We start from the raw sequence: 55,337 nt of genomic DNA, 5'->3' as shown, positions 1-55,337 counted from the left end.
GCTGGCGGCCATGTGCCGCTGGCTGGCGGGAGAGTCCTTGCCGTGGCGCTTCTGCTTCAACCGCGCGCGGCCCCGCCACGTGGAGCAGCATGAAGTGCACCTGGGCCAGGCGCTGCGTTTCGATTGCCAGGTCGACGCCATGCTCATCGATTCCAGCTGGCTCGACAAGCCCTGGCCGCGCGGCAATGCGACGGCGGCCGCGCTGGCCTTGCGCGCGGCGGCATTGGCTCCCGTGTCCGCCGCCAGCCTGCTCGGCGCGCTGTACGACTATCTGCTGGCGAATATCCGCTGCGCGCCGACCCTGGAGCGCACGGCGCAGGAGTTCGGCGTCAGTCCCGCCACCTTGAAGCGCCATCTGGCGCGCCATGGCACGCATTTCCAGGCCGAGCTGGACCAGGTGCGTGCGCACAAGGCGATTTATCTGTTCCAAGCGCATGGCTACGACAACGATGCCGTGGCCGCCTACCTAGGCTTTCATGATGCCACCAACTTCCGCCGCTCGTTCAAGCGCTGGACGGGGCAAACGCCGCAACTATTGCGTCACGCGCTGGCACTGTTCGTCGCTGGATGATCGAAGGCGTTGCGCGCCAGCGCCACGGACAGTCGTTCCTGAGGGAACAATTGCCCGTTCTGCTACATCCATAGTACACTCGATCAGAGAGCGAACAGACGCGCTTTGAGGCGCTCCGGCACGGCGTCACGCGACGCCGCAACACCGCCATCTTGATGGCGGAGCCGGCGGCAGACGACCGGTGTGCCGTGCCTTAACCCAGCCTGGAAACTGGCGTCACCAGTGTGGTGCGCCGGAAACCGGGCAACTTGATAATGCTCAATCGTGTATTCACAATCGCAGATCGATCCAGTCGTCAGTTTCCGCAACACCCAGGGTGAGGCGGTGCGCGGCACGATTTTCAACTTGCAGCGCAATTCGCTGGTCATGGAAATCTACAATCCATATTCGATTGTGCAGGTCAGCGAGGTGCTCAATGACGTGACGGTGCGCATGGGGGCGAAAAACGCCTACGTGGGCAAGGCCGTCGTCATCAGCAGCGTCAACACGGGCCTGACCGCCATCGTTTCCGTGACTCTGATCGACGAGTGGCGCGAGCTGAGCGACGTGGTCGTCGTCAAGGGCGCCGTATTGAAAGAGTCCAGCGCCTTTGTCGCCGGCTGGGGCGAGCGCTTCCGCATCCGCCGCGATTACCAGATCGTCGTCAACGAAATGCGCGCCTTTTTGTCGGAAGTGTCGCGCTGGGTCGAGCAGGTCGACCTGTCCGACTCGCTGCCCAAGGAAAATGGCCGATTGCGCCCGGACATCTTCGATGAACTGGCCCTGCCGCTGATGGAGCAAACCCAGCTTTACTTGCGCCAGCTCGAGGTGGAAGCCTCGCTCGTCGAGGAAGAGCGGGCGCCGGCCCACCGCGCCTTCGCCCAGGCGGCGCTGCACCCCTTGATCCTGCGCGCGCCGTTCGTCTTCCGCACGTTTACCAAGCCGCTCGGCTATGCGGGCGACTACCAGATGGTCAACCAGCTGCTCGACGATCCACGGCAAGGGCCGAGCACCTATTTTCAGATCGTCAATGCGGCCTTCCTGCAGGCGGCCGTGGCGACGGCGCACCGCAACCGCATCGATATCCTGACGGAATTCCTGTCGCAAAAGGCGGCCGCGGCGCGCGCTGCCGGGCGTGTGTATAAAGTGCTCAACGTGGGCTGCGGCCCGGCCATCGAGGTGCAGCGTTTCCTGGAAACGTGCCCGGACGCGCAGTGGCTGGCCTTCGAACTTGTCGACTTCAGCAGCGAAACCCTGGACTGGACGCGCGCGCGTTTGACCACCATCATGCAGCGCACGGGGCGCGTGGTCGAGATCGATTATGTGCACGACTCCGTGCACAACTTGCTCAAGCGCCGTCATGGCGCTGGTATCACGGGCTTGCCCGGCAGTTTCGACGCCGTGTATTGCGCCGGCCTGTTCGACTATCTGTCCGACAAGGTGTGCGCGCGCCTGCTGATGCATTTCGCTTCGCGCGTGGGGCCGGGCGGACGTTTGCTCGTCACCAATGTGCACGCGGACAATCCGGGCAAGTTCGGCATGGAGCATTTGCTGGAATGGCATTTGATCTATCGCAATGAAGAGGGCCTGTCGGCCTTGCTGCCCGAACATGCAACGGACCCGCTGATCTATGTCGACGCGACGGGCGTGAATGTGTTCGCGGAAGTGAGCATTCCTTGATGGATACTCCAGGCCTGCACGCCGGCTACACGGCCGTTTTGCGCGACTTCCGCCTGGAATTCAGCCGTGGCGGGGCTTATACGGGCATCGTGCTGATCCTGCTGGGCATGGGCCTCGATTCGGCCCTGTATCCCGATAAACAGTCGGCGTTTACCAGCGCGCGCATCCTTGTGTCCGTGCTGATCTTTTGCGTCGTGCTGGCCATGCGCACGCGCTGGGCGCAAGACCGCATCCAGGGGCTGACGTTTGTCTGGCTGATCCTGCCGCAAATCATGATCGCCTGGATGATCGCCGTCACGGAAGGCGCCACCTCGATCTATTATGTGGGCATGACCCTGGCCATCTATTCGTCGGGCATCGTGCTGGCGTTTGGCCTGTGGCAGAACATGGTCTTCGGCGCCATTTCCTGCCTGCTGTACGTGGCCGCCTGCGCCTGGCATGCGGGCGGCTTCGACCTGGCCGGCACCTTTGTCGTCAACTGTCTGTTCCTCATCATGTCGGCCAGCATCAGCGCCGTATTTACCTATTTTAATGAGCGCGCCCGCTTCATGCTGTTCCAGCTGAAGGCGGAAGTGGCGCAAAAGAACACGCAGCTGGAAGAAACGAATAAAAGTCTGGCCGATATCAAGGGGCAGATGCTGCAGCAGGAGAAAATGGCCGCCATCGGCACCCTGGCCGCCGGCATGCTGCATGAAGTCAATAACCCCGTGAACTTCTGCATGATGGCCATCGAGGTGGCCATCGAAGACCCGGCCGCCAAGCAAAGCGCGCTGGTCAGTGAATGCCTGGCCGACGCCAAGCAGGGCATGCTGCGCGTGCAGCATATCGTCTCCGACTTGAAGACCTTTGCCTACCGCAAGAGCGGCAACCAGCTGGAGACGGGGCACTTCCAGTTCCGCAGCGCGCTCGACGCGGCCATCCGCCTGGTGGGGCATGAAACGAAGAATGTCAGTATCAGCCATGAATTGCCGGTCGACACCCTGGTGCGCGGTGACGAGGCGGCCATCGTGGGCGTGCTGATCAACTTGCTGGGCAATGCCGTGCTGTCCATGCGCAAGGGCAATGCGCCGCCGTTCGAGATCCGCATCACGGCCCACTGGGACGAGAACCGCCTGCGCATCAGCGTGCGCGACAACGGCCCCGGCATCGCGCCGGAAAACCTGGCGCGCGTGTTCGAACCGTTCTTTACCACGCGCGAAGTGGGGCAGGGCCTGGGCCTGGGCCTGAGCATCAGCTATGGCGTGATCGAGCGCCACGGCGGCACCCTCAGCGCCGAAAGCGAGCTGGGGGTGTGGGCCAGCATGAACTTCGACTTGCAGCGCTCCGACTGGGAGGGCCGTTAATGGACAACGATAGCCGCGCCAGCGTGCTGTACGTGGACGACGAAGCGCTCGCCTGCAAGTATTTCGAGCGCGCCGCCGGACCCCGCTACCGCGTGTTGACGGCGCAGAGCGTCGATGCGGCGCTGGCCTTGCTGGAAGACGAGGCCGGCCAGGTCGACGTGCTCGTCACCGATTACCGCATGCCGGACCGCCTGGGCAGCGAGCTGCTGCAGGAAGTGGCGCAGCGCTATCCGCACATCGTCTGCATGCTCGTCACCGCGTATGCGGACAAGGACGTGCTGCTGGAGCTGATCAATGGCGGCACCTTGTTCCGCCTGCTGGAAAAACCGCTCGACCTGGCCGCCATGCAAACGGCGCTGCAGCTGGCCGTGCAGACGGGGCGCGAGCGCGCCGCGCGCCGTCAGGGCCTGGTGGCGATGGAAGAGTCGCTGGCTTTTCTTGCGCATGAATTGAACACGCCGCTGGCGGCCATCGCCAATTTTGCGCGCGGCATCGCGCGGCGCGCGCAGGCGGATGCCGCACCGCAGGCCGAGATCGGCGAAGCGGCGGCCTTGATGCACGACAATGCGCGCTATTGCCTGTCCGTGCTGGCCAGCTTTGTCGATACGGTGCGTCTGGCCAGCGCCGGTCCCGGCATGCAGGGCGGACGCCGCGCCGGCAGCGCGCGCCAGCTGCTGGCCGCCTTGCTCGACAGCTATCCCTTGAGTACGGCCCAGCGCGCCGCCATCACGGTTGACGTGGGCGATGATTTCTCCATTGCCGAGTCACCCAACTGCGTCGCGCTGATCTTGTCGTCCGTGCTGGCGAATGCCTTGCGTTCGGCCGGCGAGCAGACTCATCCGGCGATCGGCATCCGCATCGACGCCGGCCGCATCACGGTGCGCGACAATGGCGCCGGCATCGCCCCCGAGATCGTCGAACAGCTGTTGATCGACCCCGTCAGTGCCAGCGGCGGCGAAGGCAAGGGCTGGGGCATGGTGTTTTGCCACCGCATGATGCAGTCGTTCGGCGGCAACCTCGACATCGCCACCGAGTTTGGCACTTCCACCACGGTAACCCTGAATTTTCCAGTACATATAAGGAACGAGCATGATTGACGCCAATCTGCGTTTACCGGCTCAGCGTGAGTCGGCGCAAGGCTTGCCGACGATACTCTATGTCGATGACGAGGCCAACGCCCTCAAATACTTCCAGCGCGCCATCGCACCGCTGGCCGACGTGCTGACGGCCACCTCGGTCGAGGAGGGCAAGCGCATCCTCGACGAGCAGGCCGACCGCATCGCCGTGCTGGTGTCGGACCAGCGCATGCCTGGCGCCTACGGCAACGAGTTGCTGTCATATTGCTGGGATCGCCATCCGCACATCGTGCGCATTTTGACCACCGCGTATTCCGAGCTCGAGCACACAGTGGAAGCCGTCAACCAGGGGCAGATCCACCGCTACATCCAGAAGCCGTGGGATATCGCGGCCCTGCGCATGGAATTGAAACAGGCGCTGGAACTGGCGCGCTTGCGCAACGAGCACGCCCAGTTGCTGCGCGAGAAGTTGATGGTGCGCCAGCGGCAAGCCGTCGCCAACCGCATCGGCACCCTGTACGCCCTGTGCGCCAGCCTGGCCGGTCCGGAACAGCAGCTGCCCGTGGAAGCGTATCTGTCGGCGGCCCTGACGGCCGGCGTCACGCCGCCCGAGCCGGACTGGCTGTTGATGGATTATGCCGACCTGGTCAGTTCGGAAGCCTTCCGCGGCACGGCCTTTGCCGCCGCTGTGCGCCAGCAGCTCGACACGCTCGAGCGCGAACATCCGGGACGGGGCGTGGAGCAGGCGATCGACATGCTGCTGCCCGTGTTTGGCGCGGCCCTGCAAAACCAGGGCGGCACGGCGCTGTTCCTCGATGGACGGCTGCTGACGGAATTCCTGGAAACGCCGACCACCACGCCGGTCTCGGCCATCCACTCCTTCTGGCTGGCCAGCTTGCTGTGGCTGGCACGGCGCGGCTGGTCCTTGCAGCTGAGCAAGACGGAACTGGGTTTGCAGGGCAAGGTAGTGCAGGCTGAACCAGCGCTCACGCCGGACCACCTGGCGGCCTGGATCGAGCAGTTCTGACGGCGCGCTCCCTTGCCGCAGATCGCGCTGCAAGGGCGCGCACCATGAAAAACAGGGCCGCGCGGGCCCTGTTTTGGCTTGCGTAGCGCGGGCTTAGCGCTCCGCCGCCGCTTTCAGGTTGGCCAGGCCCTTCTCGAAATCCTTGCCGATCATCCTGTCCATGCTGACGAAGACCGTCATGACCTTGCTGACGTAAGGGCTGGGGCCTGTCATGGTCCAGTTCACCTTGGTGCTGTCGCCCTCTTGTGTCATGGTAAACGTAGTGGTGTTATGGCTTTCGAACGGTTTCAGGAAGTCCAGCTTGATGACGGTGCGCTCAGGCTGGGCTGCTTCCGTGATTTCCATGCGGCCGGCGCCGACCTTGTCATTGCCCGTCCAGGCATACTGCGCGCCCAGGCCGTTGGCCGGACCCGTAAACGTGCGGCGCATGGCCGGATCGAGCTTTTCCCACGGAGACCAGGCGGCCCAGTAGTGGAAGTCCGTGATCAGGGCGGCGATTTTCTCGGGCGGTGCCTTGATGGTGATTTCGCGCTGGACACTGAAGGTGTCGGGCTTGGTGGTGGCATAGCCGAGGATGGCGGCGACGACGACAACGATCAGCAGCAGGGTTTTTTTGATCATATGCTCTCCAAATCTTGAATGGTCGATGCGAACGAATCAAGGCAATCTTAGCAGATATGAATGGCTGTGCGCGGCCTGTTGGCCTTTATTTGCGCCAGCGCGTGGCAGGGCCGCATGCGGCCTGGCACAGGGGCGCACGGCAGGATTGTGGAAGGGCGCCCGTGTCCGCTAGAATGCTGGCCTGCAAAGATTTCAATTAGGTAAATATGATTCAACGATCGATCGCCAGGCTGACCCTGGCGTGTGGCTTGCTGGCTTCCGCCTTTGCCGCGAACCTGGCGCATGCCGATGCCTGTCCCGCTCATTACGTCGATGGCCGCAAGCCGGAAATCACCAACCCCAAGCTGGATGTGGCGACGAAAGAGCTGTGCTACAACGTGTTTGGCGTGATGCACTCGGGTATCACGCGCACGCCGCTGTGGTCGGCTGAGCACTTGACGGCGAACAACCTCGAAGCGGCGCAGGATTTGTCGCGCGAAAATTCCTTCCATGCCGAACGCAAGCTGCCCGCCGCCCAGCGCGCGGAACTGGCCGACTATGCGCGCAGCGGCTTCGACCGTGGCCATATGGCGCCCAACGGCGACATGCCGGACCGCCAGAGCCAGCGTGACAGCTTTACCCTGGCCAACATGGTGCCGCAGGATGCGCGCAACAACCGCTATGTGTGGGCTGGCATCGAAGGCGCCGTGCGCAAGATGGCAAAGAAAGAGGGCGACCTGTACGTGATCACGGGACCGGCTTTTATTGGCGGCAACCTGCGCAAGGTGGGAAGAGTGATTGTGCCCAGCCACCTGTACAAGGCCGTGTACAGCCCGCGCCAGCGCGCCGGCGCCGCCTACTTCATAGCAAACGTCGACACCAAGACGTATGAAGTGCTGAGCATTGCGCAACTGGAAGACAGGATAGGCATCGATCTGTTACCGTCGCTGACGCGCCAGCAAAAACTGCGCATGCTGAGTTTGCCCAAGATCAATAGCAAGTCCAGGAAATAACAAGACCGTCGAAAAGGAAATCCCATGTGCGCAAAGAAATTCATCCCGTATGCCAATGAAAGCGATGTGCTGGAGATTGGCAACCTGAGCATCGAAAACCGCATCGACCGCATTAGCCTCAGCGGCGACATCGACCTGACCCTGGACAAGCCGGGCCTGGCCCTGGCGAAACAGCTGCAAAAACTGCTGGCCGACGTGGTCGCCCAGCTGGAGAAGCAGGAGCTGCCCGACCAGCTGCCGCCGCCCGAAGTGACGTCGGTGGCCAATCCCTTCGAGTGACGCTGGCGGGGAAGCCTACTGTGCCGCTTTTGCGGCGCGATAATAGCCTTTCCTGCTGATCGCTTCCGGCGCGTTCGCGACTTCGTACGCGCTCAAGGCGATGGCGATGGCTGAGTATTGCTGCGCCGCGCTGAAGGGCAGCACGTTGTCATACGTGTCGAGCAGCGTGTGATGCACGCGCGCATAGTCGAAATCGCCGAGCACGGTAAATTTCGGCGTCGGCACGCCATGCAGGCTGAAGACGGCGTCATCGCTGCCTGCCCGCGCATGCATCGCCTTGCTGGCATCGCGCGGCACGTCATTGATGCTGGCGGCGAAGCCGAACACGGGGTGGACGTCTTGCAGCGCCCGTTCGACCCGGCCAAACACGGGTTGCCAAGCTGTGGGAATCGCGATGCCGTCGATGGCGCCAGGCCGGCCGTCGCGGTTGAGCATCATGACGATATTCTTCAATTCACCCGCATGCCGCTCGGCGAACGCGAACGATCCCTTGCGGCCGATTTCCTCCGCGCCGAAGGCGACAAACATGATGGTGCGGCGCGGCTTCGCTTCCGATAGCGCCAGCAGGCGCATCGCTTCGAGCATGGTGGACACGCCGCCGCCATTGTCGGCCGCGCCCGTGCCGCCGTCATAGCTGTCGAGGTGGGCGCCGATCAGCACGATTTCCTCAGGCTTGTCCGTGCCGGGAATACGGGCCACGACGTTGTGATACGTCACCGGGCCAGGATAGAACCAGTTGCGGATGTCAAACTCCAGGGTGACGGCTTCGCCGCGCGCCAGGCGCTGGCGCATGTCCGTGTACTGTGGCGCGGCCAGCTTGATGTCGGGCAAGGTCGGCAGGGTTGCCCAGGTGGCGGGCGCGGCGCTGGCGGCATACAGCGGTTCTTCGCCGGACTGAAGGGTGCCGAGGGCGCCGGCGGCCATCAGCACGCGGGTGATGGCCCTGGGCTGGTGAATGGCGCTGCCATCGCGCCCGCCACCCCCGTTTTCGCCGCCGATCAGCACCCATTTTCCCTTGAATTGCGCGGCGCGCTGCTGTGCCTCTTCCACGGTGGCCGGCCCCACGATTGCCAGTCCCTGCTGCACGCCACGCGTGCCGGCCGAGTAGGCGGGCGTCGCCAGGCGCAGGGGCTGTTCCTGGGGCGCCAGCATCTTGCCTGACCCGGGACCGCGGTTGAAGCCGACGGGCATCCTGCCTGCCTCTTCCAGCACGGCGTGCACGCCCCATTGCTGCAGTTGCATGCGCGCCCATTGCGCCGCATGCGTGTAGGCGTCGCTGCCGGCCATGCGGCCGCCGAAGCGGTTGCTGAGGATGTCGAGCCAGTCCATCGCGCGCGGCTCGCTGGTGCCCAGCGCCACAATCCGGCGCGCCGTGGCGTCGCCGGATGGCGATGATGCAGGCTGGATGACGGCATTCCTGCCGGACAGCGTGGCCAGGAAGGCGGGCAGCCTGTCGTGCCGGCGCGCCGCCTGCGCCGCGTCCAGCTTGGCGGAACGGTGCAGCTTATCCTGGCGCAGCAGGGTTTCATAGGCGCGCAGCACGCCCTGCATTCCCGCCAGGTCGCTGGCGCTCTGCTGCCCGGCCTGGTCCGGGTGTTCGATCTGGAAAGCCATCACGCTGGCCAGGTATTGAAACACCATCGCCTCGCGGATGGTCGCCTGGCTGGCGATGGAGAGCCAGCTTTCCAGCGCACTGGCCGGTAGCGTGAAGTCGGGAATTGCCTCGATCCATTCTGTTAGCCAGGCGCCGTCGCGCTGTTGCACTGCCAGGGGATTGCGCTGCGCCTCTGTTGCCATCTGCACCACGCGCGCGCGCTCGGCCGGCGTGGAAGGGCCGCGCGCGGCGGCGCCTGACGGTGCTGCTGCGGGTGGCAGTACCGGCGGCACATAGCGCTGCTGGAGCCGCCTGCCGCTCACGGGCTTGGGTTCGTTCTCATCGGTTTCGACCAGGCGTTCGCCGCTCAGCACGTCGCCCTTGGCGTGCAAGGTCCAGCGTATCGTCACGTCGGTGCTGACCTCCTTGCCGTTGCGCCCGGTGCTGACGCGCTTGCCGCTGTGCCGGAAGATGGTGCCGGCGGTACCGGCGGGGCCGGCGGTGCCATGCACCGTGCGCGGCGGCGTGAGCTGGCCACGTTCGTCGAGCCACGCGATCGTCGCGCGCAGGCCGTCTTGCTCTTCGGTAATGTCGAGTATGCCCGTGTCGATCAGGTCGGCCTCGACGCCATTTGTCGTGGTCGTGCCCGTCGCAGTCTGGAATTGCCACTGTCCGGCGAGGGCCGGCGTTTGCGCGTACAGGGTGCCCGGCAGGGCGGCAACAGCGAGGACGCAGGTGGCGTAAAGGTGGGGAGGGAACAGGTGCATGGCTATCCTTGTCGTGGTTTTCGCTCGGGAAGAGTCGAAAAACAGTATGCGGATAACCAGATTGCCAAGATGCTACTTTCCGACCAAGGCCTGGATTGGCGGACTGAAGGCGGGTTTGGCCGGGCCAAAGAACAGATCAACCCCATCCGGCAAGCTGCGTCGGACGAGGTTGATCTGGCACAAACTTACTTGGCGAAGGCTTGCGCCGCCGGCGTCACGGTGACGGCTGACGGCTGGATGTTCAGCTTCATCGCGCCGATGACCTTGTCTTCATCAAGCAGGGCCTGCGGCTTGTTGCCGTCGTACTTGATGGGAGAAAACGCGTCGCTGACGAGCTTTTCCTTCAACCCGGCCGCATCCTTGGCGACGATCACTACGGACAGGTTCTGCGCCGACAGGTGCTGTTTGATGGCGCGGTTGACGTCTTGTACCGTCAGCTTCGACAAGCCGTCACGCATCAGCTTGGTAAATTCCGGCGTGCCATACCATTGCGAATCGAGCGCATAACCGAGTTGCTGGTCTTGCGTCGACGTCATGACGAAGACGTTCTTCATCAGATAGTCGCGCGTGGTGGCGAAGTCGTCCTGCGTCAAGCCGTTGTCGATAAGCTTGCCCAATTCCGTCAGGGCCACACGCAGCGCGAAGTGGGCGTTGTCGGGCGCCACGGGGCGTATCCAGATTTCGAACAGCTGCGCCTTGCGGCCCAGGTTCGGGTTCGGGAAGAACTGGTACATGCCGCGCGGGAAGGCTTCGATGTATGCGTAATCGCCATAGTTCATGCCGCGGAGTTCGCGGATGCGCTGGTACAGGTAGGAATTCGAGGCGCGGTGCTCGCCCAGCCACGTCTTCGCCAGCCACAGGGCGGGGAAGTCCGGGTGCGTGCGTGTCACGTCGAGCGGCAGGCCGAACGAGATGGCCGTGGCACGCGTGTTTTTCTCGATGATTTCCACTTCCAGGCCCTGTGCCTTACGGCCCGCAGGTTTCACGGTGGCCGGCAAGCCGGGGCCGGCCGGCAAGCTTGCCAGCGACTGCGTCAGCGACGCCGTCATGGCGTCCGTCACATCGCCGGAAATGCCCACCTTGACGGCGCCTTGCGCATACGCGCTCTTCCAGAATTGTTTCACGTCGTCCAGGGTGATGGCGTCGATGCCGGCAAGCGTGCCCAGCACCGGGTGGCCGTACGGCGTGCCCGCATACACATTCGTTTGCAGGCGTTCCTTGGCGAATTCTTCTTCGTTATTGTCCTTCAGGTCCAGCAGCAGCGCATTCTTTTGCGCATCCTTCAGGCGGCGGAAGTCGTCTTCGCGAAAACCGGGCGAGAGCAGCAGCGGCAGGGCGATGGCGTTGAACTGCGTCCAGTTATCCCGGTGGATGGAGCCCGTAAACGTCGTCATTTCCTTGTCCGTCTGCTGGCTGAAACTGCCGGCCAGCGGGAACAGGGCCTGGTTGACTTCGTCGATCTTGCGCTCGGACGAACCACCGGACGCCACCATGGCGGCCGTCAGCGCGGCCAGGCCTTCCTTGCCTTGTGGATCTTGCGCGGAACCGGCCGTAAACAGCAGCTTGTAGCGGATCTGCGGCAGCGCGGATTTTTGCACCAGCACATCAAACTTCGCGTTCGAGGCGGCCGGCAGCAGGCTGGCCAGTCTTGGCGTGGTGGCGATGGCGGCCGCCATCGGCTGGTGCGACAGGGTCGTCACCACCAGGCCCTCGTCCGTCAGGTATTTGCGCGCGGCTGCCTGCAGGTCGGCCGGCGTGAGCGTATCGATCAGGCGGTAGTACTGGTTGATGGTGGCGTACGAGCGGTCGAAATGCACGAAGGACGCCAGGGTGCCGGCGATCTGCTCCGTGTTGTCGAGCGAGCGTATCAAACCATATTTTTCGGCCGACTTGGCGTCCGCCAGGTCTTTTTCGCTCACTGGCGTGTCGCGCAGCCGCGCCACGGTGGCCAGGATGGCGTCGCGCACGTAGACGGCATCGTCGATGTTTTTTACGCGCGCGCCCAGCACGGCCAGGGTCGGGTCGACCCGGTCCGGCGTCATGTCGAACAGCTGGTCGACCTTTTGCTCATTCTGCACCAGGCGTTTATACAGCGGCGAGGTGCGGCCGAACGACAGCGACAGCAAGGTTGCCAGCGCGGCCTGGTCCTTGTCCTTCACGGAAAACGCGGGCGCATGGAAGCCGACGGCCACCCACGGCAGGGTCGGCGTGGGCCAGGCCACATGCTTGTAGACGGGGCCGCGCGGCGCGGGTTCCACGGGCACGGCTGCCTGCTGCTTGCCGCGCTGCCAGCTGCTCCAGTATTTTTCTACCAGCGCGATGGCTTGCTGCGGCTCCACGTCGCCGGCGATGATGATGGTGGTGCGCTCGGGACGGTACCAGCGGTCGAAGAAGAGCTTCGAGTACGCGTACTGGTTCGGCATGTCTTCGATGTCCTGAATGAAACCCATCGTCGTGTGCTTGTAGGTATGCGTCGTGTAGGCGCTGTCGCGCATCACTTCGAACAGTTTCGAGACGGGATTGGCGCTGTTCTTGTTGTATTCGCCCAGCACGGCCCGCGATTCCGTCTTGAACGCGTCTTCCGCATAGTCGAGGTGCTGGAATCGGTCCGCTTCCACTTTCAGCACGGTTTCCAGGTCTTGCTTGGCAAACGTCGTGTGGTAATTGGTCAGGTCGTCGCTGGTATACGCGTTCTGGCGCGCGCCGGCGCGGGTGATGACTTCCTGGTATTTCTCGGGCGGATACGCCTTGGTGCCGCGGAACATCATGTGCTCGAAGAAGTGGGCAAAGCCGGACTTGCCCGGCTCGACTTCATTGCGCGAACCCGTCTGCACGGGAATCTGCAGCGAGACCAGGTTGGGGAAGCCGGTCGGCACGATGATGATTTTTAATCCATTGGCCAGGGTCTTTTCCGTTGCCTTGAACGGCAGCAGATCGGCCTTGCTGGCGGCAGCGCTGTGGGCGGCGGCCGGCTTGACGGGCGCGGCGCCCAGGTTCGACGCGGCCATGGCCGACAGGGCCAGGGCGAAAGCGGGTAATAAAACGGGCATGATTCTTGACACGGGGGCTCCTTCTTTTCTTGGAATGTGGAAAGTGCAACGCCGCAGCATAGAATATTCACGCCGCCCTGCATAGGGGCTAAAAGTCGGGCCGCAGGATGCGCGTCGTGAGATGGCTGAGAAAATCGCGCCGGACCGGCAGGAACATGCGGATGTACACGATGCCGTGTGCGCGGTCGTGATGGTAGATCACGCGGATATCCTCGCACAGGCGTTGCCGCACATCCATGCCGACTTCGCGGGCAGCCTCGACGGGCGTCTCGCTGTCGGGAAAGGCTTTCAGATCAGCGAATAATTGCCGGAACGCGGCGGTGAACTGCGCCTGGGCGGCGGCCGTGTGGCGCGCCTTGAAGTCGCTGCGCAGTTCATTGAAATCGGCTTGCGCGCTGTTCAGCACGACGATGCGCGCCATCTCAAGCCTGGTCAAGGCTGGACAGGAAGTCTTCTTCGGACACCACGACGCCGCGCGCGATTTCCTGGTTGCCCATGGCGATCAGCTTCATGAACGCATGCTGTTCCTGCATCTGCCGCGCTTGCCGCTTGCCTTCCTGGTAGGCGTGCATGGACAGCACGACCATCTTCGCCTCGCCATTTTGCGTGATGATGATGGGCTCATCCTGGCCAGCGTCAAAGCTGTTGACGATTTCCGTCGTATTGGCCTTGAGATAGGAGATCGGTTTGATGCGCTCCTTGAAGTTCATGGCGGCTCCGAATGAGATAAACTGCGAGACGACCAAATATACACCAAATTTGGTCGTGTTACTTGGACGCGTATTTGCTGCTTACGTCAGCGTCGTTTCCGGCAGGCTGATGCGGTTGCGGCCCAGGTGCTTGGCGCGGTACAGGGCGCAGTCGGCCGTGTGGATCAGCTGCCCCAGTTCCGTGCCTGCACCGGGCAGGGCCGTGGCGGCGCCGATGCTGACGGTAACGCAGGCGCAGGCACTGGCACCATCGGCGCGCTTGCGCGGCAGTTGCAGCCGCTCCACGCGCCGGCGGATGCGTTCGGCCACGATGGCCGCGCCCTTGAGCGACTGGTTCGGCAGGATGACGGCAAACTCCTCGCCGCCATAGCGGGCCACCAGGTCGTTCGTGCGCATTTCGCTGGCCACGGCGCCGGCCACCTTGCGCAGGCACAGGTCGCCGCCCTGGTGGCCGTGGTTATCGTTATATTCCTTGAAATTGTCGACGTCGACCATCAGCAGAGACAGGGGCTGGCTCTGACGCTGGGCGCGCTGCCACTCGGCCAGGATGGTATCGTCGAAGCAGCGCCGATTTGCCAAGCCCGTCAGGCCGTCGCGCGTGGCCAGGCGTTCCAGTTCCACGTGCGCGCGTTTTTCATCTGTCATGTCGCGCAGGGTTTCGACGACAGCGATCAGTTCGCCGTGATTGCCATAGATGGGGCTGGCATCGACGGCCAGGTAGCGCCGCCGCCCCGTGCGCGGCATGTCGCACCAGTTTTCCGCGCACAGATTGTTGCCCGTGCTGCTGCGATATTGCTGCTGTGCATGCAGCGCGCGCATGTCGCCGCCGCGCCCGGCCAGCAGCAGGTCGGCCAGGGTGGGGCGCTCGTCGTTGTAGAAGCAGCGGCCCGGCTCGCGCGTGCGCAGCACTTCGGCCGCCGGCACGCCCGTCAGCTGTTCGCAGGCACGGTTCCAGATCATCACCTGGCCATGCACGTCGAGGACAAAGGTGGGCACGACCAGCAATTCCATCATCTTGACGGCAAAACCCTGGGCTGCATCGCAGGGCGATGCGCTGGCATGTGCATGGCTATCCGGCATGTAAACATCCTTCTTGGGGTGAATGGGGCTGGCTCGCTGGCCATGATGCAGTGCAGCGAGACAGGAGATGTTGATATTGAGCAATATTTTCAGCGATGCGCCATCGCTTCGTCGTGGCAGTCCGGCAGGGGCAGCGACACGCGCAAGGTGGTGCCGGTGCCGCTGTGGCTTTCGATGTCCAGGCTGCCGCCGGCGGCTGCCACGCGCTCATGCATGCCGGACAGGCCGCAACCGAGTCGCGGCGGCGAGCCCGACAGCCCGACGCCGTCGTCGCTGATGCTGCAGGCCAGGGTGGCGCCCGTTTGTTGCAGGCTCAGCTGGACATGCGTGGCGCGCGCATGGCGGGCGATATTCGCCAGCGCTTCCTGCAGCGCGTGGTACAGCAGGGGGGCGTGCGCGCTGCCGGCGGCCGCGTCGAGCCGGTAATCGCAGCTGCAAGCGATGCCCGTGGTACGCTTGAAGTCCGCCAGCAAGTCGTCGCACGCCGCTTGCAGGCCCGCGTCGAGGGCAGGCGGGCGCAGGTCGTGGATGACGCAGCGCAGCGCAGCGATGCTGAGGTCGACATTGCGCGCCATCACGGCCAGTTGCCGCGCCAGCAAGGGCGCCGCGTCATGCGTGCTGGTCTGCAGCATGGCCAGGTCGAATTTCAGGGTCAGCAGATGCTGGCCCAGGTCGTCGTGGATGTCGCGCCCGATGCGCAGGCGTTCCTGTGCGCGCGCCTTGTGTTGCTCGCCGGCCAGGCGTGCCTGTTCGGCCTCGGCGCGCAGCTGTTCCAGCGCCTGCAGGCGCAGCGCCAGGCGGTGCTGGCGCCACAGCAGCAGCGCCAGCGCAGCGAGCAGGATGGCGCAGGCCAGCATCAAGGGGGAGGGCGTTCCATCCAGCAGCATCGGCCCGGCGGCGTATCCGGCGTGCAGGGAAGCGAGTGCGGCGGCCCCCAGACAGGCCAGAATGCTCAGGCGGTACGGCGGACGTCTCCAGCGTTGCAGCATGTCCATCCTCCCCAAGAATGTTTTCCATCAGGCAATGTTCTTACAGAAAATATATTAACTTGGGGCTATTTATATTGTCTAAACGCAAAAGCTGCGCAGTTATGCCTGCGAATATGGTTTTCTTGCCCCGGATGCCGCAGCAGCAGGGGCGGGCACGGCATTTGCACGGGAAGTGTCGTGGCGGCATATAATAGAGGGTTGTCAATCGGCTTTTGCGGCGACGGCGCGGCGCGCCGGCCCCGATGCGTTCGCCCCGCGCGATGACGCCAGCCAGCTCTTAGGAAATACAGTGACTTATAGCATCAAAGAGATTTTTTACACCCTGCAGGGCGAAGGAGCGCACGCGGGCCGTCCGGCCGTGTTTTGCCGCTTTTCCGGCTGCAACCTGTGGACGGGCCGCGAAAGCGACCGCGCCACGGCCGTGTGCCAGTTCTGCGACACGGATTTCGTCGGCACCGATGGCGAACTGGGCGGCAAGTTCAAGACGCCGCAGGAACTGGCCGCGCTGATCGACAGCCTGTGGCCAGCCAGCTACGCGCCGAGCAAATACGTGGTGTTTACGGGCGGCGAACCGCTGCTGCAACTGGACACGGCCCTGATAGCCGCCATGCACGCGGTGGGCTTTACCATCGCCATTGAGACCAACGGCACCTTGCCCGTGCCGGCCGGCGTGGACTGGATCTGCGTCAGCCCGAAGATGGGTTCGACACTGGTCGTACACAAAGGCAATGAAATCAAGGTGGTCATTCCCCAGTTCCAGCAAGACCTGGCCGCCTACGAACAACTGGACTTCGAGAACTTCTTCGTACAGGCGATGGACGGCCCCCTGGCCGCGCACAACATGAAGCTGGCGATCGAAACATGCAAAAGCAACCCGAAGTGGAAGCTGAGCCTGCAAACCCATAAACTCCTGCAAATACCTTAACAAAACAATATGCTGACTATCACACGCAAGCTCGAATTCGACGCGGGCCACCGCATTCCCGACCACAAAAGCCAGTGCCGCAATCTGCATGGCCACCGCTACACGGTGGAAATCACCCTGGTCGGCAAGGTCATCGAAGCGGAAGGCAATTCCGACAATGGCATGATCATGGACTTTTCCGACGTGAAAACCCTGGCCAAGCAGCACCTGGTCGATGTCTGGGACCACGCCTTCCTCGTCTACGAAAAAGACACGGCCGTGCGCGACTTCCTGGCCAGCCTGCCCGACCATAAGACCGTCGTCATCGATCGCATCCCGACGGTGGAAAACCTGGCCCGCATCGCCTTCGAGATACTGAAAGCGGCATTTACCGACCACTTCGGCACGGGCTTGCACCTGCATAAACTGGTGCTGCATGAAACGCCGAATTGCTGGGCAGAAGTGACCGATGACTGAAACGCACGCTAGCGCGCAGGACGCGCGCTACATGCAACTGGCCCTGGAGCAGGCACAGCACGCATGGGACCTGGGCGAAGTGCCCGTCGGCGCCGTCGTCGTCAAGGATGGCGAAGTCATCGCCGTCGGCTACAACCAGCCCATCGGCCGCCATGACCCCACGGCGCACGCGGAAGTGATGGCCTTGCGCGCGGCCGCTGAAAAGCTGGGCAACTACCGCTTGCCCGGCTGCGAGCTGTATGTGACCTTGGAACCGTGCGTGATGTGCTCGGGCGCCATGCTGCATGCGCGCCTGGCGCGCGTGGTGTATGGCGCGGGCGACCCGAAGACGGGCGCCTGCGGTTCCGTGCTGAACCTGTTCGAGCAGCCGGCGCTGAACCACCAGACGGCGATCGCTGGCGGCGTGCTGGCCGACGAATGCGGCGCTTTCCTCAAGCGCTTCTTTGCCGAGCGCCGCCGCGCGCAGGCGGAAGCGCGCAAGCTGGCCCATCCTCCGGCCTGACCATGCCAGCCATCGCGGCTGGCATTTTTTACAACTGTTGCGAAATAACATCTGTATAGACCACTTTGCCATTCTCAAATGAGAATGATTCGTGTTACAGTATTGTTTTCGCCAGCAAACTTTCCTTATGCATCGTTAACACTTTCGTTATCGATCCGGGTTCAAGAGCCAGCCTTTACTCTTCCACCGGATCATCATGACTACTGTGCCTACGCAGCGCCTCGCTGCACCCGTCGTATCTCCAGCTCACCTGCCTGTCCGCCGCCATAACCTGGTGCTGCGCGCCGCTTTGCTGGGCCTGTTCGCCGCGCCGCTGCTGCCCGTGGCCGCGCAAAACGCCGCCATCAATGCAGGCACGGCCGCGCAGGAACCGGCCAAGCTGCCTGTCTTCCCGGAAATCGTCGTGAACGCCAAGCAGGATTACGAGCGTCGCGCGGGCACCAAGACGGTGATCCGCAGCGACGACCTGGAACGCCGCAACGTGACGGACATGGCCGGCGTCGTGCGCTATCAGCCGCTGATCAGCACGCCAATGGCGGCCTCGGGCGGCGGCGGCATCTGGGATGGCGCGGGCAATACCGGTTACAACATCCGTGGCCTGGAAGGCAACCGGATCAGCCTGGAACTCGACGGCATTTCCCTGCCGGATGCTGCTCCGAAGCCGGACAGCAATAACATGAACGCCTTCGGCATGGGCCGCGATTATTTCGATCCAGAAACCTTCCGCGAAGTGCGCATCGATTCGGGCACGACGGCCGTCAGCGGCGCCAATCCCGGCCTTGGCGGCGGCGTGGCCTTCATCACCAAGTCGCCCGAAGATTACCTGGGCGAAGGGCAGGACCATTACGTGGCGTATAAATACGGCCGCGCGACCGCCGACCGCAGCAATGCCCACACCCTGACGGGCGCGGCCAAGATCGGCGCCAGTCTGCAAGGTCTGGCCGTGTACGTGCACCGCGATGGCGAGCAGCTGGACAGCCGCGGCAGCGCCACCGTCAACCCGGATGACTGGCATTCGAACGCCTTGCTGTCGAAGCTGGTGTGGGCTCTGCCGGGCGAACAAAAGCTGGACTTGACGGTCGACATGTTCGAACGCAAGAACAAGCGCGATCTCAACAATAAAGTCAGCGCCATGTACCCGGACGGCGTGCAGCAGGATTCCACCACCAAGCGTACCCGCGTCAGCCTGGGCCACGATGTGGTGCTGAAGGATTTCGCCCTGTTCGACCGCCTGACCTCGAAAGCTTATCTGCAGAACGCGAAGATCGACGACAAGAGCAAGGGACGCTATACCTATCAAGGCAACTTCCAGCGCGCCATCGACACCAGCTTCAAGAATGACAGCATCGGCCTGACTTCGGAAGCCGTCAAGCAGCTCACTGCCGACAACGCGCTGCTGTACGGCGTGCAGCTGGAACAGACAAAATCGCGCCGCCCATGGATGGAAGACCGCACCGTCATCGCCACGGGCGTGCACCAGATCACGCGCAAGAACCGCATGGCCGACATGGATGTCACCAAGCTGGCTCTGTACGTGCGCGACGACTATGGTTTCGACCTGGGCGGCAAGAAAGCCGTGCTGACGCCGGGCCTGCGTGCCGACTACCGCAAGCTGGAACCGAAAAACCTGCAGAACTACCTGATCGGCGTGCCGAACGCGGCCAAGGAAGTGCGCAAGGAGAGCGATTCCTACTTCACGCCGAGCCTGAGCCTGTCCGTGGAAGTGCTGCCGCAAATGAATGCCTACGCCACGTTCACGCGCGGCACTCGCCTGCCGACGGCGGTCGAACGCACGGGTACCTATGATTCCATCAGCTATACGGGCACGGGGAATGGCTATGCCGTGCTGGGCAATCCGAATCTGGGCAAGGAAACCAGCAAGGCGTATGAACTGGGGCTCAAAGGCGACGTGACCAGGGGCTTGAGCATGCACGCTTCCGTCTACCAGACGGAATACAAGAATATGATCGAGTACGTGGCGCAAGACCTGGACCCGGTGAATTACCCGACCCTCACCTGGGGCTTGTACCGTCCCGAAAACATCGGCAATGCGCGCACCTGGGGTGCCGAGCTGAGCTTGCACGCGGAACTGGGCACCTGGTTGCCGGCCATGCAGGGCTACCGCGTCGACCTGGCCACGGGCGTGGCCAAGGGGCGCTCCTTCAATACCCTGACGGGCGAGAGCGGCGGCCTGGCCTCGGTGGCGCCGGCCAAGACGGCGCTGACCTTCGGCTATGACCATACGAACAAGTTGTTCGGCCTGGAACTGAAGGCGCTGCATGCCGGCGAGAAACAGGCGCCGAACGATTTGCTGACGGGCACGACCGCGCCGCGCTTCAAGGTGCCGTCGTACACCATCTTCGACTTGTCGACCTACTGGAACGTGCACAAGAACGCCAAGATCGTCGTCGGTGTCTATAACTTGACCGATCGCAAGTACTGGGACTACGCGGCCGCGCGCAGCCTGTCTGCCGGCACCACGGTGGCCAGCCGTTTGGAGATCGAGCGCTACGCCAAGCCGGGCCGCAACGTCGCCGCCAGCCTCAGCGTCAACTATTGATTTTTACCGGGGAGGGGCGCTTGCCCCTCTTTTTTTCCATGTTTGATTGAATGGTCTCTCTATGAAGTTATCCAAACTCGTTCTATCCCTGCTAGGCAGCCTGCTGATTGCAAACGCATATGCGGCCCCAGCCACCTTGGCGGAACGCTGGTCCACCTTGCGCACGGAACAGCCGAAGCTGCAGATCCGCGACGCGGCGCGCGCGCTGGGTGTATCCGAAGCGCAATTGCTGGCAACCAACATCGGCAAGGGCGTCACGCGCCTGCAGGCCGACGGCAACCAGCCGCGCGAAATCATGCGCGCCGCGCTGGACCTGGGCATCGTGCAAGCCATCACGCGCAATGAAAACGGCGTCATCGAAACGACGGGCGTCGCCAGCAAATTCAAGCAGGCGGGCGACAAGTCCGAGCAGGCCGACGTCAAGGACCCGGAAACGGAAGCGCGCCAGCGCAATATCGCCGGCGGCTACCTGGGCGGCCAGATCGACCTGCGTTTCCACTTTGAAAACTGGAAATACGCATTTGCCGTGGAACAGGCGGGCCGCGATGGCAAGCCCACGCGCAGCCTGCAATTCTTTGACGCCAACGGCACGGCCGTGCACAAGATCTACCTGCGCAACGAACCGGGCGTGGCCATCTACGATAAATTGGTGGCGACCTTCCGCCTGCCGCAGCAAAGCGCGGAGCTGAACGTGCTGGCCGTGGCGCCAAAGGCGGCGGAAAAGCCGGATGCCGAAATCGACGTCAAGGAATTCCAGCTGGCCTGGAAAGACATGACGGACGTGCACCAGTTCGCGCAAATCATGCGTGAATTCCACCTGTCGCGCGAACAGGCCCTGCGCCTGGCGCCGGCCGGCGTGGTCGAGCGCGTGACGCCGCAGGCGCTGCGCACCCTGCTGGAAAACGCGGCCAAGGACAAGGTCGCCATCATGGTGTTCCTGGGCAATGAAGGCTTGACGCAGATCTACAGCGGCAAGATCGAGAAAACCATGGCCGCGGGCGGCTTCTTCAACGTGCTGGACCCGGACTTCAACCTGCACATCCGCGACACGGCCCTGCGCAGCGGCTGGGTCGTCAAGCGCGGCGGCGTCACCTCCGTCGAGTTCTTCGACAACGACGGCACGCAAGTGGTTTCCTTCTTCGGCGTGCGCGAGCGCGGCAAACCGCAGCCGCAAAGCTGGGTGGACTTGGCCGATTCCTTGCCTAAGGCCAAGTAAGCAGTAGCGATGATTCTGCACGGTTGCCGCGCGCCGTACCGGCGCGGCAACACTTCAGCTGGGTGCCGCGTGCCGGTCTCATGTCTGAAGCACAATAGTGGTATGCTGATTGCAAGGCCGCAGCGATCGTGCCTGCGTGCTGGTTCCTGGAAGAGAGGCAATCATGGCAACCATCATGGCGAACGGCCTCAACATAGCTTATGAGAGCCACGGCGATCCCAACGATCCGTGCGTGCTGCTGGTCATGGGCCTGGGCATGCAACTGATCGCCTGGCCGGCGGACTTCGTCGAAGGCATCGTCGAGCAAGGTTTTCGGGTCTTGCGTTTCGACAACCGCGACAGCGGCCTGTCGAGCAAGATGGCGCTGGCGGGCAAGCCGTATCTGCCGCTGGCCTATGTGAAAAACCTGCTGGGCTGGCCCCTCAAAACCTCCTACACCCTCGATGACATGGCTGAAGACGCGCTGGGCTTGCTGGCGGCCCTGCGTATTGCGCAGGCGCACGTGATCGGCGTGTCGATGGGAGGCATGATCGCGCAAGTGATGGCGGCGCGCGCGCCGCTGCAGGTACTCAGTCTGACCTCCATCATGTCGAGCAGCGGGCGACGTGGCTTGCCCGGCCCCACGCGGGCCGCGCGCAATGCGCTATTGCAACGTCCGAAACGCAATGCCAGTCGCGCCGAACTGATGGCGCACATGGCGGCCACCGTGCGCGTCATCGGCAGTCCCGCCTATCCCGTGTCGGAAAAACTGCTGTACCAGCGCATCGAAGCGGCGCTGCAGCGGGGCAGTTGCCCGGAAGGCGTGGCGCGGCAAATGGTGGCGATTGCCGCCTCGGGCGAGCGTACGGCCTTGCTGCCGAGCATCAGTTGCCCGGCGCTGGTGATCCATGGCGCGGCCGACCCCTTGATCCCCGTCGCCTGCGGCATCGATACGGCGGCGCTGATCCCGGGCGCCCGGCTGGAAGTGATCGAAGGCATGGGGCACGACATGCCGCCCCAGCTGATCGAGCGCCTGCTCGCCTTGATCGATGTGCATCTGCAAGGTAAGATGACGCCCCAGATGCGCTCCCAGCCAGCCTAGGCGCGCCCACCATTATTTACGTGCGGGCATATTTTGAACACACCTGAGATTGGCATCGCCATCGTCGCGCCGGGCGGTTGCGCGCCCGACGAGGCGGCTTTGGCGCGCGGCATCGCCCGCTTGCAGGCGCAAGGCGCCACCGTCCACAATTACTACGACCCCGAGCACACATTCCAGCGCTTCGGCGGCACGGATGCGGGCCGGCTGGCGCAGCTGAACGCGGCAGCCGCCGACCCGGACGTACAGGTAGTGATCGCCTTGCGCGGCAGCTACGGCATCAGCCGCATCCTGCCCGACATCGATTTCGACCGCATGGCGGACAGTGGCAAACTGTTTGTCGGCTACAGCGATTTCACGGCATTTAACATGGGCTTGCTGGCGAAAACGGGCCGCGCCAGCTTTGCCGGCCCCATGATCTGCGACGATTTTACGCGTGATGAGCCTGAGCAATTTACACTGGATCAACTGTGGTCGTGCCTTGCCGGCCCCACGCACACGGTCACGGGCACGGCGGCGGGCAATCCGCAGGTCGAGGTCAGCGGTAAATTATGGGGCGGCAACCTGGCCATGCTGGTCCATTTGCTGGGCACGCCGTATTTCCCCGAGATCGATGGCGGCATTTTGTTCCTGGAAGACGTCAACGAACACCCGTACCGGGTCGAGCGCATGCTGCTGCAATTGCTGCACGCGGGCGTGATTGCCCGCCAGCAAGCGGTCGTGCTCGGCGATTTTTCCGGCTATAAATTGAGTCCCATGGATAAAGGTTACGATGTTGACGCCATGCTGGCCTACGTGCGCCAGCGCTTGCCTGTACCCGTGCTGACGGGGCTGGAATTCGGCCATATCCGCCGCCGGGTCACCTTGCCGTTCGGCGGGCAGGCGCGGCTGCAATCGGATGCGTCCGGCTTCAGCCTGCAGGTAAGCGATTACCCGATCCTGGCGCACCCCTGAACGCCATGCGTGCCAAGTCCGGCAGGCTGTTGCAGCTCGATGTGCTGCGCGGCATCGCCGTATTTGGCATCCTGCTGGTGAATATCTGGTCGTTCGCCTGGGGCAGCCTGTCCTTGCGCTACGGCACCTTGCCGGCGCAGCCACCCGTGCTCGACCAGCTCGTCATTTTTGGCGTGGTGGCGCTGGCGCAATTCAAGTTTTACCCCATCTTCGCGTTTTTGTTCGGCGCCGGCTTTGCCCTGCAGACACGTTCTTTGCAACGCCAGTTGGGCAGCCGGGAGCAGGCGCAAGCTGCCTACCGGCGCCGTTTGCGCTGGCTGCTCGTGTTTGGCCTGCTGCACGGTTTTCTCATCTGGAGCGGCGACGTGCTGACCTCGTATGCGGTGGCTGGCATGCTGATCCTGTCCCTGGCATCCGCCAGGCTCGGCCGGGTGCGCAACCGCGCCTGGCTGGTGGCGGGATGTTTTTTGCTGTTCATGTGCCTGTTGATTCCTGTGGGCCAGCAGGGTGGCGCGCCGGACATCGCGCGTGACCTGCACGATTTTGCGGAGCGTTACGCCACCTACACGCAAGGCGGCGCGTGGGCCGTGGCCAGGCTGCGCGCCAACGATTTCCTCGTCTCCTTGCTGTACTCGGCCGTCATGCTGCCGCATATCATCGTACTGTTTCTGCTGGGCATCTTGTCCGTGCGTTTCGGTTGGCTGACGCAGCCGCAGCGCCACCAGCGGCTGTGGCGCGGGGTCCTTGGCGTGGGCCTGGGTGTGGGCTTGCCGTTCAACCTGCTGGCGGCCGGGGCCATCGCGTGGCAGGTGGCCGATCCGTATCAAACCGTGTTTGACACGGCCCTGTTCGAAGTGGGCCTGTTCGCCGGCGGCCCCGTGCTGGCGGCCGGCTACGTGGCCGCGCTGATGCTGGCCGGTCCCTTCATGCTGCGCTGGCTGGGCGCATGGCTGGCACCCGTGGGACGCATGGCGCTGAGCAATTATCTGCTGCAATCCTTGATCGGCACCTGGTTGCTGCAGGGACCAGGCCTGGGCTGGGGCGCCCGCTTGCGTCCCGCCGAGATGCTGGGCCTGGCCGTGCTGATCATGGCGGGGCAGGTACTGTTGAGCCGCTATTGGCTGCGGCATTTCATGCAGGGGCCCATGGAGGCGCTGTGGCGCCGGCTGGCGCGGCTGGGCTGACCTTGTCGTGCATGTGTTGCTCCCTCATGGGCCAGCGCGTAGTGCTTTCTTTTTGCGCAAGTTATCTGGCCTAGGCCTGTCATGAATTGACTAAAATGCATGCTGGTGATAATTTCCTTGTCTTCATGATCATTCGAATAATTAAAAAATGAGAAAAATTCAGTCATGGCCAGGCAATATGACCGTACTCGCGCTCATCTCCGTGCTGGCGGCCGGATGCGGAAGCATGTCGAATCGTGCCGATGCCAAACTTGCCGAACCGGCCAAAATGAAACAAGACGAGGGTTATGTCGTCATCTCGACAGGCACGAATTATGTTGATCAATTCGGGTTCGGCGTATTTTTGACGATCGCTCCTGTACAGGCACAATACAGGCAAGACGAATTGGCGCTTCTTGCGGTGAGTTCGCAGGCTTTGAAAAGCGATTTTTCTGACCATTTTGGTTTGCTGCATGCCGTGAAATTGAAAGCAGGCGCATATCAATACTATCAAGCCAATCTGGATGTCCGGCGCTACGCGATCAGCGTGCCAAATGCACGATTTCATGTCGTCGCCGGACAAGTGACCTATCTTGGCGAATTTTTCTACACAATGAGCTTGAAAACAAGGGATAGAAGCGATATGCGTGACAAAGAGCAGCGCGACATGACCTTATTGCAGCAAAAAAATTCTGCCTTGGCTGCATTGCCCCGTATTAAGAATATTGCCCAGTATTCAGGTTATGTCCTGAAGGACGAGGCGCCTGTCGAGTACACACCGCCGGCCGAGTAAGCAAGGGCACGTCGAAGGCAGGTTCGGCGAGCGTGCCAGGGGTTAATCTGCGCCCCAGTCAAATGCGCCTTGCGCCGCAGCTGGCGGCGGTGCCCTGGGTTTGGCCGAGGGCACCAGCGGATTGTCGACGGCATGCCATTCGAACAGTTCCACGTCTAGCATGCAGGTGCGCGCCAGGTGCAGCGCTTGCTCCGGTGTCAGGGCGGGGTCCAGCCAGCGGTGCGCGTCTTCCAGGCTGACGGCCACGGGGCGGCGGTCGTGGATATCGACCATGCCGCCCATGCTGTCGGCCGTCACCAGCACGAAGCCGGCTTCTTCCCGATTCACCTTGTAGGGGCCGAACTGGGCCAGCGCCAGCAGGAACAGGGGCGCGCGGTCCTTGCGGTGGATGTGCCACGGCTGCTTGCTGCCTTTCTCTCCCGTCCATTCATACCAGCCAGAAACGCAAACGATGCCGCGCCCCGCGCGCAGCAGCGGCTTCCAGTACGACCCGGCGAGTTTTTCCAGGCGGGCATTGATGGCGATGGGGATTTTTTTCTTGCCGGGAGCGGGTGTGGCCGCGGCTGCCCAGGCGGGGCGGTAGCCCCAGAAGACATCGTCGACCCGGTGCACGCCATCCTGGATATGCAAGATGGGCCGGTACGTGCCGGGCGAAACGTTCAGGTGCGGCTCCGCCTCGCTGTCGAACACCGCGTCGGTCCAGCCGAAGGATGACGCCAGCACGCGCGCCGTGTCATTTTGATCGAATCGTCCACACATGGCGAAATCATACCCGATCGCCTGCTGGCACGAACGCGGCGCGCGCCCTTTTCGTGAGTGTGGTCAAACGTACAGACCTGGACGGCCGCAAGGCGCACAGTGGAAGCCAGTCAGGTCCCTGACGCTTCTTGCATCGGAAGAATTATGTCTTTTGAAAATCCCACCATCCACAAAGGGTTTACCATCAGTGCCACGGCCAGCCAGCGCCGCGACGGCCGCTGGGTCGGCTCGTATGTCAGCCAGAACCAGGCATGCGGCGCGTATGCGGACACCTGCGATTACGACGATTGCAGCAATGAAAAAGAAGCGCAGCAACTGGCGCTGTCCGTCGGCTGGCGCCTGGCCGATGGCGTGCAGGCACGCTGAGGCAGCTTGCCGGTCAGCGCTTGCGCCGCAGGGCCAGCAGCAAGCCGGCCACGGGGAAGAGCAGGGCGGTGCCCAGTCGTACGGAGGTCAGCGTAGCGGCCTCCGCGCCGACCACATGCGGCAAGGCCAGCAGCAACAGGGGCGTGGGCACGGCGATGGCAAAGAAAAACAGATACCACGAATAGCCATTCTTCTTGGCCAGCAAGGCAATCAAGGCGCAGCCGACGAGGAAGACCAGCGGCAAATTCACATATTCCATGGTTCTGAGTTTTCATCCGGGAAAGCGCGTCATTATACGCGCGCACCAGGGGTGCCGGATGGACTTGCCGCATCAATTGCCGACGAAATCCGGCGGCTGCGGCGCCTGCTTTTCGGCAAGTGGCGCATCGGCCGGCAGCAGCGCCTTGATGGCGCCGTTATAGATGAGTTCCTGGGCATACGCCGAGGCCTCGATCAAGGCCGCATGCACGGACTTGAAACTGCTGGGTGTTTCAATCAGCACGGGCTTGGCGTACACCTGCAGCGTATCGCCACGCTTGCTGATCAAAATCATGCCCCGGTAGCGCCCATCCTTCTCCAGCGCCCCCGCCACATGAAATTCATACCCCCTGATCTGGTGTTTTTGTTGCTGATCCATGTCTCCCGCCTCCAGACCTGATTGTCGTGGCCCAGGCCTTTTTACGCGTATCGAACAGCTGAGTGTTTGATCTGAATAAGACTGCCAATTCAAGCCACGATCCAACGAACGTCACGACGGCAGCCGTCATCACCCAGCGCGAATGGCGCGGATCTGCTGGGCCGTTTCCTCGATCTCGCGATACGCTTCCTGGATATAGCCACTGATCGGATGCCGGTCCATCCATTCGAAATAGGCGCGTTCGTCATGCTTGATGGAAAAGGGGACGTGGTGGTCGCGGATCGATTCGGCCGTTTCGCGCACCAGCGAGGCAAACAGCAGCTCCAGAGTTTCCATGATGGTCACCTTGCGAGACATAGAGCTTTTAATGTAGCACAAAGCCACCGGCCGGCCAGGGCGCCAGCCGCAGGTGTGCGGACCCGCCTTCAGGTGTCCTCGTGGCGGACGATGTCGAGCGCGCATTCGGGATATGCCTGCTCGAACAGGAACTGGTCTTTTTCGTACACGCAAAAGACGGCCATCCGGTTTTCTTCCTCTGGGAAGTAGTCGCCGTCGATGCACAGCACCGTCATTGCGGGGCCGCCGCATTTGACGCGCACGATATCGCCTTCATGAAATTGCTTCATCGCTGATCCCATGCCGTAGGAGTCGAAATGGATGCCGTTGCTGGCAGATTATATTGTCAGTAATCATACGCCAGGAATAGTTGGTCGCGCACACGCTTGACATGCGGCTTGCAGCTATCATGATGCGAGGCGGCATATCGTGTGCCCGCATGCTTGACCCGAACCGTAGATTGTTTGCCATGGAAATTATTCTCGCTCCTTCCAACCTGGGCTTGCGGCCTCTGGCGCCTGGCCATGAACCGGGCACCTGGCGCGCGCCAGCCGTCCTGATGGCGCAGGGCTTGGAGGCGGCTGTGGGCGCACGCACTTGCGTGGCGCTGCCGCGTCCTGCTTATACGCCCATGGCCCAGCCTGGCACGCGCCTGTACAACGGCGTGACGATGCGCGCGTTCAACCTGGAACTGGCCGCGCGCGTCGCCGACAGCCATGCGCGCGGCGTGTTTCCGCTGGTCATAGGCGGCGACTGCTCGGTGCTGCTGGGTGCCCTGACGGGCGCGCGCAGCGCTGGCGGCGTGTCGCTGGTGCATGTGGATGGCCACAGCGATTTTCGCCATCCCGGTAATTATGATCCTGCGCAAACACTGGGCGCCGTGGCCGGCATGGACCTGGCCCTAGCCACGGGCCGGGGCGAGGCGCTGATGACGCAGTGGCCCGGCGTGACGGCGCCGCTGGTGGCGGAAGAGCATGTCGTGCAACTGGGGGAGCGGGAAAACCGCGATGCCGATTTTGCCTGGCCGGATGTGAATGACACGGCCATCACGCGCATCGATGTGTTTGAGGCCAACGCGGCGGGTGCCGCCGTGGTGGCCGAGCGTATCAATGCTGTGCTGGACAGGCGCGCGCCGCGGCGCTTCTGGTTGCACCTCGATGTCGATGTACTCGATCAGGCGCTGATGCCGGCCGTCGATTCTCCAGGCAGTCCTGGCATTGCACCCGATGCCTTGCTGGCCATCCTGCGGGCCTTGCTCGATGGTGGAGGCTGCTGTGGCATGACGGTGACGGTGTTTGATCCCGACAAGGATCCGGATGGCGCGTGCGCCGCTTTGCTGGTGGCGCTGCTGGGCCAGCTTTTCGCGCCGGCTCCGGTGTCAGGCCGGGTGGCCGATATGCTCGTATAAGATCACGCAGCCGATGATGATCAGCACCAGGCCGCCCACCAGTTCGGCGCGCCGGCCCGCCACCGTGCCCAGCACGCGGCCCAGCATCACGCCCAGGGTCACCATGACGAAGGTGGAAAAGCCGATGGCGGCCGCCGTCACGACAATATTTGCGCCCAGCAAGGCCAGGCCCGCGCCCACCACCATGGCGTCGATGCTGGTGGCCAGGCCCGTCACGGCCAGCACCCAGAACGAGTGCGACTGGGCCGGCGCCTCTTCCTCGTCGGCATCGGACAGCGCGTTGCGTATCATCAGCAAGCCGATGATGCCCAGCAGGCTGAAGGCGATCCAGTGGTCCCACGCTTCCACGTAAGGTGCTGCCACGCTGCCCAGGGCCCAGCCGATGATGGGCGTGATGGCTTCGATGACGCCAAAGATCAGGCCAGTGCGCAACGCCTCGCGCCATTGCGGCTTGTGCAGGGCGGCGCCCTTGCCCACGGCGGCCGCGAAGGCGTCGGTGGACATGGCAAGCGAGAGGGCGGCAGTGGCGGCGAAATTCATCGTTGGCTTTCAGTAAAACCTGGCTGGGATGGTAGTTAACACAATAACGCCTAAGAAAACCGTAGCGAGCGGAAGGGAGTTATGGTCGAGAAGCGCAACTGTACGAAGGTACAGTGAGCATCGCAGGCCGTAAATCACGACGCGCAGCAGGTTTGATAGGTGTTTAACGCAAACCCGGCGATTTTACCCTACGTACAGCACCACCAAGGAGGCCAGCAGGCAATATGCGCCAAAGAAATGCCAGCGGCCCTGTTCCAGCCAGCGCGACAGCCAGCGCAGGGCCAGCAAGCCGGCCAGGAAGGACAGCAGCATGCCCAGCAGGCTTGGGCCGAGCAGGTGCAGCAGGCTGTTGCCGTGTTCCAGATGGTCCAGGCTGCCATTTGCCACGGCCTGGTAAAAGCGCCAGCCTTCCTTGACCAGCACGGCCGGGGTCAGCACGACGGCCAGGGCAAAGCTGAATTCCTCGGCGCGGCGCTGCGGCATGCCCATGGCGATGCCGGCGGAAATGGTGGCGCCCGAGCGTGAAAAGCCGCGGAAAGGCAGGCACAGGCCTTGCACGGCGCCGATCACCATCGCCTTGCCGATGGACAAGGTGCCATGCTGGCGCGCTTGCAGGCGCGACGACACAATGATCAGTACGCCTGCGGCGGCCAGCGCGGCGGCCATCAGCTTCGCGTTGCCGAACAGGTGCTCGATTTCAAAGCCGGGCGCATCCTTGCTCATGACGTGCGTAATGCCTTTCAGCAAGCCGAAGCCGACGATGCCCGTCAGGGCAGTGGCGGCCACGAGCAACAGCACATTGCTGCGAAAGGCGCTGGCCGAGCTGAAATACGTGGCGCGCCAGGATTTCCAGAAATACACGATGACGGCAAACATGGTGCCTGTGTGCAGCATCACCAGCAGCATGGTCAGCTCTGGCGAGGTCGGGTCCAGGCCCATCAGCTTTTCCGCCATGATGACGTGGGCGGAGCTGGACACGGGCAGCAGCTCGGCGAAGCCCTGGACGATGGAAAGAATAAATAATTGCAAAAAACTCATGATTATCTGGACTCGGGCGGGAAAAGCAGGGCCGCCGATTTTACCCGCCCGATCCTGCGGCTACGACCTTCGCCAGATTACAGTTTGTCCATGTTTTATTGCCCAGCCGGCGTCTGCGGCTTGAAGACGCTGCGGAACGCCTTCAGTGCTGCCGGGTGATAGATCGTGCCGTGGGTTTCTTCCGGCATTTTTTCCACATGCCATTGCAAGCCGGGCGGCGCCTGTTTTCGCAGCACCTCGGACAGGCGCTGCACTTCGATGGCGATGCCTGACTCGCTGCTGGACGCCAGGTACAGGCTGTGCTTGCCTGCCGCGCCTTGCGCGAGCAGGGTTGCCGCCTGGCGCGGCAGTGCGCCGTGGTTCCACCACAGGCTGGGATCGAACGCCAGGTAATGGTCGAACAGCTGCGGTTCCAGCAGGTATGTTTCCACTACGAACAGGCCGGCCAGCGATTCGCCGACGATGGCTGTCTCGCCCGTCGTGCGGTAACGGCGCCGCACCTCTGGCATCAGCTCGTCGCGGATGAAGGCCCGGTAGGCGGACGCGCCGCCCACGACGGGGGCGATCTTGCGGTCTGCCGCGCTCTCCGTCGGGCCCGTCAAGTCGCGCCGGCGCTGCGTGTTTTGCATGCCGACCAGCATGAAGGGACGCATCGTGCCATTCGCTACCGACACTTGCAGCAAGCCGGCCACGTGCAAAAAGTCTTCCGCCACGCCGCCGTCCGGCATGTACAGCACGGGCAGCGGCGCGTCGGGCGGCGTATCCCAGGCGCGCGCCATATAGACATTGATGTGGCGCTTTTCCTGCAGTGCCTGCGAATCGATGCTGAAACTTTCACCGATGACGAGCGGCGCGGCCGCGCTGGCGGCGGGTGCTGCAATGGCGATGTGGTGGAAGGGGCTGGACAGCAGCAGGGCGGCGGCGAGGTGCAGTGCAAAGCAAGAGTGGCGCATGTTTTCCCGTGATAAGTAAGTCGGATCGATGGCATGCACGTGTATGGACATGCCATCGGGCAATTCTATCTTATCTTTGGTGCAGCATTACTTGATCGTCAAGAGCTTCCGCTCGCGCACGATACCCGCCTTGTCGATCGTGTAGGCGACGAGCAGGGCGCCATCCTCGGCGCAGGCGTGGCAGGTGATCAGGGGCGTGGAAAACAGCACGCTCTGGCCGCCATCGCTGGTCGCCGTGCTGCCCACGAAGTCGGCGGGCGCAAACGGGACAGAGTCTGGATGGGCAGCGGCAAACGCGCGCCAGGCCGGCGTGGCGCGGTCTTCCTCGCCCACGGAGCCCTCGTCGACGTCGATGGCGGCACCATCGCTGCCGATCAGCATGGTGCCTTCATTCGTGTTGGCGCGGAACGGATAGGTAACGGTGGCCAGGGCCGCCTTGCCCAGCGGCCGCCAGGCGGAGATGAAGCCGGCCTTGTTTGCCTTCACCAGCATTTTGGCCGCGGCGACTGCTTGCGGGCTGGCGCCCGAGCGCTGCATGGTGCGCAGCAGGCAGACGTCGGGCGCAGTGGGCGATTGTTCGCTGCGGCAAGCCGACAGCGAGCGTTCCTGCCACACGGCGCGCGCATCGATGGGGCCGATGTGCTGGGGGCTGGCCGGCTGCGCGCTCGCCAGAGTGGAGAGCACAAGGATGGCGCAGCCGAATACATGGCGGGAAAATTGTGTGGACATGGGGAACTTTCTGTAGCGGAAACAATAGAGCCTCCGATTATAGGAGGGGGCCGGCGAGCTTGCCCACACGAAACGGCCTCGCTGGCGGCCGGCTTGCGTCTCGATTAGCGCTTCTTTGCCGCCGCCTGGCGCAAGGCCTTCGCTTCCTGTTTATTGGGAATGTGCGGGCGCGTGGCCAGCTCCCCCTTGACGGCGGCGATGGCGGCGCCGAACAGCTGTTCGGCCTGCTCGACGCTGGCGCCCGCATAGTGCTGCTGGTTGGACTGGGCGGCGCGCAGCCGGCGCAGCAGCGCCAGCAATTGTTTGCCGTGCAGGGCGCGCAAGTCCTGCGCCAGCACTTGCGCGCCCAGCGTGACCTCCACATGCTCGGGGGCGAGCAGGTGCAGCAAGGCCAGGCCTGCGGGCTGTGGCACCGGTGTCAATTTATCCATCCGACCATTGTAAACGGGACCCGGATTACAGGTATTCCCAGATTTCATCGAAGGTTTCACGCGCGAAATCGTTACGCCAGGCTTCCGAGTTCTTTTCACGGCTGACGGCAAACACGGCGCGCCAGGTCTGCTTCGGCGAGCTCGTGTAGGTCGCGGCGATCTTTTGCAGACCCGCCTTGCATTGCTCGACCTTGCAGCCGCTCTTCGCCAGTTGCTGGGCCGCAGGCGCCCAGGCCACTGCTACCTTGACGACCTGGCATTCGAAGCTGACGGCAGCCGTTTGTATGCCGTTTTCCACCGTTACCGGGTCAGCCTTGGTGGCCTGGCACGCGGCGCCATTCTTGGCGGCAATGACGTTTGCCGCCAGCTGTTCGGCGGCCGGCGTCAGTGCCGCGCGCATGGTCGCGGGGAACAGGTCGGCGATCAGTTTGCCCGTTTCCGTTGGGAATTTGGCATCCGCTTCCTTCAAGCCGCTGTGCGACGCGTATTCGGCGCTCTGGTGGCCCGCCAGGCGGGTGGGGCGCAGATAGGCGTTGAGCTTGGCGACGCTGGCTTCATCCTGGTTGATGATGGTCTTGATGTACAGATTGGCCACGTCGACGGGCGCCAGTTCCACGTCGGTGTCGGCGGCGAAGGCGGGCTGGGCCAGCGCTACGGTGGCGGCAAAGCTTGCTGCCAGCAAGAAGGTGCGCGATGTTTGTTGTGTTTGATGCATGTATTTTCTCCACGATTCAATGTCAGGCGCCAAAAGATGCTTTACGGCAATTTTGGCGCCCGCATTATATATGGTGAAAGTCATAACGTTGCGCACATTAGGCCTACGCCTTGCTGGCCGCTTCAAGCAAAGCCAGCAGCAGCTCCTTGCGCCGGCCTTGCGCCTTGCGCGCCAGGGTCGCCAGTTTTTCCAGCTTGCCCCAGACGGGATACAGCATGTGCTCGACCAGATAGCCTTCCAGTCCTTGTAGTTGCTGGCAGAACAGTTCCAGTTTCTCCACGTCCTCCAGTTCCGCCTGGATTTTTACCTTTGCGTTATCCGTGCACGCGCGCAGGCAGGCCGCCAGCACGGGAACGGAGTCTGGCGTGACGCCATGCTTTTCAGCAAAGGCGGCCGTGAACTGATCCTGCACGGACTGGTGCTCCTCGTCGACGTTGGTCATGTAGTGCTGCACCAGGGGGAAATAGCGAGCGTCGAGCAGGCCCAGGCCAAACGTGGCGTAGCTGCCTGGCATGCAATTTTTTTCGCCTTCCGTGTCGGCATAAAATTCGAATTGCTCGATGGCGGCGCGCGCATACGCTTCCAGCTGCGGCTGCAAGGCGGGCCAGGCGAGGGCGTTGGCAAAGAAGCGGTGCGTGTCTGACCTGGCCAGGCCTTTCAGGGGAATATATTCCTTGACCCTGGACTTGAGCTTGATCTGGTAGCTTTTCGGGAAACCGTTGTTCAGCAAATGGGTGATGAACGCCAGCGCCTGCGCATACGCGGCTTCCTCTTCCCGGGCGATGACAATGGTGATGGTGGCAAACACATCGTTGGCGCGGCATTCCAGCTGGGCATTTTTCAGGTGAATGGCGTCTGGCGCGAAAGTGCCGCTGCCTTCCTTGAGCATGCGCACGGCCCGTTCGCTGCCCAGTTCGCGGGCGATTTCCAGGAATTTCAGGCCTGTCGATTTGGCGTAGCTCGGTTCGTGGCGCAATATCATCACGGCGCCATATAGCAGCAGGTCGATTGGCTCCAGCGCCTGCGCATCTGGCGCCGCGCCCGCTTTCAAGCTGTATTCCGCGCTGCGGTAGCTCGATTTCTGCACGTCATAGAACTGCGGCAGGAACTGCTTTTCCACCCAGGCCGTCACGGCCTGGATGATGTCGCTGCGATGTTCGGCCAGCGCTTGCGGGCGCGACTTGTTCAGTTGTTCGATGCGCTCGAATAGCGCGATCGTCCGGGCGATATCGGGCTGCGGAAACAGCTGGGGATCGAGCAGGTGGCGCGCGAGGAAGAAGGTTTCCAGCTTTTTCGTCGGCCGGTTGCCGTGCTCGAGTTTTTGCGTGACGTAAGTATGTATGCGTTCGAGCAGGGTTTGGCGCTTGCCTTCGTTGACGTATTCCAGCAAGGTCAGGTGCAGCTTGCCCTGCGCCGTCTGGAATTTGCCGCGAAAGCTGAAGCGGTAGTCGATCAGGGGGGTGTCGGCCAGCGCCTCCAGCTTCGCTTGCACCATGGCAACCAGTTGGGGGGCGATGCTGTCGCGCACGACGGCTTCATCGAGGCGCGCCGGCGTGCGGGGACGCACGTCGTCGTCGAAGCCCAGGTCGATCTCGTCGGCGGTGGTGCGTCCTGGTTTGTAGTCGAGCAAGAAATCATTAAAGATGCCCATCTGCAGGGTGGTCCGATTCACGGCGCTTTCCAGATCGGTGCGCTTCAGGCGCTCGGCAAACCACGCCTCCACGGCCGCCTTCATTTCCGCCGTTGCCTGTTCTTGCAGTGTACTCATCCTCTCATGCCTTTCGCTGGTTGTTGTCCTGGCGGCGCCGTTGCGTCCCGCGGGGGCAGTATACGTGATGCTGCCTTTTCGCCATGGTTTCAAGCGTGCCAGGCTGATTCTTTCTACATGCTTATCTTCCGCATAATGTTGCCTTGCGATGTATTGGTATTTCCGCACAGATCGTCAAGTAAATGCAGGTATGGCTGGACGGAAATGTTACATCTGGGTATTCTGCGCATGATACTTATTTCTATACAGTTATTTCTATACAGAAAAAGGTAAGAGGGCGGTTCGGGCCAGCGGCAACGCGGCGCGCGCCGCCACGCAAGGTCAGGCATGCAAAGGTGAAGTCGTCCGCTTGCTGAGCGAAACGGTCAAGTTTCGGCTCGCGGCGGGCAGGGAACAGTGCTGTCATCTTTAAAATAGTAGGAGAGGTTGCTCATGGATGCAGAAAAGGATGTTGTGTACGGTACAGAAGATTTGTTGATGAGTTTGTGCAACTCGGTAGTTCGGGTGCTCAACGTTGCAACGCAAAGTAAAGTCAATTATTCGGGCATGGTGCAGCGCATCACCAAGACGGGCTTGAAGCCGGACATCGGCTGTTTCGTCATGTTCGATGGTGGTTTCACAGGCCTGGTGGTGCTCAATTTCGCCGCCGATACGGCAATGGAAATCTACGAGCGCTACATGTTGCACATGGGCATGCCGAAGTCGGAGTTGGCCAGCTTCTACACATCGGACGAAGTGTCGAACATCATGGGCGAGCTGATGAACCAGATCGTGGGCGACTTCACGGGCAAGGTGCGGCGCGAGCTGCAAACGAACATCACCCAGAGCCAGCCAAAGATGCTGGTGCTGAACAAGCAGGTGATGCTCAGCGTCGACACGCCGCTGGACCGCCCGGAAATGCGCCGCGTCACGTTCTATACGGAAAAGAACAATATTTTCTATCTGGAACTGGCGATCGACCGTACCGAGTTCATCAAGCTGCACGATTTCGATTCGCGCGAAGTCGACGCCGACTCGCTGATGGATGGCGAATTCGCGAACCGCGAACGCGACGCCGCTCCGGCGCCTGCAGCGGAACCGGAAGACGACGACAACGCCGATCTGCTCAAGTCGCTGGGCATGTAAGCAGCGGTTGTTGACCGTGCTTGATAGTGGCTGGTGGCAGGTTTGCCGTCAGCCATTGTCGTTTATATGCCTACAAGGCCTTGCTCATGAATACCCGGCTCGTGCCTTCCGGGCTGCAGGCGATGTCGCCGAAGCGGCGCCAGCCGCGCCGTTCGTAAAATTCGGGCGCCTGGAAACTGATGGTGTACAGTACCGCCGAAGCGCAGCCGCGCCGGCGTCCTTCCTCTTCGAACTGCGCCAGTATCTGGCTGCCCAGTCCCAGCCCCCGCAAGGCGGCGGGCAAATAAAACAAATCGAGAAACAGCAGGCCCAGCGAAGTCCGGCCCATGGCGCCGCCCAGCACCCGCTGGCTGTCGCGGTCGCGCACGACCACGCTCAATACCTGTCTGTCGCTATAGCCGGTGATGGCATCGTTGTAGGCGTTCAAGCCTTCGAGGATGGTTTGTTCGACCTCTGCGTCGATCGTGGCGCTGACGCAGATGGTGTAGGGTAAGTCGATAGGCGTGTGTGCTGGCATGCTCGGCAGGGTGAGAGTAAATAACTGTATAAATATACAGTATTTTACCTGTTTTTACCTGTCTTATTGCGGCAATATCAATGTTTCCATCCTACGCATGCCGACCATGCCGCTTTGCTGGCTGTCATCGAGCGACCAATACTCGAGCGCATACGCATAGCTGCCATCGACAATGGTCAGCGATTCCTTCTGGCGTCCGTTGGGTGCCTTGTAATACAGGCGCCGCGCCAGCCTGCCATCGACCGTGTGCTTGAACGACTGCGGCGAAATGCTGGCGCGCTTGCCCGCCTTGCCGGCCATCGACATGGCCGTGATCGTCACATAGGCCCTGTCCGGGCAGCGGGCCAGCAGGTGCGCGCCGCTCAGGACAGTCGCTTGCGCTGGTTCCAGCGGGAAACCGAACGGCTGCATGCCGACGATATCGTGGCACCCCATCTGCTGCGCCAGGGTGCTCAGTACGGCCGGATCGAGCGCGCTGGTATAGTGTTTTTCAGCGGCCTGCGCCTGTCCCAGCGCCAGGCGGCGCTCCAGTTCAGCCAGCGAAATGTCGCTGGGCACGGGCAGCGGCGCGGGGGCGTCGGGATCGGCGGCCGCGGACGTTTCCGCCTGCATGCGCGCGGCGACAGAGTGGCTGCTCCCGGCTGTGCCATCGAGGGCGTGGGCGAGTGATGTGGCGCTGGCAATGGCCATGGCCAGCGAAAAGGCCGTGTGTTTCAGCATGAAATTTCCCGGTTAACGTGCGGCCATCGCCGACGCAATCTCGATTGAACTGAGTTTCCAGCCCCACACGCCATGGCGCAGCAGGACCAGCGCGCCGTCCTGCGCATTACCGTCTTTTGCACGCACGACAAAGGTGTTCACGCCGGCATAGCCTGCCGAATACTCGGCCTTTTTCTGCGCGCCATCGGCGGGCGCGTCCGCGTCCGCGTTCGTATTCGCTTGCGGGCTGACGGCGCTCTTGTTCACCAGCGCGACGACGCCTGCGGGCGAGACCATGGTGTCGACCATCTTGCCCAGCATGGCACTGGCAATCGACTGGCCCAGCGCGGCCAGCGGGTTGCCGCTGCCGGCGGTCGCTTCGATGCTCCGCGCCATGCTGCCCTCCAGCTGCGTCTTGACGCTGGCGCGCAGGGCGGGGAAGTCCACGTGTGCGGCCAGGGCTTCGGCATTGCGCTCGGCCAGCGCGGTCTTGATCTGGTGCAAGGCGTAGTACGGCGAAGCGTAGACGGTGGCGGCGAGGGCAATGATGGCCGCAGCGGCGGCAATGGTAGTTTTTTTCAAGTGATGCCTGTGAGTCCGGTAGTGTTGGGATGCGCCCGCACAATACCAATGCCTGGTGGCGGGCGAGCACGCAGCCTAACTGCTAAATACGGACAAGGCAATCATGATGCATGGATAATTTTCAGGGGCAGGCACCGATGTGGATTGCTGCGTCGATGCCTTGCCGAAAAAACGGAGGTTGGAACGGGACGACATACTTTGTGCCGTAGCGGGACTTGCGTTCCAGGGAGCCGAACCGGAGCACGCCTGCAGCGCGATAGTGCCGCGCTGCAGTGGAGGACCTATGGCGATATTTCACAGGTCCGACGTTGCGTTCCCCTCGGGAATGACCAGTACAAAATCGTAGCCCTGAATCATGCCTTGGACACTGCTGTCTCCATTCGCCAGGGATTTGGCCGATCCCAGCAAGGGGCGCACGTCGAACAATGACCAGTCCTTATGCTCTTTCGCCGCGGCAAAGAAGGGTAATACGCCAGCCATGGAGGACTTGGTATCGACTTTTTCGATTTCTGTGATGGCCGACGCGCGCCCAATGCCGGCAAATTGCGCCTGTTTGCCTTTGGATGCCAGCACCAATACATGCAGCGATTTTTGTCCGTGGCCTTCCGCATATTCAGCCAGATAATTGCCGATCTCACGGCTACCGGCACCAAGCGGGTTATAGCCTCGGAATACATGCACTGCACCGGCTTTCAGTAACATGCGCTGTGCAGGCGCAAGCGTCAAATGGCTGGTCACATACTGCTTCATCAGCCTGGCACGCTGTATATTCGACGAATATCCTTGTCCCGGCGTCATGTTTTTGGTGTAAATGCTGCGGCTTTCAAGCAATGAATTCAACATCGCCAAGGCGGGCATTTCCTTGGGTGTCGTGAGCAGCTTCTGTAATGCGACTAATTCTTCTTCTTTGATTTTTACCATGAAAAGCTCACGCGGGTCTCCGCTCTCCGATGCTCGGCGATAGTCGTCGCTTTCAAGCTTGCGGAAGGCCTCGACTTTTGATTTCGCCAAAGGACCAAGCGGTTGTTCAGCCATTTGGTCGAGCAAATATTTCGAAGCGCCCATGAGCTCCTGATCCATTCCCACTAAATGGAACGATGGTCCGGCAGCTTTGGCGATACGGGCCAGGAATTGCGCCTCAGCTTGCCACTTGTAAAAAGCAGTAGCGACCGGATATGCCTTATTAAATGCTGCTATGCCAGCGACGCCAGTATCGGCTTTCAATGTTTTTTCCAAAGCATCAGCAACCGTCGGCCCGTTTTCGATAATAAGCGTCGTAAATCCTTGATTTGCCAATTCTTCAAAATACGCCGCCGAAAAATGCGCAATTTCTGCAATGCCATGGTCTTCGCCGATGAGGACGAATTGGCTTTCCAGGCCCGCGCTTATCAATGTTGCCGCGCCGGAACCAACCATCTTTCCATGATCGATTGCGATAGTTGTGCGAAGGGCGGTCAGGCGGTCTGGCAAAGATAGCGGCGTATCCGCCGACAATACAGGCATGGCCAAGCTGGCCAATATGCTAAAAATAATCAAGGAATGAGGTTTTCGCATTATTTTTCTCAAAAGTGTGTTCTGGTCGGCGATTTCAGTCGCGGTGTATTTGGTAGCAGGATCTAACGCCTCCAGTTGACCTTGAAGGATACTTCCTCTTATAAATTTTATATATTGCGGCAAGGAGAAACTCGGCAATCCTACGGTAAATCAGGGGGCGCGACAACTATCCGGATACAGGCGGTATTAATGATTTTCTGTAATCGGTCATTAGCACGGCGCTGCCGCCATCAAGGCACCACAATGACCGCAGTAAAGCGCAACAAGCGGGCCAAGCCCGGCCCCAAGCTGCTGACACTGGCCAACTGCCAGAAACCCGCGGACCTGAGCGGTGAAAACGGCCGGCTCAGGCAGCCCACCAGGATAGTGGTTCATGGTGGTTGCTGTATAATGGGAGAAAAGTACCTAACTACCTGTTTTCACTGGATAAAGACCTCACTAATGCTTTCTACAGCAAATATTACGATGCAGTTTGGCGCCAAGCCATTGTTTGAGAATATCTCCGTCAAGTTCGGCGACGGCAACCGCTACGGTTTGATCGGCGCGAACGGCTGCGGCAAGTCGACGTTCATGAAGATCCTGGGCGGCGATCTGGACCCGTCGGGCGGCAACGTCATGCTCGACACCAACGAACGCCTGGGCAAGCTGCGCCAGGATCAGTTTGCGTTTGAAGACATGCGCGTCCTCGACGTCGTCATGATGGGCCACACGGAAATGTGGGCAGCCATCCAGCAGCGCGACGCGATCTACGCGAACCCGGATGCGACCGACGACGACTACATGCAGGCGGCCGATCTGGAAGGCAAAGTCTCCGAATACGACGGCTACACGGCCGAATCGCGCGCCGGCGAACTGCTGCTGGGCGCCGGTGTCGCCATCGACCTGCATCAAGGCCCGATGAGCAATGTCTCGCCAGGCTGGAAGCTGCGCGTGCTGCTGGCGCAGGCGCTGTTCTCGAACCCGGACATCCTGCTGCTCGACGAGCCGACGAATAACCTGGACATCAACACGATTCGCTGGCTGGAAGACGTGCTCAACGAGCGCAACTCCACCATGATCATCATTTCCCATGATCGCCACTTCCTGAACCAGGTCTGCACCCACGTGGCCGACATGGACTACGGCACCCTGAAGATTTACCCAGGCAACTACGACGAATACATGTTCGCCTCGACCCAGGCGCGCAACCAGCAACTGGCCAACAACGCGAAAGCGAAAGACAAGGTTGCCGAGCTGCAGGAATTCGTGCGCCGCTTCGCCGCGAACAAGTCGAAGGCCCGCCAGGCCACGTCGCGCGCCAAGCAGATCGAAAAGATCAAGGTCGACGACATCAAGCCATCGTCGCGCGCCTATCCGTTCGTGCGTTTCGACGGCGAGAAGAAATTGCACCGCCTGGCCGTGGAAGTCGAGAACATCTCGAAAGGCTTTGACCGCCAGCTGTTCAAGAACTTCAGCATCATGGTCGAGGCAGGCGAGCGCATCGCCATCATCGGCGCCAACGGCGCCGGCAAGACCACCATGTTGCGCTGCATCGCGGGCGAGATTGCCGGCTTGCAGCCCGACCAGGGCCGCGTGAAGTGGGCGGAAAATGCCAACGTGGGCTACATGCCGCAAGATCCGACGGAAGATTTCGCCAAGGACACGAACCTGACCGACTGGATCGGCCAATGGACGAAAGAGGGCGACGACGACCAGGCCGTGCGTTCCATCCTGGGCCGCTTGCTGTTCGGCGGCGACGATGTGAAAAAGGCCGTGAAAGTACTGTCCGGTGGTGAAAAAGGCCGCATGATGTACGGCAAGCTGATGCTGGGCCGCCACAACGTGCTGATGCTCGATGAGCCGACCAACCACATGGACATGGAATCGATCGAATCGCTGAACATCGCGCTGGAAAAATACGCTGGCACCCTGATCTTCGTGTCGCATGACCGCGAATTCGTCTCCTCGCTGGCGAACCGCATCATCGAGATCAAGGAAGATGAAGTGGTCGATTACCGCGGCAACTACGAGGATTACCTCAGAAGCCAAGGTATTGATTAAACACCTGATCAAACCTACTGCGCGTCGCGCTTTGCGGCCTGTGATGCTCACCGTACTTTTGTACGGTTGCGCTTCTCGGCCACAAATCGCTGCCGCTCGCTACGGTTTTATCAGGCGTTTGGAAAGCCGGTGGGGTACTCTGGTACCACCCACACCGACGCGCCGCGGTCCTTTCGTTCCGGCGCACCTGCTTTATTGCAATCGTGCCGGTCTATCCCGTTTTGTTTGACACAGCCATGCAAACTTTAGCCATCAAATCCGTCGAGTACGAACATCCACAAGACGGAGCCAGCTGCACTGCCCACGCCTGGGCACGCACGCCAGCGACGCCATCCCCGGCTGAGAAAGCCGAACTGATCACGCGCATCAAGCGCCTGCTGATCGAGCGCGAAGCCGTGCTCGTTGCCCACTACTACGTTGATGCTGACCTGCAAGACCTGGCGGAAGCCACGGGCGGCTGCGTCTCCGATTCCCTGGAAATGGCCCGCTTCGGGCGCGACCATCCTGCCAAGACCCTCGTCGTGGCCGGCGTGCGCTTCATGGGCGAAACGGCGAAAATCCTCAGTCCCGAAAAAACCGTGCTGATGCCCGACCTCGACGCGACCTGTTCGCTCGACCTCGGCTGCCCGGTGGATGAATTCACGGCCTTCTGCGACGCCCATCCGGACCGCACGGTCGTCGTCTACGCCAACACCAGCGCGGCAGTCAAGGCGCGCGCGGACTGGATGGTGACGTCGTCCATCGGCCTCGATATCGTTGCCCATTTGCATGCGCAGGGCAAGAAAATCCTCTGGGCGCCCGACAAGCACCTGGGCGGGTATATCCAGAAGGAAACGGGCGCCGACATGCTGCTGTGGCAGGGCAGTTGCCTCGTGCATGACGAATTCAAGGGCATCGAACTCGATCTGCTCAAGGAAGAGTATCCGCAAGCGAAGGTGCTCGTGCATCCGGAGTCGCCCGCGAACGTGGTGGCGCTGGCCGACATGGTGGGTTCCACGTCGCAAATGATTGCGGCAGCGCAAACCATGGACACGGACACGTTCATTGTCGCCACCGACAACGGCATCCTGCACAAGATGCGCGCGGCCGCGCCGGGCAAACGTTTCATCGAAGCGCCCACGGCCGGCAACAGCGCCACCTGCAAGAGTTGCGCGCATTGCCCGTGGATGGCCATGAACGGTTTGCTGAACCTGGCGGAAACGCTGGAAAACATGCACAACGAAATCCACGTCGATCCCGCCGTCGGCCAGCTGGCCGTGCGCTCGATCAATCGCATGCTCGACTTCGCCGCCGCCAAGAAGGCAGGCCTCAAGCCGGGTGCGGATCTGGCAAAAGAAACCACATTGTTCCAAGGAATCGGTCCAGCATGAGTACCCTCGTTAATTCTTTCGCTCCTTTCGATCCGGCCCTGGCGCGCGCGTTCGAAGGCAATTTGCTGGCAGCCTTGCTGGAAGACGTGGGTCAATGCGACCTGACGGGCGAGCTGGTGCCGCCTGACCATATCGTCACGGCCCGTGTCATCGTGCGCGAAGCGGCCGTGCTGTGCGGCGCGCCGTGGTTCGAAGGCATCATGAAAAGCTTGGACCGCAGCATCGACATCGTTTGGCATTACGCCGAAGGCGACATGATGGCGGCCGACAGCGTCGTTTGCACGATCGAGGCGCCGGCGCGCGCCTTGCTCACGGCCGAGCGCAGCGCCCTCAATTTCCTGCAACTGCTGTCGGCGGTCGCCACGGCCACGCGCCAGTATGTCGATGTGGTCGCCGGCACCAAGGCGTCCATTTTAGATACGCGCAAGACCTTGCCTGGCCTGCGCCTGGCACAAAAGTATGCGGTGCGCGTGGGTGGCGGCAAGAACCAGCGCCTGGCCCTGTATGACGGCATCCTGATCAAGGAAAACCACATCGCGGCCGCGGGCGGCGTCAGCCAGGCCCTGGAAAACGCGCGCAACCTCGACGCGGGCGTGCCCGTGCAAATCGAGGTGGAAACCCTGGTGCAATTGCAGGAAGCGCTGGATGCGGGCGCCGTCTCCGTCCTGCTCGATAACTTCAGCAACGACATGATGCGCGAGGCCGTGGCCGTTACCAAAGGCCGCGCCTTGCTGGAAGCGTCCGGCGGCATCAATGTCGACACCGTGCGCGCCATTGCCGAAACGGGCGTGGACCGCATCTCGATCGGCAGCCTGACCAAGGATGTGCGGGCCACCGATTACTCCTTGCGCATCGTCGGCTGATGAGCAGAGCAGGGCGGCGCCTGCTGGCCCTGGCGCTGCTGTGGTCTGCGCTGCTTGTGCCATCGCAGGCGCCAGCGCGGGAACTTCTGGCCGTGGGCGCGCAGTTCGAGCGCGTGTTCGAGTATCAAAACAGCGGTGAATATGGCGGCCTGGGCGCGGAACTGCTGCGCCTGATGGCGGCGCGCACGGGCAATACCGTGCGTTTTCGCATGGTGCCATGGGCGCGCGCGCAAGCCATGCTGGTGCAGGGCCAGGCCGATATCCTGATCGGCCCCTACAAGACGCCCGAGCGCATTGCCAGCATGGCATTTTCCGACAAGCCGTTTTACCAGGACCAGATGGTCTTTTATACGCGCCAGGACGCCAGCTTCGGCTGGGATGGCGACTACGCGGTGCTGAAGAACCGCCGGGTGGTGCTGCTCAACGGCTGGGCCTATGGCGCGGACTGGGAGCGCGTGCGGCCCGGCTTGCAGGTCAGCGTGGCCAACAATGTGGAAAATGGCTTGAAGATGCTGGTGCACAACCACGTCGACGTGTTTGTCAGCAACCGCCGCAATACCGACCCCGTCATTGCCCGCCTGGGCTACGGCCGCCAGGTGAAGCCCTTGCCCAAAGTCATCGACATACAAAACGGCTATTTCGCCTTCCCCCGCTCGCCCGCTTTCGACAAGCTGCGCCTGCAGTTCGACCAGGAACTGAATAACCTGATCGAGACGGGCGAGCTGAAAAGAATGGGCAAGCGCTATGACGTCGGCGTGCCCTGATGGATGCGCATGCCGGCCCGCGTGGGGCGGCATGCGTGGATTCATTTACAACTGGCGCGCCTCGAACGTATTGCACTGGGCAATCTGGCCGCTTTCGATGCCCTTGGTAAACCAGCGCACGCGCTGTTCCGAGGTGCCGTGCGTAAACGAATCCGGCACGACATGGCCTTGCGACTGGCGCTGCAGCGCATCGTCGCCGATGGCCGTGGCCGCTTTCAGGGCCGCTTCCACGTCGCCTTGTTCCAGGATCTTGCGGTCGGCGTTCGCGTGATATGCCCACACGCCGGCAAAGCAGTCGGCCTGCAATTCCAGGCGCACGGACATGGCGTTGGCCTGGCGCTCCGATTGCGTGCGGCGCGCCTTGTCGACCTTTTCGGACAAGCCCATCAGGTTCTGCACGTGGTGACCCACTTCATGCGCGATCACGTAGGCTTCGGCAAATTCGCCCGAGACCTTGAAGCGCTGCTGCATCAGGTTGAAGAAGTCGAGGTCCAGATAGACTTTCTGGTCGCCGGGGCAGTAGAACGGCCCGCTGGCGCTCTGGCCCGTGCCGCAAGCCGTCGGCGTGCTGCCGGAAAACAGTACCAGCTTGGGTTTCACGTAGCTGCCGCCTTCGGCCTTGAACAGGGCGCCCCACGTGTCTTCCGTATCGGCCAGCACGGTCTTCACGAAGCGGGCCGTGTCGTCCGATTCGGGTGGCTGGCGCGCCGGCGCCTGGCTTTGCTGGGTGCTGATCTGGCCGCCACCGCCGCTGAGCAGGTTGAGCAAAGTCAAGGGGTTGACGCCCAGCACATACGAGCCGACGAGGGCGATGACGATGGTGCCGATGCCGATCGAGCGCCCGCCGAAACCAAAGCCGCCGCCACCGCCGCTCCCACCGCCGTCTTCGCCACGGCGATCTTCCACATTGTCGCTTTCGCGATTGCCTTCCCATTTCATGATATCTACTCCTGCTGCGATTTGCGATTGATTGGTGACGCCGCAAGATGTCTCTTGCGGTGAATCTTACAATTATCGCAGCAAACCGCGCCGCGACAGGAGCGACAGTGTTACGCTTTGCAACTTTCCAACCACATCACAACAGGTGCACGCATGGCGCTTGCCAACGATACACTCATTTCGCCAACGGCGGTGGTCCAGGCACAACTGGACGCCTATAACGCACACGACGTGCCAGCCCTGCTGGCCATCTATGCCGATGACGCACAGCAATTCCAGCACCCCGACACCTTGCTGGCCACGGGCAGCGCGCAGATCGGCCCCCGTTTCACGGCCCGCTTTGCCGCCAGCCGGCCACGGGCGCAGTTGCTCAAGCGCATAGCCTGCGGCAAGCTGGTGATCGACCATGAAATCGTCCATGGCGACACGGACGATGGCGTGTCGGCACAGGAACTGGTGGCGACGTATGAAGTGGAGCAGGGCCGCATCCGCCGTGCCTGGTTCAGCTTTGGCGCTTTGAGCAGCTTGCGCGTGGCGCTGTCGGCCGATGTACCGGCCATGAATGCGCTGATCGCCCGTTCCGGCGTGGAACTGAGCGCAGGGTTTTATACGCAGGAACAGGCCGCGTCCGTGACGCGCCACGTGTTCGGCGTCGATACGCAGCTCGTTGCCGACCGGACGTATTTCGTCATCGAACGCGATGGCGCCATGCTGGCTTGCGGCGGCTGGAGCCAGCGCGCCACCCTGTATGGCGCCGACCGCGCCAAGAGCGGGCCGGACCCGCTGCTCGATCCGGCCAGCCAGCCGGGCCGCATCCGCGCCTTCTTTGTCGAACCCGCTGCCGCGCGCCAGGGCCTGGGCAGCATGCTGATGCGCCATTGCGAACGCCAGGCCCTGGCTGCCGGTTTTACTGCCCTGGAACTGGCCGCCACCTTGCCCGGCGTGCCGCTGTACCTGGCCAGCGGCTTTGCCGTGACGGAAGAGTTTCATCTGGACTTGCCTGACGACATCAAGCTGCCGCTGGCGCGCATGCACAAGCGGCTGTAAGGAGCTGCCTTAACTGGGCTGCATTACCTGCCATGGTTTACCACGGCAGCGGCGCCTTCTCTCCATTGGCGTGCTCGCCGTAGTACAAGGACGGGAGGAAGCGCGACAGATAGGTAAATTCGCTGTAGCAATGGCGCAGTAAATTGAGGCCCAGCACGTCGGGTACGTCGCGCACGGGGTTCAGGCTATTGCGGCCCAGCAAGAAGCGGCTGCGCAGCACGCAGCCCGTGGGCGTGTCGCGCGTCAGGTGCAGCATTTCGCCATCGAGCGGATCGCCCTGCGGGTCCAGCTGTACATGCTCGCCAAAGCCGATGCGCGCGCAGATGGCGGCCGACAGGGCGCCGCTGTCCTGGGCCTGTTGCAGTTGCGCCGGATCAAATACGTCCTTCGGGTCATGGAACTTCAGCTTGGCTTTCACGGGCGGAATGTCGCCCAGGGATTCCACCGCCTCGATCGAGGCGCCGTAGTAACGCTCTCCCTTTTTCCACGCGCTGTTCCAGCCGTGATGGGCCACGTGATCGTGCGGGTGCCACCATTTGATGTGCTGCGTCGTCTCGAAAAACGTAAACCACCAGTCCAGCATGCGCCCGCTGCAGCCGTGCAGCTCCGTGCGCGCCGCCACCAGCAGGCAGCCGTCGGGCAGGCGCGTGATGCCCGTTTCCAGTTGCAGGGGAAACGGGTCGAGCAAGTCGCCCGTGTTGGTGATGCTCCATGGGAATGCAATATGCTGCGTCATGTCCTTCTCCTTTATTGGGGTAAGCCAATTATATATTAAAGAAACGTAAAGCGTTTCCAAAATATGTTTCAGTGTAAAATTGCTTATCGATCAAGCTGGGAGATGGCATGCAGGAAGAAGAGAGCAAGACTGTGCGTGGACGGGGCCGTCCGGCGCGGCCGCCCGGGGAAGCGCGCGAGGCGGCCGTGCAGGCGGCCACCTGGCTGCTGCTGCAGGAAGGCTATGCGGCCACGACGATGGAAGCGGTGGCGCGCCACGCGGGCATGGCAAAAAAGTCGCTGTATCAATATGCGGCCAACCGCGAGGAACTGGTCGCCCTGGTGGTGCGCGGCTGGACGGATGCCTTTTTGCCGGCCATGGCGCACGATGCGCCCGCGCCCGGCGAAGTGCTGCCCTTGTTGAAGGAGATCTTGCAGACGATGGCGTCGCGCGTGCTGACGGCGGACGCCGTGGGCCTGTTCCGCCTGCTGTGCACGGAGTTTCCCGCGCGCGCCGATTTACTTGCCGTGTATCAGCGCAACGGCATCGAACGGGGCACCGCCATGCTGGCCGAGTGGCTGCAGCGCCAGGCCACGCGGGGCCACGTGGTGCTCGGCGATGCGTCGGAACTGGCTGGTTTGCTGCTGGCCATGGTGATTGCCGAGCCCCTGCGGCAGATGGCACTGGGTTTGCTGCCGCCCGTGCCGGCCTGGGATGCCGGTCCCCGCATCGACGCCGCGCTGCGCCTGCTGGGCGGATCGGCGTTCAAGGTGGCTGGTGCTTCAGCGCTTCGCGGTAGCTGAGCGGCGACAGTTGCTGGCGGTGCGCGTTGGCAAATACCGTCACGGCTTCGGGCGCGTGGCGGGCGTAATCGCGCAAGGCCCAGCCGATGGCCTTGCGGATGAAAAACTTGTCTTCATGCGCCAGCGCGAGGGCCGCGTCAAATAGCCAGCCGGCATCCGTGTCGGCGCGCCAGCCCAGCTGGTGCAGCATGGCGATGCGGCGCAGCCAGAAATCGTCATGCCGCAAGGCGCCCGCCATGTGCGCATGGCCGTCGCCGCCGCGCTGCTGTTCTGCCTGAAGCACCTCGCCGATGATGCCCGCCATGCCGTCCACGCTGTCCCACCAGGCCCTTTGGCGCGCCAGTGCCAGCAGGGCGGGGAGGTGTTCGATGCCCAGCTGGCGCCGGTGCAGGGCCAGCATGTCGAGCGCCACGTGCTGATATTCGCGCTGCGGCTGTTGCCACAGCCGTTGCGCATGTTCCAGCAGGGTATCGGCATCGTTGCCTTGCAAACGCGCCAGCAAGCCCCTGGCGGCCAGCCGCCGCTGCGGCGCTGCCACACCCAGGAAAACGAACTGGTCGCGCATGTAGGCTTGCATGAGTCCCGCGCGGCCCGGTTCGGCAACCGCTTCCAGCGCGATTTTTAATTCTTGATGTAGATTCATGGTATCTCCAGGCGTAAAAAAGGCGCCCCGTGGAGCGCCTTTTCATCTTCATCCGATATTACTGGATTTTTGCCTTCTTCATCAGCTCATCGCGGTAGGCGGCGAGTTTCTTCTGTTGCAGCGACTCGGATACCTGGCCCTTGACTTCTTCCAGTGCCGGCAACTTCGTCGGACGGGTTTCTTCCAGCTTGATCACGTGGAAGCCGAATTGCGATTGCACTGGCGTTTGCGTGACCTGGCCTGGTTTCAGGGCGACCATGGCGTCGGAGAATGGCTTCACGTACGAAGCTGGGCTGGCCCAGTCCAGGTCGCCGCCATTGGCTGCGGAGCCGTCTTTCGATACTTTCGCCAGTTCTTCGAACTTGGCGCCGCCTTTCAGCTTGGCGATGATGTCTTTCGCTTCCGCTTCGGTGGCCACCAGGATGTGGCGTGCATGGTATTCCTTGTCGCCCGCTTGCGCCTTGAACTTGTCGTATTCGGCCTTGATTTCAGCGTCCTTGACGGGGTTTTTCTTGACGTAGTCGGCCAGCAGGGCGTTGATGATGATGCTTTGACGGGCATTGTCGATCTGCGACTTGACTTCCGGACGCGTGCCGTAGCCTTGCTTGTCGGCTTCCTGGATCAGCACTTCACGGCCGATCAGGTCTTTCTTGATGGCTTCGCGCAGTTGCGGCGAATCCGCTTGTTTGCCTTGGGCGACGACTTGCTTGACGACCTGGTCGACGCGCGACGACGGGATGGCCTTGCCATTCACGGTGGCCACGTTTTGCGCGAACGCAGGGATCGCTACAACGGCGACCAGGGCTAAGATCAGGCGGGCTGGCTTCAAAATCATGTTCATTCCTAATAAGTATACAAAAACCGATACAAAAGATCGCGACTGCCGTGCAGTGCGCATTCAGGCGCAGAATACACGACCGGCGCCGAAAAGGGCGCCGGGGAGGTCAGTTCTTACTGAACTTTTGCTTTTTTGATCATTTCTTCCTGATACGCTTGCAGTTTCTTTTGCTGCAGCGCTTCGGCGATCTGTGGCTTGACTTCTTCCAGGGTCGGCAGTTTTGCCGCGCGGGTGTCGTCCAGCTTGATCACGTGGAAACCGTTAGGCGTTTGCACCGGGGTGTCGGTGACCTGGCCTTTTTGCAGTTTCACGAAGGCGTCGGAGAAGACTTTCGGGAAGGACGATGGCGCTGCCCAGTCCAGGTCGCCGCCATTGTCGGCCGAACCGGCATCTTTCGATTGCTTGGCCAGGTCTTCGAACTTGGCGCCACCTTTCAGCTTGGCGATGATGTCTTTCGCTTCCGCTTCGGTGCCGACCAGGATGTGGCGCACGTGGTATTCCTTGTCGCCGGTCTGGGCCACGAAGCGGTCGTATTCGGCCTTGATTTCAGCGTCGTTGACAGGGTTCTTTTTCAGGTAGTCGCCGACCAGGGCGTTGATGACGATGGCCTGGCGTGCGTTCTCGATTTGCTGCTTGACGGCTGCATCTTTACCGAAACCTTTGTTTTCCGCTTCTTGCATCAGCACTTCACGGCCGATCAAGTCCTTCTTGATCATTTCGCGCAGTTGCGGCGAATCCGGTTGCTGGCCTTGGGCGACGACTTGCTTGACGACTGCATCAACGCGCGACGATGGGATAGGCTTGCCATTAACAACGGCAACATTTTGCGCAAAAACAGGTACCGCGACAACGGCGAGTAGTGCGATCAGCAAGCGGGCTGGCTTAAAAGTCATTATTAAATCCTGTTAGGGAAAGTTTCGTAAAAAACGCATGGAAAGAAATTGATAACATGGCTCGGGTACGCCAAAACGCCATCCTTACACTACTTCGGACGGCGCCAGGGCCACAATCGCCAATGCATGTATCTCATTATGCATCATATCGTGCACGGAATCATACACCAGTCGATGGCGCATGACGAGCCTGAGCCCCTCAAATTGATTAGAAATAATGCGTAGATTGTAATGGCCTCCGCCGGAGGCTGCGCCGGCATGGCCCCGGTGGCGCGCCGAGTCGTCTTCCAGCACGCATTCCAGAGGGGAAAGTGCCGTTTCCAGGCGGGTACGAATACGCTGCATGCGCGTTTCCGGCGCGGTGTTTTCGGTGGTGGTGCTCATCATGCGTCTTCCTTGATATGTTTGGCCAGGAACAGGGTTTGCGCCACGATGAAGGCAAAGAAGATGCCCGTCGCGCCAAACGCCTTGAAGCTGACCCAGGCAGCCATGTCGCCCTTGTACAGCACGAAGGCGACGAACAGGTTCAGTGCGCCGATGGCGCCAAAGAAAATGATCCATGCGGCCAGCAACTGGTTCCATACGGCATCAGGCAATTGCACCTGCGCTTCCATGGTCTTGCGGATCAGGTTTTTCTTGAAACCCACCTGGGCGATCAGGAGGGCCAGGCCGGACAGCCAGTAGATCAGGGTCGGCTTCCATTTCAGGAAGAAATCGTCATGCAGGTAAATGCTGGCGCCGCCGAACACGACAAAGATGAACAGCGACAGCCACAGCATGCCGTCCACCTTGCGTCCGCGCAGCAGCAGATAGCTGACCTGGCAAGCCGTCGCGACGATGCCGACGAGGGTGGCGAGTATCCACGGCGCCTGGTCGGCTTTGATCAGGCCGCCAGACACGAAGCCGGACAAATATTGCTGCACGAAATCGTGCGTGGCCGCTTCATACATGCCGCCCAGTTTGAAGGCGGCAAAGAAGGCGATCAGGGGGAATAGGTCGAATAGAAATTTCATGGCGAGACTTTACACTGGTCTTATTAGAATCATCTTAGGAATGGCTTAGGAGCAAGGCCCAAGCCATTGCCAGCATCAAGGCTGCGGATCGAAGCGCAAGGAGGCCGAATTGATGCAGTAGCGCAAGCCGGTCGGTGGCGGGCCGTCCGGGAAGACGTGGCCCAGGTGGGCGTCGCAGACGGCGCAGACGATTTCCGTGCGCAGCATGCCGTGGGTACGGTCGACGATCTCCGTCACGTTGGCCGGGTCGAGGGCCTGGAAATAGCTGGGCCAGCCGCAGCCGGAATCGAACTTCGTATCCGAGGCAAACAGGAGCGTGTTGCAGCAGACGCAGGTATAGATGCCATGTTCATGGTGGTCCCAGAACTTGCCCGTGAACGCGCGTTCCGTGGCTGCGTGGCGCGTGACTTCGTATTGCATCGAGTCGAGCATGGCGCGCCATTCGGCGTCGGTTTTTTTGACTTTATTCGTGGTCATAATGACTCCTCAGGATGAGCAACTGACTTCAAGGTGGCTGGCCCAGTCGGGCGGCAGGGCCGCATAGTGCTGGTGTTCGGGCTGTTCGTCAAATGGCTTTTGCAGTATTTCCAGCAATTTCGCCACTTCCGTGTAATCGTGCTGCTGGGCTTTTTCGATCGCCACTTGCGCCAGGTAGTTGCGCAGCACGTATTTCGGGTTGACCAGGTTCATCGCTGTTTGCCGTTCGGCATCGACGCTGTGCTCTTGCAACAGGCGCGCGCGGTATTGTGCCGCCCACGCATCGAAGGCGGGGCGGTCGATGAACAGGTCGCGCAGCGCCGTGTCGTGCTCGGGGGCCGCCACTTGCAGAGTCGCCAGAGCGCGGAAGAAGTTCGTGAAATCCAGGTGATTGGCTTGCATCAGCGCAAACATGCTGTCGAACAGCGCCGTATCGTCGTCTTGCACCGAGCGCAAGCCCAGCTTGGCGCGCAGCAAGGCATTCATCTTCTCCGCAAAGGCTGGCTGGTAGGTGTCCAGTGCAGCCTGCGCCAGTTCCACTTCGCCGATCAGCGGCAGCAGGGCCTGGCCCAGCGCATAGCAGTTCCAGTGGCCCACCTGCGGCTGGTTGGCGTAGGAATAGCGGCCCTGCTGGTCAGTATGGTTGCAGATGTGCTCGGCATCAAACGCTTCCATGAAGCCGAAGGGGCCGTAATCGAGCGTCAGGCCCAGGATCGACATATTGTCCGTGTTCATGACGCCATGCATGAAGCCCACGGCTTGCCAGTGCGCAATCATGTGCGCCGTGCGCACGCATACTTCGGCCAGCAAGGCTTGATATGGATTTGATGCAGCGCGCAAATGGGGATAAAAACTGTCGATGACGTAATCGGCAAGGATTTTCAGCTCGTCCGGCTGCTTGCGGTAAAACCAGTGTTCGAACGAGCCGAAGCGAACAAAACTGGGCGCCATGCGCGTGACGACGGCGGCAGTCTCGACAGTTTCACGCATGATGCCTTGCTGCGAACCCATGATGGACAGCGCGCGCGAGGTGGGAATGCCCAGCGCCGCCATGGCTTCCGAGCACAGGAATTCGCGGATGGACGAGCGCAGCACGGCGCGTCCGTCGCCCATGCGCGAATACGGCGTGGCGCCGGCGCCTTTCAGCTGCAGCTCCATCGGACCGGTTTCTGTGGCGATATCGCCCAGCAGGATGGCGCGGCCATCGCCCAGCTGGCCGGCCCAGACGCCGAACTGGTGGCCCGAATACACGGCCGACAGGGGCAGCGAGCGCTCGGCAACCGCATTGCCGCTCAGCAGTTCCACGTAAGCGGACTCGGCCAGGCGCGCGGCGTCGAGGCCGATCAGGCTAGCGGCTGGCGCGCTGGCGGCCACGAAATACGGAGCGGGCAGGGGCGTGGGCATCAAGCGCGTGTAGAACGCGGGCGGCAAGGCCGCAAAGGCGTTATCCAGTGGTAAGGTATGAGCGGTAATGGCAATTCCATTCAAATAAGATGTAGCGGCACGGTGCGCCAGCCTGGAAGGCGATTTTACCGCACGGCGCGAAGGTGCGTGGCGGGCCCGGTAATGGGAGTCAATGCGGCAAAAAACGGAATCAAAAATTCCATGCTGCAATGCAATATCGAAATGCGTTGACGATTTCCGCACGACCGTACGAAACTAAGGAAAATCTTTAAATTCCAATAACAAGCAAGCAGCCAACCCAGGAGACACGATGTCGGCATTCCCCTTGAGTCCAGTGATGGGCCAGATGATGAATCAGCCCCTGCTGATTTCCAGCATTATCGAGTTTGCAGCGCGTCATTATGGAGGCAGCGAAATCATTTCGCGGCGGGTGGAGGGCGATATGCACCGCTACACCTACCACGATTGCCACCAGCGCGCGCGGCGCCTGGCGAATGCCTTGCATGGCCTCGGCGTCGGCATGGGCGACCGGGTCGCCACGCTGGCCTGGAATGGTTATCGGCACCTGGAAGCCTATTATGCCGTGTCCGGCTCGGGTGCCGTCTTGCACACGATCAATCCGCGCCTGTTTCCCGACCAGATCGCCTACATCTCGAACCATGCGGAAGACCAGGTCTTGCTGTTTGATCTGACCTTTTTGCCCGTGGTGGAGAAAATCGCCGCCGACTGCACCTTCGTGCGCCATTTCGTGCTGATGTGCGACCGCGACCGCATGCCCGCCAGCAGCACGATTCCCGACCTGCTGTGCTATGAAGACTTGATCGCCACGCATTCCGACGATTACGCCTGGCCCTTGTTCGACGAGAATGCGGCCGCCACCCTGTGCTACACGTCGGGCACGACGGGCAACCCCAAGGGCGCCCTGTATTCGCACCGCTCGACCGTGCTGCACGCGTATGCCTCGGCCATGCCCAGCGCCCTCAACGTGCGCGCCTCGGATACCGTGCTGCCCGTCGTGCCCATGTTCCACGTGAATGCCTGGGGCCTGCCGTATTCCGTGCCCCTGTCCGGCGCGCGCATGGTGTTTCCCGGCGCGGCGCTCGATGGCAAGTCGCTGTATGAATTGTTCGAGGCGGAAAAAGTGACGTTCTCGGCCGGCGTGCCCACCGTCTGGCTGGGTTTGCTCAACCACGCCTTGCAGAATAATCTGCAATTTTCCACTTTCCGCCGCACGGTGATCGGCGGCGCGGCGTGTCCGCCGGCCATGATGGATACCCTGATCGACAAGTTCGACGTGGAAGTCATCCACGCCTGGGGCATGACGGAAATGTCGCCGCTGGGCACGGCCGGCGGCTTGCAGACCAAGCATCTGGACTTGCCGAAGGACGAGCAGCGCAAGATCCTGCAAAAACAGGGCCATGCGATCTACGGCGTGGACATGAAGATCGTCGACGACGACGGCAAGGAATTGCCGTGGGATGGCATCAGTTATGGCCATTTGCTGGTGAAAGGACCGTGGATCATTTCCTCGTATTACAAGAACGAGGGTGGCGACGTGTTACAGGATGGCTGGTTCCCCACGGGCGACGTGGCCACCATCGATACGGATGGCTACATGCAGATCACGGACCGCAGCAAGGACGTGATCAAGTCGGGCGGCGAGTGGATCGGCACCATCGACCTGGAAAACCTGGCCATGGCGCACCCGGCCGTGTTGCAGGCGGCCTGCATCGGCGTGTTTCACCCGAAATGGGACGAGCGCCCCGTGCTCGTCGTCGTGCTGCGCCCCGGCATGACGGTGACGCGCGATGCCTTGTTGCAGTTTTTCGAGGGCAAGATTGCCAAGTGGTGGACGCCGGACGACGTGCTGTTCATCGACGCCTTGCCCATGGGCGCCACGGGCAAGATCCAGAAAAACAAGCTGCGCGAGCAGTTCAAGGGGCACCAGCTGCCGGGGATGTAAAGC

58 protein-coding genes (1 of these 58 running past the window's edge) are annotated in these 55,337 nt (G+C 61.9%); 26 read left to right on the top strand and 32 right to left on the bottom strand.

Annotated features, from left to right (window positions below; translation table 11 throughout):
* The 5 genes from SJI03_RS22845 to SJI03_RS22825 form a co-directional block, all read left to right on the top strand.
* Nucleotides 1-571, top strand: partial view of an AraC family transcriptional regulator gene (locus tag SJI03_RS22845; RefSeq protein ID WP_322428705.1) — the 3' portion only. Its footprint begins 455 nt before the window's first position; the window shows 571 of its 1,026 coding nt (coding positions 456-1,026); the start codon falls outside the window, past its left edge; its stop codon occupies nt 569-571.
* A gap of 264 nt (nt 572-835) precedes the next feature.
* Complete coding sequence (locus tag SJI03_RS22840) at nt 836-2,230, top strand: class I SAM-dependent methyltransferase (RefSeq protein ID WP_099377249.1); 1,395 nt, start codon at nt 836-838, stop codon at nt 2,228-2,230.
* Complete coding sequence (locus SJI03_RS22835) at nt 2,230-3,573, top strand: HAMP domain-containing sensor histidine kinase (protein WP_322428704.1); 1,344 nt, start codon at nt 2,230-2,232, stop codon at nt 3,571-3,573. Before SJI03_RS22840 ends, SJI03_RS22835 begins: the two co-directional genes overlap by 1 nt.
* Nucleotides 3,573-4,670: a hybrid sensor histidine kinase/response regulator gene (locus SJI03_RS22830; RefSeq protein ID WP_099377247.1), complete on the top strand. Its 1,098-nt coding sequence runs from the start codon at nt 3,573-3,575 to the stop codon at nt 4,668-4,670. Before SJI03_RS22835 ends, SJI03_RS22830 begins: the two co-directional genes overlap by 1 nt.
* Nucleotides 4,663-5,676, top strand: a complete 1,014-nt coding sequence (locus tag SJI03_RS22825) for a response regulator (RefSeq protein WP_099377246.1) — start codon at nt 4,663-4,665, stop codon at nt 5,674-5,676. Before SJI03_RS22830 ends, SJI03_RS22825 begins: the two co-directional genes overlap by 8 nt.
* Before the next feature lie 93 nt (nt 5,677-5,769).
* On the opposite strand, the gene SJI03_RS22820 is transcribed toward SJI03_RS22825, so the two are convergent.
* Nucleotides 5,770-6,297, bottom strand: a complete 528-nt coding sequence (locus SJI03_RS22820; RefSeq protein WP_322428703.1) for an SRPBCC family protein — start codon at nt 6,295-6,297, stop codon at nt 5,770-5,772.
* Between the two features lie 206 nt (nt 6,298-6,503).
* On the opposite strand from SJI03_RS22820, the gene SJI03_RS22815 reads away from it, so the two are divergent.
* Together SJI03_RS22815 and SJI03_RS22810 are read left to right on the top strand one after the other, a co-directional pair.
* A complete protein-coding gene (locus SJI03_RS22815) occupies nt 6,504-7,289 on the top strand; it encodes a DNA/RNA non-specific endonuclease (RefSeq protein ID WP_099377244.1) in 786 nt (261 codons plus the stop codon).
* A 24-nt stretch (nt 7,290-7,313) separates the two neighbouring features.
* The gene (locus SJI03_RS22810; RefSeq protein ID WP_322428702.1) at nt 7,314-7,568 is read left to right on the top strand and encodes a hypothetical protein; all 255 of its coding nucleotides are present in this window, start codon (nt 7,314-7,316) and stop codon (nt 7,566-7,568) included.
* A gap of 15 nt (nt 7,569-7,583) precedes the next feature.
* Here SJI03_RS22810 and SJI03_RS22805 read toward each other — a convergent pair whose 3' ends face one another.
* From SJI03_RS22805 to SJI03_RS22780, 6 genes are all read right to left on the bottom strand, one after another.
* Nucleotides 7,584-9,929, bottom strand: a complete 2,346-nt coding sequence (locus SJI03_RS22805; RefSeq protein WP_322428701.1) for a M28 family metallopeptidase — start codon at nt 9,927-9,929, stop codon at nt 7,584-7,586.
* A 185-nt stretch (nt 9,930-10,114) separates the two neighbouring features.
* Nucleotides 10,115-12,991 (bottom strand): pitrilysin family protein, encoded by a 2,877-nt coding sequence (locus tag SJI03_RS22800; protein ID WP_322428700.1) that lies wholly within the window; start codon nt 12,989-12,991, stop codon nt 10,115-10,117.
* Between the two features lie 76 nt (nt 12,992-13,067).
* Nucleotides 13,068-13,415: a type II toxin-antitoxin system RelE/ParE family toxin gene (locus SJI03_RS22795; protein ID WP_322428699.1), complete on the bottom strand. Its 348-nt coding sequence runs from the start codon at nt 13,413-13,415 to the stop codon at nt 13,068-13,070.
* Nucleotides 13,402-13,689, bottom strand: coding sequence for a type II toxin-antitoxin system Phd/YefM family antitoxin (locus tag SJI03_RS22790; protein WP_322428698.1), 288 nt, complete (start codon nt 13,687-13,689; stop codon nt 13,402-13,404). The genes SJI03_RS22795 and SJI03_RS22790 overlap by 14 nt, the downstream gene beginning before the upstream one ends.
* Before the next feature lie 81 nt (nt 13,690-13,770).
* The gene (locus tag SJI03_RS22785; RefSeq protein ID WP_322428697.1) at nt 13,771-14,769 is read right to left on the bottom strand and encodes a diguanylate cyclase; all 999 of its coding nucleotides are present in this window, start codon (nt 14,767-14,769) and stop codon (nt 13,771-13,773) included.
* 89 nt (nt 14,770-14,858) lie between these two features.
* Nucleotides 14,859-15,758, bottom strand: coding sequence for a sensor histidine kinase (locus tag SJI03_RS22780; RefSeq protein ID WP_322428696.1), 900 nt, complete (start codon nt 15,756-15,758; stop codon nt 14,859-14,861).
* A 289-nt stretch (nt 15,759-16,047) separates the two neighbouring features.
* On the opposite strand from SJI03_RS22780, the gene queE reads away from it, so the two are divergent.
* The 9 genes from queE (at nt 16,048) to SJI03_RS22735 (ending at nt 25,405) form a co-directional block, all read left to right on the top strand.
* Nucleotides 16,048-16,683, top strand: coding sequence for a 7-carboxy-7-deazaguanine synthase (queE, locus tag SJI03_RS22775; RefSeq protein ID WP_035819193.1), 636 nt, complete (start codon nt 16,048-16,050; stop codon nt 16,681-16,683).
* Nucleotides 16,684-16,692: 9 nt separating this feature from the next.
* Nucleotides 16,693-17,139, top strand: coding sequence for a 6-carboxytetrahydropterin synthase QueD (queD, locus tag SJI03_RS22770; RefSeq protein WP_035819191.1), 447 nt, complete (start codon nt 16,693-16,695; stop codon nt 17,137-17,139).
* A complete protein-coding gene (gene tadA, locus SJI03_RS22765) occupies nt 17,132-17,641 on the top strand; it encodes a tRNA adenosine(34) deaminase TadA (protein WP_322428695.1) in 510 nt (169 codons plus the stop codon). Before queD ends, tadA begins: the two co-directional genes overlap by 8 nt.
* Before the next feature lie 196 nt (nt 17,642-17,837).
* Complete coding sequence (locus SJI03_RS22760; protein WP_322428694.1) at nt 17,838-20,201, top strand: TonB-dependent hemoglobin/transferrin/lactoferrin family receptor; 2,364 nt, start codon at nt 17,838-17,840, stop codon at nt 20,199-20,201.
* A 61-nt stretch (nt 20,202-20,262) separates the two neighbouring features.
* Nucleotides 20,263-21,417, top strand: coding sequence for a hemin-degrading factor (locus SJI03_RS22755; protein ID WP_322428693.1), 1,155 nt, complete (start codon nt 20,263-20,265; stop codon nt 21,415-21,417).
* Nucleotides 21,418-21,580: 163 nt separating this feature from the next.
* Nucleotides 21,581-22,498, top strand: coding sequence for an alpha/beta hydrolase (locus tag SJI03_RS22750; RefSeq protein ID WP_322428692.1), 918 nt, complete (start codon nt 21,581-21,583; stop codon nt 22,496-22,498).
* Nucleotides 22,499-22,531: 33 nt separating this feature from the next.
* Nucleotides 22,532-23,449 carry a muramoyltetrapeptide carboxypeptidase gene (gene ldcA, locus SJI03_RS22745; RefSeq protein WP_322428691.1) on the top strand — a complete coding sequence of 306 codons (918 nt, stop codon included), beginning with the start codon at nt 22,532-22,534 and terminating at the stop codon, nt 23,447-23,449.
* A 5-nt stretch (nt 23,450-23,454) separates the two neighbouring features.
* Nucleotides 23,455-24,633, top strand: coding sequence for a DUF418 domain-containing protein (locus SJI03_RS22740; RefSeq protein ID WP_322428690.1), 1,179 nt, complete (start codon nt 23,455-23,457; stop codon nt 24,631-24,633).
* 178 nt (nt 24,634-24,811) lie between these two features.
* Entirely contained in the window at nt 24,812-25,405 is a 594-nt protein-coding gene (locus tag SJI03_RS22735; protein WP_322428689.1) for a hypothetical protein, read from the top strand.
* 42 nt (nt 25,406-25,447) lie between these two features.
* On the opposite strand, the gene SJI03_RS22730 is transcribed toward SJI03_RS22735, so the two are convergent.
* Nucleotides 25,448-26,164, bottom strand: a complete 717-nt coding sequence (locus SJI03_RS22730; RefSeq protein ID WP_322428688.1) for an SOS response-associated peptidase — start codon at nt 26,162-26,164, stop codon at nt 25,448-25,450.
* Between the two features lie 144 nt (nt 26,165-26,308).
* Here SJI03_RS22730 and SJI03_RS22725 point away from each other — a divergent pair, with 144 nt between their 5' ends.
* On the top strand, nt 26,309-26,530 hold the full coding sequence (locus SJI03_RS22725) for a hypothetical protein (protein WP_322428687.1): 222 nt from the start codon (nt 26,309-26,311) through the stop codon (nt 26,528-26,530).
* Between the two features lie 13 nt (nt 26,531-26,543).
* On the opposite strand, the gene SJI03_RS22720 is transcribed toward SJI03_RS22725, so the two are convergent.
* The 4 genes from SJI03_RS22720 to SJI03_RS22705 form a co-directional block, all read right to left on the bottom strand.
* Nucleotides 26,544-26,789: a hypothetical protein gene (locus SJI03_RS22720; protein ID WP_099377231.1), complete on the bottom strand. Its 246-nt coding sequence runs from the start codon at nt 26,787-26,789 to the stop codon at nt 26,544-26,546.
* Nucleotides 26,790-26,861: 72 nt separating this feature from the next.
* A complete protein-coding gene (locus tag SJI03_RS22715; protein WP_099377230.1) occupies nt 26,862-27,167 on the bottom strand; it encodes a hypothetical protein in 306 nt (101 codons plus the stop codon).
* A gap of 129 nt (nt 27,168-27,296) precedes the next feature.
* Entirely contained in the window at nt 27,297-27,503 is a 207-nt protein-coding gene (locus tag SJI03_RS22710) for a hypothetical protein (RefSeq protein ID WP_322428686.1), read from the bottom strand.
* A gap of 89 nt (nt 27,504-27,592) precedes the next feature.
* The gene (locus SJI03_RS22705; protein WP_322428685.1) at nt 27,593-27,793 is read right to left on the bottom strand and encodes a DUF2158 domain-containing protein; all 201 of its coding nucleotides are present in this window, start codon (nt 27,791-27,793) and stop codon (nt 27,593-27,595) included.
* Nucleotides 27,794-27,972: 179 nt separating this feature from the next.
* Here SJI03_RS22705 and SJI03_RS22700 point away from each other — a divergent pair, with 179 nt between their 5' ends.
* Entirely contained in the window at nt 27,973-28,911 is a 939-nt protein-coding gene (locus SJI03_RS22700; protein WP_322428684.1) for an arginase family protein, read from the top strand.
* Here SJI03_RS22700 and mntP read toward each other — a convergent pair.
* The 7 genes from mntP to SJI03_RS22665 all read right to left on the bottom strand — a co-directional run bounded on the left by mntP (nt 28,882) and on the right by SJI03_RS22665 (nt 35,085).
* Entirely contained in the window at nt 28,882-29,451 is a 570-nt protein-coding gene (gene mntP, locus SJI03_RS22695) for a manganese efflux pump MntP (RefSeq protein WP_035819167.1), read from the bottom strand. The genes SJI03_RS22700 and mntP overlap by 30 nt on opposite strands.
* A 183-nt stretch (nt 29,452-29,634) precedes the next feature.
* Nucleotides 29,635-30,489, bottom strand: coding sequence for an undecaprenyl-diphosphate phosphatase (locus SJI03_RS22690; protein ID WP_322428683.1), 855 nt, complete (start codon nt 30,487-30,489; stop codon nt 29,635-29,637).
* A gap of 95 nt (nt 30,490-30,584) precedes the next feature.
* On the bottom strand, nt 30,585-31,442 hold the full coding sequence (locus SJI03_RS22685; RefSeq protein ID WP_322428682.1) for an alpha/beta hydrolase: 858 nt from the start codon (nt 31,440-31,442) through the stop codon (nt 30,585-30,587).
* 87 nt (nt 31,443-31,529) lie between these two features.
* On the bottom strand, nt 31,530-32,171 hold the full coding sequence (locus SJI03_RS22680) for a hypothetical protein (protein ID WP_322428681.1): 642 nt from the start codon (nt 32,169-32,171) through the stop codon (nt 31,530-31,532).
* Nucleotides 32,172-32,275: 104 nt separating this feature from the next.
* Nucleotides 32,276-32,602 carry a hypothetical protein gene (locus tag SJI03_RS22675; protein WP_099377224.1) on the bottom strand — a complete coding sequence of 109 codons (327 nt, stop codon included), beginning with the start codon at nt 32,600-32,602 and terminating at the stop codon, nt 32,276-32,278.
* 25 nt (nt 32,603-32,627) lie between these two features.
* Complete coding sequence (locus SJI03_RS22670; protein WP_322428680.1) at nt 32,628-33,317, bottom strand: hypothetical protein; 690 nt, start codon at nt 33,315-33,317, stop codon at nt 32,628-32,630.
* Between the two features lie 103 nt (nt 33,318-33,420).
* Nucleotides 33,421-35,085 (bottom strand): DUF6138 family protein, encoded by a 1,665-nt coding sequence (locus SJI03_RS22665; RefSeq protein ID WP_322428679.1) that lies wholly within the window; start codon nt 35,083-35,085, stop codon nt 33,421-33,423.
* A 432-nt stretch (nt 35,086-35,517) separates the two neighbouring features.
* On the opposite strand from SJI03_RS22665, the gene SJI03_RS22660 reads away from it, so the two are divergent.
* Nucleotides 35,518-36,210, top strand: coding sequence for a DUF3334 family protein (locus tag SJI03_RS22660; protein WP_034784631.1), 693 nt, complete (start codon nt 35,518-35,520; stop codon nt 36,208-36,210).
* 70 nt (nt 36,211-36,280) lie between these two features.
* On the opposite strand, the gene SJI03_RS22655 is transcribed toward SJI03_RS22660, so the two are convergent.
* From SJI03_RS22655 to SJI03_RS22640, 4 genes are all read right to left on the bottom strand, one after another.
* Nucleotides 36,281-36,727, bottom strand: a complete 447-nt coding sequence (locus SJI03_RS22655) for a GNAT family N-acetyltransferase (RefSeq protein WP_322428678.1) — start codon at nt 36,725-36,727, stop codon at nt 36,281-36,283.
* Nucleotides 36,728-36,790: 63 nt separating this feature from the next.
* A complete protein-coding gene (locus SJI03_RS22650) occupies nt 36,791-37,447 on the bottom strand; it encodes a hypothetical protein (RefSeq protein ID WP_099377220.1) in 657 nt (218 codons plus the stop codon).
* Between the two features lie 12 nt (nt 37,448-37,459).
* On the bottom strand, nt 37,460-38,008 hold the full coding sequence (locus SJI03_RS22645) for a DUF2939 domain-containing protein (RefSeq protein ID WP_322428677.1): 549 nt from the start codon (nt 38,006-38,008) through the stop codon (nt 37,460-37,462).
* A 294-nt stretch (nt 38,009-38,302) separates the two neighbouring features.
* Nucleotides 38,303-39,685 (bottom strand): hypothetical protein, encoded by a 1,383-nt coding sequence (locus tag SJI03_RS22640; protein ID WP_322428676.1) that lies wholly within the window; start codon nt 39,683-39,685, stop codon nt 38,303-38,305.
* Nucleotides 39,686-40,003: 318 nt separating this feature from the next.
* On the opposite strand from SJI03_RS22640, the gene SJI03_RS22635 reads away from it, so the two are divergent.
* The 4 genes from SJI03_RS22635 (at nt 40,004) to SJI03_RS22620 (ending at nt 44,599) form a co-directional block, all read left to right on the top strand.
* Nucleotides 40,004-41,602 (top strand): ABC-F family ATPase, encoded by a 1,599-nt coding sequence (locus tag SJI03_RS22635; protein ID WP_322428675.1) that lies wholly within the window; start codon nt 40,004-40,006, stop codon nt 41,600-41,602.
* Nucleotides 41,603-41,838: 236 nt separating this feature from the next.
* Nucleotides 41,839-42,972 (top strand): quinolinate synthase NadA, encoded by a 1,134-nt coding sequence (gene nadA / locus SJI03_RS22630; RefSeq protein WP_099377557.1) that lies wholly within the window; start codon nt 41,839-41,841, stop codon nt 42,970-42,972.
* Nucleotides 42,969-43,835 carry a carboxylating nicotinate-nucleotide diphosphorylase gene (gene nadC / locus SJI03_RS22625; RefSeq protein WP_322428674.1) on the top strand — a complete coding sequence of 289 codons (867 nt, stop codon included), beginning with the start codon at nt 42,969-42,971 and terminating at the stop codon, nt 43,833-43,835. The genes nadA and nadC overlap by 4 nt, the downstream gene beginning before the upstream one ends.
* The gene (locus SJI03_RS22620; RefSeq protein WP_322428673.1) at nt 43,835-44,599 is read left to right on the top strand and encodes a substrate-binding periplasmic protein; all 765 of its coding nucleotides are present in this window, start codon (nt 43,835-43,837) and stop codon (nt 44,597-44,599) included. The genes nadC and SJI03_RS22620 overlap by 1 nt, the downstream gene beginning before the upstream one ends.
* A 45-nt stretch (nt 44,600-44,644) precedes the next feature.
* Here the strand turns inward: SJI03_RS22620 and SJI03_RS22615 are convergent, their stop codons facing one another.
* Nucleotides 44,645-45,538, bottom strand: coding sequence for a neutral zinc metallopeptidase (locus SJI03_RS22615; RefSeq protein WP_322428672.1), 894 nt, complete (start codon nt 45,536-45,538; stop codon nt 44,645-44,647).
* A 153-nt stretch (nt 45,539-45,691) separates the two neighbouring features.
* On the opposite strand from SJI03_RS22615, the gene SJI03_RS22610 reads away from it, so the two are divergent.
* Entirely contained in the window at nt 45,692-46,585 is an 894-nt protein-coding gene (locus tag SJI03_RS22610; RefSeq protein WP_322428671.1) for a GNAT family N-acetyltransferase, read from the top strand.
* Between the two features lie 37 nt (nt 46,586-46,622).
* On the opposite strand, the gene SJI03_RS22605 is transcribed toward SJI03_RS22610, so the two are convergent.
* A complete protein-coding gene (locus SJI03_RS22605; protein WP_322428670.1) occupies nt 46,623-47,321 on the bottom strand; it encodes a DAPG hydrolase family protein in 699 nt (232 codons plus the stop codon).
* 107 nt (nt 47,322-47,428) lie between these two features.
* Here SJI03_RS22605 and SJI03_RS22600 point away from each other — a divergent pair, with 107 nt between their 5' ends.
* Nucleotides 47,429-48,103, top strand: coding sequence for a TetR/AcrR family transcriptional regulator (locus SJI03_RS22600; protein WP_322428669.1), 675 nt, complete (start codon nt 47,429-47,431; stop codon nt 48,101-48,103).
* Here the strand turns inward: SJI03_RS22600 and SJI03_RS22595 are convergent.
* The 7 genes from SJI03_RS22595 to SJI03_RS22565 all read right to left on the bottom strand — a co-directional run bounded on the left by SJI03_RS22595 (nt 48,066) and on the right by SJI03_RS22565 (nt 53,455).
* Entirely contained in the window at nt 48,066-48,746 is a 681-nt protein-coding gene (locus SJI03_RS22595; protein ID WP_322428668.1) for a DNA alkylation repair protein, read from the bottom strand. The two genes, SJI03_RS22600 and SJI03_RS22595, sit on opposite strands and share 38 nt — an antisense overlap.
* 58 nt (nt 48,747-48,804) lie before the next feature.
* Nucleotides 48,805-49,581, bottom strand: coding sequence for a peptidylprolyl isomerase (locus tag SJI03_RS22590; protein ID WP_099377211.1), 777 nt, complete (start codon nt 49,579-49,581; stop codon nt 48,805-48,807).
* A gap of 116 nt (nt 49,582-49,697) precedes the next feature.
* Nucleotides 49,698-50,477 (bottom strand): peptidylprolyl isomerase, encoded by a 780-nt coding sequence (locus tag SJI03_RS22585; protein ID WP_322428667.1) that lies wholly within the window; start codon nt 50,475-50,477, stop codon nt 49,698-49,700.
* Between the two features lie 84 nt (nt 50,478-50,561).
* Nucleotides 50,562-50,864 (bottom strand): BolA family protein, encoded by a 303-nt coding sequence (locus SJI03_RS22580; protein WP_233516066.1) that lies wholly within the window; start codon nt 50,862-50,864, stop codon nt 50,562-50,564.
* Entirely contained in the window at nt 50,861-51,490 is a 630-nt protein-coding gene (locus SJI03_RS22575; protein WP_099377209.1) for a septation protein A, read from the bottom strand. The genes SJI03_RS22580 and SJI03_RS22575 overlap by 4 nt, the downstream gene beginning before the upstream one ends.
* Before the next feature lie 75 nt (nt 51,491-51,565).
* Complete coding sequence (gene msrB, locus SJI03_RS22570; protein ID WP_322428666.1) at nt 51,566-51,967, bottom strand: peptide-methionine (R)-S-oxide reductase MsrB; 402 nt, start codon at nt 51,965-51,967, stop codon at nt 51,566-51,568.
* 9 nt (nt 51,968-51,976) lie between these two features.
* Nucleotides 51,977-53,455 carry a protein adenylyltransferase SelO gene (locus SJI03_RS22565; RefSeq protein WP_416208781.1) on the bottom strand — a complete coding sequence of 493 codons (1,479 nt, stop codon included), beginning with the start codon at nt 53,453-53,455 and terminating at the stop codon, nt 51,977-51,979.
* Nucleotides 53,456-53,681: 226 nt separating this feature from the next.
* On the opposite strand from SJI03_RS22565, the gene SJI03_RS22560 reads away from it, so the two are divergent.
* Entirely contained in the window at nt 53,682-55,334 is a 1,653-nt protein-coding gene (locus SJI03_RS22560) for a 3-(methylthio)propionyl-CoA ligase (protein WP_322428665.1), read from the top strand.
* The last annotated feature ends 3 nt before the right edge of the window (nt 55,335-55,337 follow it).

This window comes from Janthinobacterium sp. GMG1 (assembly GCF_034427795.1).
Lineage (GTDB): Bacteria > Pseudomonadota > Gammaproteobacteria > Burkholderiales > Burkholderiaceae_D > Janthinobacterium.
The sequence above is the reverse complement of the archived record's forward strand: the minus strand, read 5'-3'. Positions and strand labels throughout refer to the sequence as shown.

Bases quoted from the DNA above. Each gene is read 5' to 3' on its own strand.
- msrB (WP_322428666.1), bottom strand. From the start codon at position 51,967: ATGACCACGAATAAAGTCAAAAAAACCGACGCCGAATGGCGCGCCATG.
- SJI03_RS22755 (WP_322428693.1), top strand. From the start codon at position 20,263: ATGAAGTTATCCAAACTCGTTCTATCCCTGCTAGGCAGCCTGCTGATT.
- SJI03_RS22735 (WP_322428689.1), top strand. From the start codon at position 24,812: ATGACCGTACTCGCGCTCATCTCCGTGCTGGCGGCCGGATGCGGAAGC.
- SJI03_RS22590 (WP_099377211.1), bottom strand. From the start codon at position 49,581: ATGATTTTGAAGCCAGCCCGCCTGATCTTAGCCCTGGTCGCCGTTGTA.
- SJI03_RS22805 (WP_322428701.1), bottom strand. From the start codon at position 9,929: ATGCACCTGTTCCCTCCCCACCTTTACGCCACCTGCGTCCTCGCTGTT.
- SJI03_RS22835 (WP_322428704.1), top strand. From the start codon at position 2,230: ATGGATACTCCAGGCCTGCACGCCGGCTACACGGCCGTTTTGCGCGAC.
- SJI03_RS22740 (WP_322428690.1), top strand. From the start codon at position 23,455: ATGCGTGCCAAGTCCGGCAGGCTGTTGCAGCTCGATGTGCTGCGCGGC.
- SJI03_RS22790 (WP_322428698.1), bottom strand. From the start codon at position 13,689: ATGAACTTCAAGGAGCGCATCAAACCGATCTCCTATCTCAAGGCCAAT.
- SJI03_RS22690 (WP_322428683.1), bottom strand. From the start codon at position 30,489: ATGAGTTTTTTGCAATTATTTATTCTTTCCATCGTCCAGGGCTTCGCC.
- SJI03_RS22715 (WP_099377230.1), bottom strand. From the start codon at position 27,167: ATGGATCAGCAACAAAAACACCAGATCAGGGGGTATGAATTTCATGTG.
- SJI03_RS22710 (WP_322428686.1), bottom strand. From the start codon at position 27,503: ATGGAAACTCTGGAGCTGCTGTTTGCCTCGCTGGTGCGCGAAACGGCC.
- SJI03_RS22600 (WP_322428669.1), top strand. From the start codon at position 47,429: ATGCAGGAAGAAGAGAGCAAGACTGTGCGTGGACGGGGCCGTCCGGCG.
- SJI03_RS22615 (WP_322428672.1), bottom strand. From the start codon at position 45,538: ATGAAATGGGAAGGCAATCGCGAAAGCGACAATGTGGAAGATCGCCGT.
- SJI03_RS22815 (WP_099377244.1), top strand. From the start codon at position 6,504: ATGATTCAACGATCGATCGCCAGGCTGACCCTGGCGTGTGGCTTGCTG.
- SJI03_RS22620 (WP_322428673.1), top strand. From the start codon at position 43,835: ATGAGCAGAGCAGGGCGGCGCCTGCTGGCCCTGGCGCTGCTGTGGTCT.
- nadC (WP_322428674.1), top strand. From the start codon at position 42,969: ATGAGTACCCTCGTTAATTCTTTCGCTCCTTTCGATCCGGCCCTGGCG.
- SJI03_RS22605 (WP_322428670.1), bottom strand. From the start codon at position 47,321: ATGACGCAGCATATTGCATTCCCATGGAGCATCACCAACACGGGCGAC.
- SJI03_RS22595 (WP_322428668.1), bottom strand. From the start codon at position 48,746: ATGAATCTACATCAAGAATTAAAAATCGCGCTGGAAGCGGTTGCCGAA.
- SJI03_RS22785 (WP_322428697.1), bottom strand. From the start codon at position 14,769: ATGCCGGATAGCCATGCACATGCCAGCGCATCGCCCTGCGATGCAGCC.
- SJI03_RS22655 (WP_322428678.1), bottom strand. From the start codon at position 36,727: ATGCCAGCACACACGCCTATCGACTTACCCTACACCATCTGCGTCAGC.
- SJI03_RS22700 (WP_322428684.1), top strand. From the start codon at position 27,973: ATGGAAATTATTCTCGCTCCTTCCAACCTGGGCTTGCGGCCTCTGGCG.
- SJI03_RS22635 (WP_322428675.1), top strand. From the start codon at position 40,004: ATGCTTTCTACAGCAAATATTACGATGCAGTTTGGCGCCAAGCCATTG.
- SJI03_RS22585 (WP_322428667.1), bottom strand. From the start codon at position 50,477: ATGACTTTTAAGCCAGCCCGCTTGCTGATCGCACTACTCGCCGTTGTC.
- SJI03_RS22720 (WP_099377231.1), bottom strand. From the start codon at position 26,789: ATGGAATATGTGAATTTGCCGCTGGTCTTCCTCGTCGGCTGCGCCTTG.
- SJI03_RS22780 (WP_322428696.1), bottom strand. From the start codon at position 15,758: ATGCTGCAACGCTGGAGACGTCCGCCGTACCGCCTGAGCATTCTGGCC.
- SJI03_RS22575 (WP_099377209.1), bottom strand. From the start codon at position 51,490: ATGAAATTTCTATTCGACCTATTCCCCCTGATCGCCTTCTTTGCCGCC.
- tadA (WP_322428695.1), top strand. From the start codon at position 17,132: ATGACTGAAACGCACGCTAGCGCGCAGGACGCGCGCTACATGCAACTG.
- SJI03_RS22760 (WP_322428694.1), top strand. From the start codon at position 17,838: ATGACTACTGTGCCTACGCAGCGCCTCGCTGCACCCGTCGTATCTCCA.
- nadA (WP_099377557.1), top strand. From the start codon at position 41,839: ATGCAAACTTTAGCCATCAAATCCGTCGAGTACGAACATCCACAAGAC.
- SJI03_RS22810 (WP_322428702.1), top strand. From the start codon at position 7,314: ATGTGCGCAAAGAAATTCATCCCGTATGCCAATGAAAGCGATGTGCTG.
- SJI03_RS22580 (WP_233516066.1), bottom strand. From the start codon at position 50,864: ATGATGAGCACCACCACCGAAAACACCGCGCCGGAAACGCGCATGCAG.
- SJI03_RS22680 (WP_322428681.1), bottom strand. From the start codon at position 32,171: ATGTCCACACAATTTTCCCGCCATGTATTCGGCTGCGCCATCCTTGTG.
- SJI03_RS22670 (WP_322428680.1), bottom strand. From the start codon at position 33,317: ATGCATCAAACACAACAAACATCGCGCACCTTCTTGCTGGCAGCAAGC.
- SJI03_RS22820 (WP_322428703.1), bottom strand. From the start codon at position 6,297: ATGATCAAAAAAACCCTGCTGCTGATCGTTGTCGTCGTCGCCGCCATC.
- queD (WP_035819191.1), top strand. From the start codon at position 16,693: ATGCTGACTATCACACGCAAGCTCGAATTCGACGCGGGCCACCGCATT.
- SJI03_RS22660 (WP_034784631.1), top strand. From the start codon at position 35,518: ATGGATGCAGAAAAGGATGTTGTGTACGGTACAGAAGATTTGTTGATG.
- SJI03_RS22730 (WP_322428688.1), bottom strand. From the start codon at position 26,164: ATGTGTGGACGATTCGATCAAAATGACACGGCGCGCGTGCTGGCGTCA.
- SJI03_RS22610 (WP_322428671.1), top strand. From the start codon at position 45,692: ATGGCGCTTGCCAACGATACACTCATTTCGCCAACGGCGGTGGTCCAG.
- SJI03_RS22685 (WP_322428682.1), bottom strand. From the start codon at position 31,442: ATGCGCCACTCTTGCTTTGCACTGCACCTCGCCGCCGCCCTGCTGCTG.
- SJI03_RS22650 (WP_099377220.1), bottom strand. From the start codon at position 37,447: ATGCTGAAACACACGGCCTTTTCGCTGGCCATGGCCATTGCCAGCGCC.
- SJI03_RS22705 (WP_322428685.1), bottom strand. From the start codon at position 27,793: ATGAAGCAATTTCATGAAGGCGATATCGTGCGCGTCAAATGCGGCGGC.
- SJI03_RS22675 (WP_099377224.1), bottom strand. From the start codon at position 32,602: ATGGATAAATTGACACCGGTGCCACAGCCCGCAGGCCTGGCCTTGCTG.
- SJI03_RS22830 (WP_099377247.1), top strand. From the start codon at position 3,573: ATGGACAACGATAGCCGCGCCAGCGTGCTGTACGTGGACGACGAAGCG.
- mntP (WP_035819167.1), bottom strand. From the start codon at position 29,451: ATGAATTTCGCCGCCACTGCCGCCCTCTCGCTTGCCATGTCCACCGAC.
- SJI03_RS22560 (WP_322428665.1), top strand. From the start codon at position 53,682: ATGTCGGCATTCCCCTTGAGTCCAGTGATGGGCCAGATGATGAATCAG.
- SJI03_RS22825 (WP_099377246.1), top strand. From the start codon at position 4,663: ATGATTGACGCCAATCTGCGTTTACCGGCTCAGCGTGAGTCGGCGCAA.
- SJI03_RS22750 (WP_322428692.1), top strand. From the start codon at position 21,581: ATGGCAACCATCATGGCGAACGGCCTCAACATAGCTTATGAGAGCCAC.
- SJI03_RS22665 (WP_322428679.1), bottom strand. From the start codon at position 35,085: ATGAGTACACTGCAAGAACAGGCAACGGCGGAAATGAAGGCGGCCGTG.
- SJI03_RS22725 (WP_322428687.1), top strand. From the start codon at position 26,309: ATGTCTTTTGAAAATCCCACCATCCACAAAGGGTTTACCATCAGTGCC.